38 protein-coding genes (2 of these 38 only partly in view) are annotated in these 57,671 nt (G+C 67.4%); 13 read left to right on the top strand and 25 right to left on the bottom strand.

What is annotated here, in order from left to right:
• A protein-coding gene (gene rplS, locus OK015_RS10705) for a 50S ribosomal protein L19 (RefSeq protein WP_268131298.1) crosses the window boundary here: on the bottom strand, positions 1-302 show its 5' portion. Its footprint begins 40 nt before the window's first position; only the first 302 of its 342 coding nucleotides appear in the window; its start codon is at positions 300-302; the stop codon falls past the left edge of the window.
• A 341-nt stretch (positions 303-643) separates the two neighbouring features.
• On the opposite strand from rplS, the gene OK015_RS10700 reads away from it, so the two are divergent.
• Positions 644-1,612: a hypothetical protein gene (locus OK015_RS10700; protein WP_268131297.1), complete on the top strand. Its 969-nt coding sequence runs from the start codon at positions 644-646 to the stop codon at positions 1,610-1,612.
• On the opposite strand, the gene trmD is transcribed toward OK015_RS10700, so the two are convergent.
• From trmD to OK015_RS10675, 5 genes are all read right to left on the bottom strand, one after another.
• Entirely contained in the window at positions 1,609-2,304 is a 696-nt protein-coding gene (gene trmD / locus OK015_RS10695) for a tRNA (guanosine(37)-N1)-methyltransferase TrmD (protein WP_268131296.1), read from the bottom strand. The genes OK015_RS10700 and trmD overlap by 4 nt on opposite strands.
• Positions 2,305-2,319: 15 nt before the next feature.
• On the bottom strand, positions 2,320-2,853 hold the full coding sequence (gene rimM / locus OK015_RS10690) for a ribosome maturation factor RimM (protein WP_268131295.1): 534 nt from the start codon (positions 2,851-2,853) through the stop codon (positions 2,320-2,322).
• Positions 2,854-2,866: 13 nt separating this feature from the next.
• Positions 2,867-3,109, bottom strand: coding sequence for an RNA-binding protein (locus OK015_RS10685; protein ID WP_036354608.1), 243 nt, complete (start codon positions 3,107-3,109; stop codon positions 2,867-2,869).
• Between the two features lie 9 nt (positions 3,110-3,118).
• Positions 3,119-3,619 (bottom strand): 30S ribosomal protein S16, encoded by a 501-nt coding sequence (gene rpsP / locus OK015_RS10680; protein ID WP_268131266.1) that lies wholly within the window; start codon positions 3,617-3,619, stop codon positions 3,119-3,121.
• Between the two features lie 208 nt (positions 3,620-3,827).
• The gene (locus OK015_RS10675) at positions 3,828-4,259 is read right to left on the bottom strand and encodes a nuclear transport factor 2 family protein (protein ID WP_268132618.1); all 432 of its coding nucleotides are present in this window, start codon (positions 4,257-4,259) and stop codon (positions 3,828-3,830) included.
• Positions 4,260-4,486: 227 nt separating this feature from the next.
• Here OK015_RS10675 and OK015_RS10670 point away from each other — a divergent pair, with 227 nt between their 5' ends.
• Positions 4,487-5,380 carry a D-alanyl-D-alanine carboxypeptidase family protein gene (locus OK015_RS10670; RefSeq protein ID WP_268131264.1) on the top strand — a complete coding sequence of 298 codons (894 nt, stop codon included), beginning with the start codon at positions 4,487-4,489 and terminating at the stop codon, positions 5,378-5,380.
• A 7-nt stretch (positions 5,381-5,387) separates the two neighbouring features.
• On the opposite strand, the gene OK015_RS10665 is transcribed toward OK015_RS10670, so the two are convergent.
• From OK015_RS10665 to ffh, 5 genes are all read right to left on the bottom strand, one after another.
• Positions 5,388-5,990 (bottom strand): TetR/AcrR family transcriptional regulator, encoded by a 603-nt coding sequence (locus OK015_RS10665; RefSeq protein WP_268131262.1) that lies wholly within the window; start codon positions 5,988-5,990, stop codon positions 5,388-5,390.
• A 9-nt stretch (positions 5,991-5,999) separates the two neighbouring features.
• Positions 6,000-7,793, bottom strand: a complete 1,794-nt coding sequence (locus OK015_RS10660) for an N-acyl-D-amino-acid deacylase family protein (protein ID WP_268131261.1) — start codon at positions 7,791-7,793, stop codon at positions 6,000-6,002.
• Positions 7,794-7,890: 97 nt separating this feature from the next.
• Positions 7,891-9,636 carry a serine/threonine-protein kinase gene (locus OK015_RS10655; protein WP_268131259.1) on the bottom strand — a complete coding sequence of 582 codons (1,746 nt, stop codon included), beginning with the start codon at positions 9,634-9,636 and terminating at the stop codon, positions 7,891-7,893.
• 65 nt (positions 9,637-9,701) lie between these two features.
• Positions 9,702-10,772 carry a metal-dependent hydrolase family protein gene (locus tag OK015_RS10650; protein ID WP_268132616.1) on the bottom strand — a complete coding sequence of 357 codons (1,071 nt, stop codon included), beginning with the start codon at positions 10,770-10,772 and terminating at the stop codon, positions 9,702-9,704.
• A 13-nt stretch (positions 10,773-10,785) separates the two neighbouring features.
• A complete protein-coding gene (ffh, locus tag OK015_RS10645) occupies positions 10,786-12,351 on the bottom strand; it encodes a signal recognition particle protein (RefSeq protein WP_268131257.1) in 1,566 nt (521 codons plus the stop codon).
• 148 nt (positions 12,352-12,499) lie between these two features.
• Here ffh and OK015_RS10640 point away from each other — a divergent pair, with 148 nt between their 5' ends.
• Positions 12,500-13,306: an alpha/beta hydrolase gene (locus OK015_RS10640; protein WP_268131255.1), complete on the top strand. Its 807-nt coding sequence runs from the start codon at positions 12,500-12,502 to the stop codon at positions 13,304-13,306.
• 143 nt (positions 13,307-13,449) lie between these two features.
• On the top strand, positions 13,450-15,177 hold the full coding sequence (locus OK015_RS10635) for a DEAD/DEAH box helicase (RefSeq protein ID WP_268131253.1): 1,728 nt from the start codon (positions 13,450-13,452) through the stop codon (positions 15,175-15,177).
• A gap of 4 nt (positions 15,178-15,181) precedes the next feature.
• Here the strand turns inward: OK015_RS10635 and OK015_RS10630 are convergent, their stop codons facing one another.
• From OK015_RS10630 to sepIVA, 14 genes are all read right to left on the bottom strand, one after another.
• Positions 15,182-17,656, bottom strand: a complete 2,475-nt coding sequence (locus OK015_RS10630; RefSeq protein WP_268131251.1) for a [protein-PII] uridylyltransferase — start codon at positions 17,654-17,656, stop codon at positions 15,182-15,184.
• A 45-nt stretch (positions 17,657-17,701) separates the two neighbouring features.
• Entirely contained in the window at positions 17,702-18,040 is a 339-nt protein-coding gene (gene glnB, locus OK015_RS10625; protein ID WP_268131249.1) for a nitrogen regulatory protein P-II, read from the bottom strand.
• A gap of 2 nt (positions 18,041-18,042) precedes the next feature.
• Positions 18,043-19,452 carry an ammonium transporter gene (locus OK015_RS10620; protein ID WP_268132614.1) on the bottom strand — a complete coding sequence of 470 codons (1,410 nt, stop codon included), beginning with the start codon at positions 19,450-19,452 and terminating at the stop codon, positions 18,043-18,045.
• Positions 19,453-19,610: 158 nt separating this feature from the next.
• The gene (gene ftsY, locus OK015_RS10615; protein ID WP_268131248.1) at positions 19,611-20,936 is read right to left on the bottom strand and encodes a signal recognition particle-docking protein FtsY; all 1,326 of its coding nucleotides are present in this window, start codon (positions 20,934-20,936) and stop codon (positions 19,611-19,613) included.
• Positions 20,937-21,016: 80 nt separating this feature from the next.
• Positions 21,017-24,619: a chromosome segregation protein SMC gene (smc, locus tag OK015_RS10610; RefSeq protein ID WP_268131247.1), complete on the bottom strand. Its 3,603-nt coding sequence runs from the start codon at positions 24,617-24,619 to the stop codon at positions 21,017-21,019.
• 235 nt (positions 24,620-24,854) lie between these two features.
• Entirely contained in the window at positions 24,855-25,148 is a 294-nt protein-coding gene (locus OK015_RS10605; RefSeq protein WP_268131245.1) for an acylphosphatase, read from the bottom strand.
• A complete protein-coding gene (locus OK015_RS10600) occupies positions 25,135-25,560 on the bottom strand; it encodes an OsmC family protein (protein WP_268131243.1) in 426 nt (141 codons plus the stop codon). The genes OK015_RS10605 and OK015_RS10600 overlap by 14 nt, the downstream gene beginning before the upstream one ends.
• 33 nt (positions 25,561-25,593) lie before the next feature.
• Entirely contained in the window at positions 25,594-26,163 is a 570-nt protein-coding gene (locus tag OK015_RS10595; RefSeq protein ID WP_268131241.1) for a NifU family protein, read from the bottom strand.
• Positions 26,160-28,073 (bottom strand): ferrous iron transporter B, encoded by a 1,914-nt coding sequence (gene feoB / locus OK015_RS10590; protein WP_268131239.1) that lies wholly within the window; start codon positions 28,071-28,073, stop codon positions 26,160-26,162. Before feoB ends, OK015_RS10595 begins: the two co-directional genes overlap by 4 nt.
• Entirely contained in the window at positions 28,070-28,354 is a 285-nt protein-coding gene (locus OK015_RS10585) for a FeoA family protein (RefSeq protein WP_268131238.1), read from the bottom strand. The genes feoB and OK015_RS10585 overlap by 4 nt, the downstream gene beginning before the upstream one ends.
• Positions 28,355-28,440: 86 nt before the next feature.
• Positions 28,441-29,310 (bottom strand): DNA-formamidopyrimidine glycosylase, encoded by an 870-nt coding sequence (gene mutM, locus OK015_RS10580; protein ID WP_268131237.1) that lies wholly within the window; start codon positions 29,308-29,310, stop codon positions 28,441-28,443.
• Positions 29,311-29,328: 18 nt separating this feature from the next.
• Positions 29,329-30,042 (bottom strand): ribonuclease III, encoded by a 714-nt coding sequence (rnc, locus tag OK015_RS10575; protein WP_268131235.1) that lies wholly within the window; start codon positions 30,040-30,042, stop codon positions 29,329-29,331.
• Positions 30,039-30,635: a YceD family protein gene (locus tag OK015_RS10570; RefSeq protein ID WP_268131233.1), complete on the bottom strand. Its 597-nt coding sequence runs from the start codon at positions 30,633-30,635 to the stop codon at positions 30,039-30,041. Before OK015_RS10570 ends, rnc begins: the two co-directional genes overlap by 4 nt.
• A gap of 105 nt (positions 30,636-30,740) precedes the next feature.
• Positions 30,741-31,478, bottom strand: a complete 738-nt coding sequence (sepIVA, locus tag OK015_RS10565; protein ID WP_268132612.1) for a cell division protein SepIVA — start codon at positions 31,476-31,478, stop codon at positions 30,741-30,743.
• A gap of 315 nt (positions 31,479-31,793) precedes the next feature.
• On the opposite strand from sepIVA, the gene OK015_RS10560 reads away from it, so the two are divergent.
• From OK015_RS10560 to OK015_RS10520, 9 genes are all read left to right on the top strand, one after another.
• Complete coding sequence (locus tag OK015_RS10560) at positions 31,794-32,531, top strand: thioesterase II family protein (RefSeq protein ID WP_268131231.1); 738 nt, start codon at positions 31,794-31,796, stop codon at positions 32,529-32,531.
• A gap of 655 nt (positions 32,532-33,186) precedes the next feature.
• Positions 33,187-37,935, top strand: coding sequence for a type I polyketide synthase (locus OK015_RS10555; RefSeq protein ID WP_268131229.1), 4,749 nt, complete (start codon positions 33,187-33,189; stop codon positions 37,933-37,935).
• On the top strand, positions 37,935-44,441 hold the full coding sequence (locus OK015_RS10550; RefSeq protein WP_268131228.1) for a type I polyketide synthase: 6,507 nt from the start codon (positions 37,935-37,937) through the stop codon (positions 44,439-44,441). Before OK015_RS10555 ends, OK015_RS10550 begins: the two co-directional genes overlap by 1 nt.
• Complete coding sequence (locus tag OK015_RS10545) at positions 44,441-49,828, top strand: type I polyketide synthase (RefSeq protein WP_268131226.1); 5,388 nt, start codon at positions 44,441-44,443, stop codon at positions 49,826-49,828. The genes OK015_RS10550 and OK015_RS10545 overlap by 1 nt, the downstream gene beginning before the upstream one ends.
• Entirely contained in the window at positions 49,828-54,240 is a 4,413-nt protein-coding gene (locus OK015_RS10540) for a type I polyketide synthase (protein ID WP_268131224.1), read from the top strand. The genes OK015_RS10545 and OK015_RS10540 overlap by 1 nt, the downstream gene beginning before the upstream one ends.
• 10 nt (positions 54,241-54,250) lie before the next feature.
• On the top strand, positions 54,251-55,249 hold the full coding sequence (locus tag OK015_RS10535; protein ID WP_268131223.1) for an ATP-binding cassette domain-containing protein: 999 nt from the start codon (positions 54,251-54,253) through the stop codon (positions 55,247-55,249).
• 32 nt (positions 55,250-55,281) lie between these two features.
• On the top strand, positions 55,282-56,058 hold the full coding sequence (locus tag OK015_RS10530; RefSeq protein ID WP_442791290.1) for an ABC transporter permease: 777 nt from the start codon (positions 55,282-55,284) through the stop codon (positions 56,056-56,058).
• Complete coding sequence (locus OK015_RS10525) at positions 56,055-56,888, top strand: ABC transporter permease (protein ID WP_268131220.1); 834 nt, start codon at positions 56,055-56,057, stop codon at positions 56,886-56,888. Before OK015_RS10530 ends, OK015_RS10525 begins: the two co-directional genes overlap by 4 nt.
• Positions 56,889-56,901: 13 nt before the next feature.
• Positions 56,902-57,671 carry the 5' portion of a phthiocerol/phthiodiolone dimycocerosyl transferase gene (locus tag OK015_RS10520; RefSeq protein WP_268132610.1) on the top strand. Its footprint extends 487 nt past the window's final position, so the window shows 770 of its 1,257 coding nt (coding positions 1-770); it begins with the start codon at positions 56,902-56,904; its stop codon lies beyond the right edge, outside the window.

Raw genomic sequence — 57,671 nt, 5'->3', positions numbered from 1 at the left:
TCACGCAGGTAGTAGAGCTTTGCGCGGCGGACATCGCCACGGGTCACCACCTCGATATGGTCGATGTTCGGCGAATGCACCGGGAAGGTCCGCTCGACGCCCACGCCGTAGCTCTCCTTGCGCACGGTGAAGGTCTCACGGACGCCACCGCCCTGCCGACGGATCACCACACCCTTGAACACCTGGACACGCTCCTTGGCGCCCTCGATGACCTTGACGTGCACGTTGATGGTGTCGCCCGGACTGAAGGCCGGGATGTCGTCGCGTAGCGACGCCTGATCGACGAAGTCCAGCCTGTTCATGCGAGAGACACTTCCTTGAGGTCGCGGCGTGCGGCAACTGCCCGCACGCAGGGGTGGTCGTTAAGCCGATTCGGGCTTTGGGTCGTATCTCGCAGCAGACAGAAAGCGGCCCGGCCGGCCGGCAGCCGCTGGAGACAACTGGTCAATTGTGCCAGACACCCCGCATGCATTGAAAATCACAGGTAAACCCTGCGGTTCATGCTGCGCCAAAGGCGCTGGTGAGTGGTACATATGACTGGGGCAAACACGCTAGTCGCTACCCGAACTCGAAGACGCCCGGGCAGATTGCGGTAAGGCCGCCCACATGCAGGTTTACGTCGGAGGACTTGGGAGAAGAAAAGATGCGTGTACGCCCGCACACCGCGCTCGCCGCCGTCGCGGCGGTGACCCTGGTGCTGGCCGGGTGCGACGAGGCACGGCTAGCGGCAAAAGCCCAGACCAAGGTGTCCAGTAACGCCGCCCCCGCCGCGTCCGATCACCAACCGCAACTCGTTCAGCTGCTGCTGGACACCATCGAGGCGCCCGAGGCGCCGGGCGCGCTGCAGGTAGCGCCCAGCGGAACTCTCGGCGGGTTGCAGGAACGCATGCAGCAGGCCACCGACCAGGCCGCCGCCAGCGGGGCCACGCTCTCGGTGGGCATCCTGGACCGCAAGACGCATGAGCTGATCTCCAACGGCAACACCCAGATCATCGGCACGGCCTCGGTGGCCAAGCTGTTCATCGCCGACGACCTGCTGCTCCAGGAAGCCCAGGGCAAGACCACCCTGTCCCCCGACGACCGCCGGGCACTGGACGTCATGTTGCAATCGTCCGACGACGGCGCCGCCGAGAGGTTCTGGGGTCAGGGCGGCGGCGACAACATCATCACCCAGGTGGCGGGCCGCTACGGGCTGTCGTCGACCACCCCGCCCTCGGACGGGCGCTGGTGGAACACGATGAGCTCGCTGACCGACGTGATCCACTACTACGACAAGCTGCTCGACGGGAGCGGTGGGCTGCCCGCGGAACGGGCCAAGATCATCGTCAACGATCTGGCCCAGTCCACCCCGAACGGGATCGACGGGTACCCGCAGCGGTTCGGCATCCCCGACGGCCTGTTCGCGGAGCCGGTGGCGGTCAAGCAAGGCTGGATGTGCTGCATCGGCACCGAGTGGATGCACCTGTCGACCGGCGTGGTGGGCTCGGACCGCCGCTACATCGTGGTCGTCGAGTCCCTGCAGTCCTCCGACGACGCGACGGCGCGCGACACGATCACCCAGGCCGTCAAGACGATGTTCCCCAACGGCCGGATCGCCTCCAGCTCCTCCTAGGCGCCGCCCGGCTCCAGATCGGGGCGACGCTCGCGAGTGCGCTGCAGCGAAACCTCCCGGCGCCACGCCGAGATGCGCGCGTGATCGCCGGACAGCAGCACCTCGGGGACGTCGAGGCCCCGCCAGCTCGGCGGCCGGGTGTAGCTGGGCCCCTCCAAAAGTCCCTCGAGCACCGGCGAGTGCGAATCCTCCCGGTGTGAAGCGGGATTGCCCAGCACACCGGTCAGCAGGCGCAGCACGGCCTCGATCATCACGATCGCCGCCGACTCCCCGCCCGGCAGCACGTAGTCGCCGATCGAGACTTCCTCGACCCGCATGCGGCGGCCGGCGTCTTCGACGACGCGCTGGTCGATGCCCTCGTAGCGGCCGCAGGCGAACACCACGTGCTTCTCGGCGCTCCAGCGCCGGGCAGTGGCCTGATTGAACACCGCGCCGGCGGGAGTCGGCACCACCAATAGTGTTTCACTGGAACATATTTCATCCAGCGCGTCGCCCCACACCGGCGCTCTCATCACCATCCCCGGGCCGCCGCCGTAAGGCGCGTCGTCCACCGAGCGATGCACATCGCGGGTCCACCCCCGCAGGTCGTGTACCCGCAGGTCGACCAGGCCCGACGCAATTGCCTTGCCCGGCAACGATTGCCGCAGCGGGTCCAGGTAGGCCGGAAAAATCGTGACCACGTCGATCTTCATGTCGATGCGCCCCTGCTACGCCAGGTCCAGCAGACCCTCGGGCGGATCGATCTCGACCATCCGGTCGTCCAGTGACACCGACGTGACGATCGCATTCACGAACGGCACCAATACTTCCCGGGTTTCGTCGCCGTCGGTGCGGTGCACCGCCAGCAACTCTCCGGCGGCGGTGTGCAGCACCTCGGCGACGATCCCGACATCTTGTCCCGTCGCGGTGCGCACCTGCAGGCCTTCGAGCTGGTGGTCGTAATAGGTGTCGGCCTCGTCGATCGGTGGCAGATCATCGGAGTCCACCACGAACAGGCTGCCCCGCAACGCGTCCGCGCCGTCGCGGCTGTCCACTCCGGCCAGTCGCACCAGCAGCCGCCCGCCGTGTTCGCGCGCGGCCGCGACCACGTAGCTGCCCTCTGCTCCGCGGCCGCGGGATGGCTTGGCACGCAACGTGCTACCCGACGCAAACCGGTCGGCGGGGTCGTCGGTGTGAACTTCCACGACCACCTCGCCGGTGACGCCGTGTGCCTTCACGACCCGTCCGACGAGCAGCTCCATGAGCGCCCCCGGCCTACTGGTCGGTGTCCACCACGTCGACGCGAATGCCGCGGCCACCGATACCGGCGACCAGCGTGCGCAACGCCGTCGCGGTACGTCCCCCGCGACCGATCACTTTGCCCAGATCGTCGGGATGGACATGAACCTCGACAGTGCGCCCACGGCGGCTCGTCACCAGGTCCACCCGGACATCGTCAGGGTTGTCCACGATTCCGCGGACCAGATGCTCAACAGCGTCGACGACGACCGTACTCATCGCGGTGGGTCAGCTTTCCGTAGAAGATTCGGCCGGTTCGGGCTGCGCGCCACCCTCGGCGGCCTCAGCCGGGGCTTCGGCCGGGTCAGCCGGGGCCTCGTCGGCTTTCGCGGCCTTCTTGGGCGGGGCCTTCTTCTTCGGCTTCGTGGCCTCGGTGGTCGGTCCGCCGTCCGCCTCGGCCAGCGCGGCGTTGAACAGGTCCAGCTTGCTCGGCTTGGGCTGCTTGACCTGTAGGGTGCCCTCGGCACCGGGCAGGCCCTTGAACTTCTGCCAGTCGCCGGTGATCTTCAGCAACTTGAGGACGGGTTCGGTCGGCTGCGCCCCGACCGAAAGCCAGTACTGGGCCCGCTCGGAGTTGATTTCGATCAGGCTCGGGTCTTCCTTCGGGTGGTACCGGCCGATCACCTCGATCGAGCGGCCGTCGCGCCGGTTGCGGGCGTCGGCGACGGCGATGCGGTACTGGGGATTGCGGATTTTGCCAAGCCGAGTCAGCTTGATCTTCACAGCCATGGTTAAGCGATTTCTCCTGTGTGTCACGCTGCAATTCAGCGATCGGGGCGGGATGCCCGGGTCCGGTTTTGCCTCGCGTGTATGACCGCCGAACAAGCACCCCGGGCAGGGGCGGGTCACGCGGCGGACAGCCGCCCATTGTGCCAGAACGAGGGGCTTCAGCAGAAATTCGCCCAGCCGCGGCGCCTGCGCGGCGTTCGAGGCGGCCTCACATGATCTTCTGGAAGACCTTCGTCTCGACCCGGCGCGTCATCCGCCAGCCCTCCGGCCTACGCACGAACTCGTCGTCGTACCAGAGCCCGCAGAACATCACCTGGTCTTGCTTGGTTTCGCGGCCGCCGGGAAAGACCATCGGGTTGAAGCAGATAACCCGTGACGAGGCCTTATCGCCGTCGATCTGCACCGAGAAGTTCCCGAGCATGTGCGCGTACACCGGAAACGTCGGCAGCACCTCCGACAGCCACTTCTTGACCTCGGGAAAACGGCCTTCGATCCCACCTAGGGCCGTGTAATCGATGTATGCGTCTTCGGTGAATACCTTGTCCAAATCGTCGAATCGCCGCTGGTCAATGGCGGTGGAATAGTCCACCATCAGCTGCTGGATCTCCAGACGGTCGGAAATTTCGGCCAGGCTCAACATGCCTCGATTCAACACGATCCGCGAGCGGGGTTCGGCTCGGCTGGTCGCCATTCGTCTCGGTCCATCGCCGACCGAGTCGAACCAGCACGAGCGATTGCGGAATTCGCGTGCCGGGCCCACGTTCGAGCTCGCCGGCGGCATGGTCGATCGGGTCGAGATCGCCGAGATGCCCGTGAGGTAGCGGCTCCTTGGGCGCTTCCGGGGCCAGGAAGTTACACTTTGCGCCCATGCGGAAACTCGTCGCCGCACTCGCTGCTCTGCTCACGGTCGCCGGTGCCGGCATCAGCGCCGCCGCCGCCCCGACGTCGCGGGCCGACGCCATGCAGCCGATCGGATCGGTCCCGATCCCCGACGGCCCGGCCCAGACCTGGATCCTTGCCGACCTCGACAGCGGTCAGGTGCTGGCCGACCGCGACGCGAACGTCGCCCATCCGCCCGCGAGCACGATCAAGGTGCTGCTGGCGCTGGTGGTCCTCGACCGGGTGAACCTGGACTCCACCGTCGTCGCCGATGTCGCCGACACCCAGGTCGAGTGCAATTGCGTGGGCATCAAACCCGGCCGCACCTACACCGCGCGGCAGCTGCTCGACGGGCTGCTGCTGGTCTCCGGCAACGATGCCGCCAACACGCTGGCGCAGCTGCTGGGCGGCCCCGACGCGACGGTGGCGATGATGAACGCGAAGGCCGCCTCACTCGGGGCGACCAACACCCACGCGGCCACCCCGTCTGGCCTGGACGGCCCCGGTGGCTCCGGCGCCTCGACCGCACACGACCTGGCGGTCATCTTCCGGGCCGCGATGGCCAACCCGCTGTTCGCCCACATCACCGCCGAGCCGTCGGCGATGTTCCCGGGCGACGGGCCTGGTGGGGGCGACCAACTGATCACCAACCAGGACGAACTGCTGACCCGCTATCCCGGCGCCATCGGCGGCAAGACCGGGTTCACCAACGCCGCGCGCAAGACCTTCGTCGGCGCCGCTTCCCGCGGCGGACGCCGGTTGGTGGTGGCGATGATGTACGGGCTGGTCAAGCCGGGCGGACCGACGTACTGGGATCAAGCCGGCAGCTTGTTCGACTGGGGTTTCGCGCTCAACCCCCAATCCAGCATCGGCTCGCTGTAAACGGTTGCTAGGGACCCTCATTCGGCACTAGTCCGGTTATCAACTTGGATAGCAACGCAATTCGTCGCTCCTCGATGTCCGGCTCCGGAAAAATTCCCCGCACGATCGCCGCGCCGTCGAAGACGTTCGTCATCAACGCCACCAGAACCGGGAACGTCTCGTCTCCGATGGCCTCGGCGCCCGGCAATGCCCGGGCGGCGTCGAGAATCTTCGCGGTGTACTGCACCAGCACATCGCGCAGGTGGGCATTGAGCTTCTCGTCGGTGCGCGCGGCGATCATCAGTTCGTAGAGCACCGCGTTCGTGGGTCCTCCGGTGATGTCGCGCAGGATCGTCAGCGCCGCTTCCAGGGCCGGCCGGTCGGCCGGGATCTGGGCGACCTGCTTGGTGAATGAATCCACCTGCCGGCGCAGCACTTCCGACGCCGTCGCCGCCATGAAGTCGCTCATCGTCTCGAAGTGACGGAACAACGCACCGACCGACACCCCGGCCCGCTTGGTGATCACGGCTGCGGATGCCCGCGCGTAGCCGACCTCGACGATGCTGGCGATGGACGCCTCGAGCAACCGCCCGACGGTTTCCTCACGACGTTGCTGCTGGGTCCTGGCCATCTCGAACGCTCACACCAGTGCGGCGGAGCGCTGCTCGCGCTCACGACGCGCACCCGCCCGCAGGTAGCGGCCCGACTTCACGGTCCGCCCGTAGCCCTCGCGGAACCGGCCCGCACGGAAGACCACGGCGCCGTTGACGCCGGTGGCGACGACGGCCTCGTCGTTGCGATTGACCATGCGCCGCAGCCCGCCGTAGAAGGGGACCTCTTCCTCGTGGTAACCGTCGACCGCGTCGTTCAGGCCGGCCGGGTCGATCACCACGAAGTCCGCGCGGTCGCCCTGCCGCAGGGTTCCGGCGTCGATGCCGAACCAGTCCGCCAGTTCGCCGGTCAGGCGATACACCGCCCGTTCGGTGGACATGAACGGCGCACCCGCCCGGTAGGCGTCGCGAGTCCGCTTGAGCAGCTTGATTCCGAAGTTGTAGAAGGCCATATTGCGCAGGTGCGCACCGGCATCCGAGAAGCCCATGTGCACGCTGTCCTCGTTGGCGAGTGCGTTGAGCAGCTTGGGCCGGTGGTTGGCCACGATGGTCGTCCACCGCACGTTGCGTTCTCCGTTTTCGACGAGCACATCGAGGAACGCGTCGAGCGGGTGCAGGCCGCGCTCGTCGGCGATCGCACCAAAGCTCTTGCCGATCAACGATTTATCGGGACACTCGACGATGACCGCATCATGGAAGTCGCGGTGCCACAACGACGGCCCCAGCTTGATGCGGTCGAACTGCTCCCGGAACTTGCGGCGGTAGGACTCGTCGGCCAGTAACTCGTTGCGCTGCAATTGGTCGCGCAGGTGCAGGGCGGCCGTGCCGGCGCCGAACTCCTCGAAGACCGGCAGGTCGATTCCGTCGGAGTACAACTCGAACGGCACCGGCAGATGCTGGAACCGCACGCTGGAGCCCAGCACTTTGTTCGCCAGGCGCGTGGCCGGCCCGAACACGTAGACGGCCAACGGATTCGACTTGGCGTCCGCGGACACCAACAGACTCATCCGGACTCCCTTGCGGCGCCCGAACATTCGGCTGCTGGTCAGGAAGAACATCAGCGCCGTGGCCGCGTTGTTGACATCGGGTGCGCTCTGCAGAATCCGGCCGCGCTTGCGCAGCACCTCGATCAGCTTGCGCCGTTCCCGCCACGTCGCGAAGGTGGACGGCAACGCCCGCGAGCGGAACCGGTCGCCGTCGAGTTTGTCGATCGCCGCGTCCATGCCCGACATGCCGAGCATCCCGGCTTCCAGCGCGTCGTCAAGCAGTGCCGCCATCTTTCGCAATTCGGCGTCCGTGGGCTTGACGGCCGCGTCGGTGGCTCGCTCCAGTCCGAGCACGGTGCTACGCAGGTCCGAATGACCAAGCAGCGAACCGATATTCGGCCCGAGCGGCAGCGCGTCGATTGTCTCGATATATTCGGCGGCGGTGGTCCAGGTCCGGTTGGCTTCCAGCGCGCCGAGGACGAATTTGCGCGGCACCGCCTCGACCCGGCTGAACAGATCGGCGGCGTCTTCGGTGCTCGCGTACACGGTCGACAGCGAGCAGTTGCCCAGCAGCACCGTGGTGACGCCGTGGCGCACCGACTCGCGCAGGCCCGGGTCCAGCAGCACTTCGGCGTCGTAGTGGGTGTGCACATCGAGGAAGCCGGGCATGATCCACTTGCCCGCCGCATCGATCACCTCGGGGCAGCCCGCCTCGTCCAGTGGCCCGGCCGACACCGTGGCCACCACGCCGTCGCGGATACCCAGCGTCCGGGTGTGCGGCGCGCTGCCGGTTCCGTCGAACCACAGTCCGTCGCGGATGATCACGTCGTACGTCATTTCGCCTCCCGGTCGATTGCGGGCGAACCTATCATAGATAGTGAGTGCTCGCAATCTTTTCCGAACAACGCGCTCCTACGATCCACACGCCGTGCGTTTAGCGAGACTTGGGCGGCGCCCCAGGTGGCTTCGGGGCACTCGGCGGCGCGGGTGTGCCGGTGCTCGGCGGGTCGGCGGATTCGGGGACCGATACGGGGTCCGGCACGTAGACGCCAGTCGGGGTGTCCGCGGCCCGGGTCAGCTTGGCCGGCACCCGGACCGTCGCCCCCCGCTGGCCACACTCGTCGGTTTGCACGCCAAGTTCCATCTCGCCGACCAGGTCACCCTGCGGGTTGGGCCGTAGCACCAGTTTCTGCACCGTGGTCTGCGATTTTGCCGCGCCGCTGGCCGTTTCACACGGAAACGGCACGGTCTCCGGCCGCGACTGCCATTGCCCATCGGTGAACCGAAAGATGACCGGACGAGCGCCGGGGGCCGGCTGGCTGTGGTCGTTGTTGTCGAGCATTATCGCCGCCGCCGAGCAGTACGACGGCGTGCACGACGAGCGGAATGCCCACCAGGTGGTGACGTCCGGCGGTTGCGGGCTCGGCGTGTAATCGAAGGTCTGCTTGGACCGCTGCACCTCCAGGCGATAGGTGCCGTCCAGTGCGGCGGGCGGACCGGACGAGGTGCTGGGCGGCGGCACGGCGGCCGGAACGGACGCGCTGGGCGGAGCACTCGCCGCGCGCGCCGCGGTCGACTCCATCTTTCGCCCGGTGATGATGCCGAACGCGAACAGCCCGATCAGCGCCACGATCGCGGCGGCGCGGACCACGATCTTGCGGGTTCTGCGCCGCGTCGGCAGGGTGGCCGCCTGATCGCCGTCCGCCGCCCCCTCTTTGGGCCCGCTAGGGCCCGCGTTACCGCCGAACGGTTCGATACGCGCCAAGTCATCGTCGGGGGACCAGCCGTAGGCCGGATACTCGGCGACGAAAACGGCTTCGGAACTGCGATCTGCAGTCTCGACCACGGACAGCGCGTTGGCGGCATCAGCGAACTGGCGGCAGCTCGCGAACCGGTCGACGGGCCTTTTGGCCAGCGCTCGCAAGAACACCCGATCCAGCTGCGCCAATTCCGGACGCTGGTCACTGAGTTTGCGCGGCGGGGCGGTCAGCAAATCGCGCAGCGCGGCGGCCGGATTGAGATACTCGGTCGGGGGCGCACCCGTCAACAGGTGAAATGCCGTGGCCGCCAGCGCATACTGATCGGCGCGCCGATCGACGTCGACTCCCATCAGCTGCTCGGGCGCGGCGTAGCCCACCGTGCCGACCGGGACGTGCGACCCGACCACCCCGGAGTGCTCGCCCAGTGGCCTGGCTATTCCGAAGTCCGACAACAGAATCCGTTGCTCGCCGTCGGCCGGACTGGTCAGCAGAATGTTGGCCGGCTTGACGTCGCGATGCAGCAGTCCGCGTTGGTGGGCATAGTCCAGCGCGTCGGCCGCCGCGGCGAGGATCGCCAGCACTTCACCGACGGGCCACACCGCCGGAAATCGGTCCTTGAGCAGCTGCGCGGCGTTGCTGCCCTCCACGTAGTCCATCGCGGCCCAGAGCTGTCCGTCGAAGTCGCCGCGGTCGTGCACCTCCACGATGTGCGGGTGATACAGACTCGACACGGTCGCGGTCTCCGACAGAAAATCGCGGCGGAATTGACGGTCCGACGACAACGTCAGCGACAGAACCTTCAGCGCCTGCCAGCGCGCCGAACGAGGATCCTGAACTAGGTAGACCTCACCAGTCACCCCGGATCCAAGCCTTCGAGCGACGGTATAACCGGCAAAAACCGCGCCGCTGGCCAACGCCATCGGCATATTCTATCCGCCACCGTGGCGCCGCGCTGATTCGGAGTCCGGGCGGCGCTGGGCGTGCTTCAGGGCCGAAACGCGTTGCCGCGCAGGATCACCAGGTCCGGTTGGGCCAGCACGTCGGGACCCTGCCGCGGGTCCTGCGCGTAGCAAACCAGATCCGCGGACGCCCCGTGCTCGCACCCGGGCCGGCCCAGCCATTCACGGGCATCCCAGCACGCCGCGCCCAGCGCGTCGGTGGGGCTCATCCCGATCCCCTTGAGGGCCTCGACCTCGTCGACGATCCGGCCGTGCGCGATCATCGTGCCGGCGTCACTTCCGGCGTAGATCGGCACGCCGGCGTCCACGGCCGCCGCGATCCGCTCGGGGCAGCGCGCGTACAGATCGCGCATGTGCGCAGCGTAAGTCGGGTACCGCTTCGCCGCGTCGGCGATGCCCGGGAAGTTGTCGAAGATGTTGATCAGGGTGGGGACCAACACCGTTCCATGCTCGAGCATCAGGGCGATGGTGTGGTCGGTCAGCCCGGTGCCGTGTTCGATGCAGTCGATCCCGGCCTTGATCAGCCCGGGCAAGGCCTCGTCGCTGAAGACGTGGGCGGTGACGCGGGCACCGTGCGCGTGCGCGGTGTCGATCGCCGCCTTGAGCACGTCGTCGGACCACAGCGGGGCGAGATCGCCGACGCCGCGGTCGATCCAGTCGCCGACCAGTTTGATCCAGCCGTCACCGCGCCGCGCCTCCTGCGCCACCGCGGCCGGAAGCTGCGATTCGTCTTCGAGCTCTTTCGCGAAGCCGGCCTGATAGCGCTTGGGCCTGGCGATGTGCTTTCCGGCCCGGATGATGCGCGGGAGATCGTCGCGGTCGTCGAGGCTGCGGGTGTCGGTCGGCGAGCCGCAGTCGCGCAGCAGCAACGCGCCGACAGCGCGCTCGGCCTCGGCCTGCACGATCGCGTCGTCGAGCGGGATCTCGCCGTGATGGCCGAGCCCGACGTGACAGTGGGCGTCCACCAGCCCGGGCAGGATCCAGCCGCCATCGAAGACGGTCTGCGCCCCGGCAACCCGCTCGGTGCTGAGGTGGCCGTCGACGATCCAGAGTTCCACCGCGGTCTCGTCGGGCAGTCCCCGACCCCGCACGTGCATCGGCACCGCGCGGCTACTTCTTGCCCGGGAACTTCAGCTTGGACAAATCGAAGTCGGCCAGGCCAGGCGGCAGCTCATTGAGGCCCTCGGGCAGCTGCGAAAGATCCGGGAACCCCGGCGGCATCCCTGCCATGCCGGGCATGCCGGGGACGAGCGGATTGCGGACCTTCGGCGGTGTTGGACCGCGGCCCCCCTTCTTGCCCTTCTTGCCCTTAGCGCCCTTGGCTTTTCGGTTCGTGGACTTGCGACCCATGCCCGGGATGCCCATGCCGCCGAGCATCGACGACATCATCTTGCGAGCTTCGAAGAAGCGGTCGACCAGCTGATTGACCTCGGACACCGCCACACCCGAACCGTTGGCGATGCGCAGCCGCCGGGAGGCGTTGATGATCTTGGGGTCGGCGCGCTCCTGGGGCGTCATGCCGCGGATGATGGCCTGCAACCGGTCGAGCTGGCGGTCGTCGACCTCGGCCAGCGCGTCCTTCATCTGTCCGGCGCCGGGCAGCATGCCCAGCAGGTTGCCGATCGGCCCCATCTTGCGGATCGCGAGCATCTGTTCGAGGAAGTCCTCGAGGGTCAGCTCCCCCGAACCGATCTTGGCGGCGGCGGCCTCGGCCTGCTCGGCGTCGAAAACCTGCTCGGCCTGTTCGATCAGGCTGAGCACGTCGCCCATGCCGAGGATGCGGCTGGCCATGCGGTCCGGGTGGAAGACGTCGAAGTCCTCGAGCTTCTCGCCGGTCGACGCGAAAAGGATTGGGACGCCGGTGACCTCGCGGACCGACAACGCGGCACCACCGCGGGCGTCACCGTCGAGCTTGGTCAACACCACGCCGGTGAAGCCGACACCCTCGCGGAACGCCTCGGCGGTGGTGACGGCGTCCTGGCCGATCATCGCGTCGAGCACGAAGAGCACTTCGTCCGGATCGACGGCGTCCCGAATCGCCGCGGCCTGGCTCATCAGCTCGTCGTCGATGCCCAGGCGGCCGGCGGTGTCGACGATGACGACGTCGTGATGCTTGGCGCGGGCCTCGGCGAGCCCGGCGGACGCGACGGCGACCGGGTCTCCGGGGCCGGATCCGGGTGACTCGCCCGGGTGCGGCGCGAAGACCGGCACCCCGGCCCGCTCGCCGACCACCTGCAGCTGGTTCACCGCGGCGGGACGCTGCAGGTCACAGGCCACCAGCAGCGGCGTGTGTCCTTGGCCGCGCAGCCACGCGGCCAGTTTCCCGGCCAGCGTGGTCTTACCGGAACCCTGCAGGCCGGCGAGCATCACCACGGTCGGCGGTGTCTTCGCAAACGCCAGCTGGCGGGTCTGGCCGCCGAGGATGCCGATGAGTTCTTCGTTGACGATCTTGACGACCTGCTGCGCCGGGTTCAGGGCACCGGACACCTCCGCGCCCCGGGCGCGCTCTTTGATCCGGCCGACGAACGCCCGCACGACGGGCAGTGAAACGTCGGCTTCCAGCAGCGCCAGCCGGATTTCGCGGGTGGTGGCATCGATGTCGGCGTCGGTCAGTCGACCTTTGCCGCGCAGCCCCTGCAGGGCACCGGTCAACCGGTCGGAGAGCGATTCAAACACCCCGCCAGCCTAGTGGTCCGCCGCGGACGCGGCAGCGGTGTCCCGGTCGGGCGCGGCGGGTCACCACTCATTCGACCGAGCGGGCGCACACGTGACCCGCCGGCTGGAGACCCTTGACGGGGCGGCCGCCGCCAGCAAATGTCAGTTCATGCTCGAGGTAATCGACAAGGGATCCCGCAGCCAGGACCATCCCGTGCCACTGCTCTTCGTGCATGGCGGCTGGCACGGCGCATGGTGCTGGGACGACCATTTCCTGGACTACTTCGCCGACGCCGGCTATCGCGCGGTGTCGATCAGCCTGCGCGGCCACGGCACCAGTCCCACCGCCAAGCCGTTGCACAAGGTGTCGATCGCCGACTACCTCGAGGACATCCGTTCGGTGGCCCACGAGCTGGGCGGCGAGCCGGTGCTCATCGGCCATTCCCTGGGCGGCTTCGTGGTCCAGCGCTATCTCGAACAGCATCGAGCCCCGGCCGCGGTGCTGGTGGGGTCCGTGCCACCGCAGGGCGTGCTCAGCCTGGCGGTGCGGGTCTGGCGCCGCCGGCCGTCGATGACCATGGAGGCCTGGAGCGACCGCACGCTGCTGAAATTCCTCGCCACCCCGGCGCTGGCCCGTGAGTACCTCTTCTGCCCCGACACGCCCGAGGCCATCGTGGAATCCTGCCGGCAACGTGCCGGAGCCGAGAGCATTCGCGCCGCCATGACCGATCCGATGGTTCGCCGCGTCCGGACCCGCCGGGTCACCACCCCGATTCTGGTCCTCGGCGCCCTGTACGACGGCTTCGTCAGCGTCGACGAGGTGCGGGCCACGGCGCGCGCCTATGCGACCGAGCCGGAATTCTTCGCGATGGGTCACAACATGATGCTCGAACCGGGCTGGGCGGACGTCGCCGAACGGATCGACGCGTGGCTGCAGACCCGCGATTTAGCGAATCAGTCACAGCTTTCGGGCTAACCCCGGCACGTCGCTGCAGCGCCGAAAAGCGTTGCCATGCTACATTTCACACCCGCCGCCACGCTGATTAGCATCGCGGGCCGGGGCCTAAGACTGTGACAGGGCGCGATCGGCGAACGGCGCGCCGGAGGGGAGCTGTGTCGATGCAGCCGGTCAGCGCCGTCGACGCGAGCGTTGGAGTCGACACTCGACCGCTGCGGGGCTGGCAGCGCCGCGCGTTGGTGAAGTACGTGGCCGCCGAGCCCCGCGACTTCCTCGCCGTGGCCACCCCCGGATCCGGGAAGACGACGTTCGCGCTGCGGGTGGTCGCCGAACTGCTGAACAGTCGCGCCGTCGAGCAGATCACCGTCGTGGTGCCCACCGAGCACCTCAAGGTGCAGTGGGCGCAGGCCGCGCAACGGTACGGCATCGCGCTCGACCCGAGGTTCTCCAACACCAGCCCGCAGACATCGCCGGAGTATCACGGCGTCATGGTCACCTACGCCCAGGTCGCCTCGCATCCGACGCTGCACCGGGTGCGTACCGAGCAGCGCAAAACCCTGGTCATCTTCGACGAGATCCACCATGGCGGCGACGCCAAGACCTGGGGCGACGCCATTCGCGAAGCCTTCAGCGACGCGACCCGCCGACTTGCCTTGACGGGCACGCCGTTTCGCAGCGACGACAGCCCCATCCCGTTCGTCACCTACGAATCGGGAGCCGACGGGATACGCCGTTCGCAGGCCGACCACACCTACGGCTATGCCGAAGCGCTCGCCGACGGTGTGGTGCGCCCGGTGGTGTTCCTTGCCTACTCCGGGCAAGCGCGCTGGCGGGACAGTGCGGGCGAAGAGCACGAAGCGCGCCTCGGCGAACCGCTGTCCGCCGAGCAGACCGCGCGGGCGTGGCGTACCGCGCTCGACCCGGCCGGCGAATGGATGCCCGCCGTGATCACCGCCGCGGATCAGCGGCTGCGCCAGCTGCGCACGCATGTGCCCGACGCCGGCGGCATGATCATCGCGTCGGACCAGACCGCCGCCCGCGCGTACGCCACGCTGCTGACGAAACTGACCTCGGAAGCGCCGACGCTGGTGCTCTCCGACGATCCCGGGTCGTCGGCCCGCATCTCCGAGTTCGCCGAAAGCACCGGTCGCTGGCTGGTCGCGGTGCGCATGGTGTCCGAAGGTGTCGACGTCCCCCGGCTGTCGGTCGGGATCTACGCCACCAGCGCCTCGACGCCGTTGTTCTTCGCCCAGGCGATCGGGCGGTTCGTGCGGTCCCGGCGGCCGGGAGAGAGCGCGAGCATCTTCGTGCCGTCGGTGCCCAACCTGCTGATGCTGGCCAGCGAGTTGGAGGCCGAGCGCAACCACGTGCTGGGCGAACCGCACCGCGAATCCCTCGACGACCCCCTCGACGCCGATCCCGCCGTCCAGACACAAACCGAAAAATCGGAACTGGAAAAGGGTTTCATCTCGTTGGGCGCCGACGCCGAACTGGATCAGGTCATCTTCGACGGATCCTCGTTCGGCACCGCCACCCCGGCCGGAAGCGACGAGGAGGCCGACTACCTCGGCATCCCGGGGTTGCTCGACGCCACCCAGATGCGGGCCCTGCTGCACCGCCGCCAGGACGAGCAGCTACAGAAGCGGGCCGCCTCCGGGCAAGCGACACCGGTGACGTCGGCGTCCGGGTCCATGCACGGACAGCTCCGCGAGCTGCGTCGCGAACTCAACGCGCTGGTGTCGGTAGCCCATCACCGCACCGGCAAGCCGCACGGATGGATCCACAACGAGCTTCGCCGGCGCTGCGGCGGGCCGCCGATCGCCGCAGCGAGCCGCGACCAGCTCAAGGACCGGATCGTGGCGTTGCGGCAATTCAATTCGGAGCAGTAGGGACTTAATCGCGGACGGGCTCGTCGCCCACCGCATCCGCGGTGGCGCCCAACACCGCCAACAGGTGCTTCTCGATCGCGGCTCGCGCGGCGCTGTCGTGGTCCCCGTTCGACTCGACGGTCACGCAGAACACGTCGGTCGCCGTCGATCCGAACGTGTTGACCTTGGCCCAGGCGATGTCTGCTCCCGCACGCTCGAGCCCCTGCGCCAGCAATGCGAGCAACCCGATCCGGTCCATGGCGCGGACTTCCACGACAAGGTTGCCGGGTGCCACGGAATCGAGCCACAGGATGCGGGGCGGCGCGGTCGAACGCGTCAGCGGCGCCCCCAACTGAATCTCGCCGGCGCGCGCCATCGCCGAGCTGGCCGCGTCGCTGTCGCGCTTCTCGAGCGTGCCGAGGACATCGACGTCACCGTTCAGCGCACCGACGAACTGCTGCCGCAGCAGGCCCGCTTCGGGCGGAGAACCGAAATGCGGCGACACCACGAACTCGGCGATCGCCACTCCCTCGTGGACGTTGACCGACGCCGAATGAACCCGCAACGAGTTCAGCGCCAGCACGGCCGCGGCCTTCGACATCATTCCCCGATTGTCCGGGCCAAGCATCACCGCGCGCATGCGCTCCCCGTCACCCGGCGTGATCTCCACGTGCACACCGTGATCGGCGGCCAGCGAAAGGTAATGCGGCATCGTCGGTTCGGCCTGCGGCAGCGGCTCACCCGCCATCAGAAGTCGGCAGCGACGCACCAGGTCGGCCACCAGGGAGGCTTTCCAGTCGCTCCATACCCCGGGCCCGGTAGCCCTCGAGTCCGCTTCTGCGAGCGCATGCAGCAATTCGAGCAGTTGCGCGTCCCCGCCCAGCGCCGTGGCCACCGACTCGATGGTTTCGGGATTGTTGAGGTCGCTTCGAGTCGCGGTGACGGGCAGCAGTAGGTGGTGGCGAACCATGCCGGACAGCGTGTCGACGTCCTGAGGTGCCAGTCCCAGCCGCTCGGCGACCGGAATCACCAGGTCGGCACCGAGGACGCAGTGATCCACGCCGCGGCCCTTGCCGATGTCGTGCAGCAGCGCGCCGAGCGCGAGCAGGTCCGACCGGGCCACGCGGGTGGTCAACGGTGCCGCGTTGACCACGGTTTCGACGATATGACGGTCCACCGTCCATTTATGTGAGACGTCGCGCGGCGGAAGGTCGCGGACCGCATCCCATTCGGGCAACAGCCGGCCCCACAGACCGGTATGGTCGAGCGCCTCGATCGTGTTCACCGCCGGGGGGCCGGCCAGGAGCACGACCAGCAGGTCATCCAACGCCTCCCCCGGCCAGGGAGCCGGCAGGTCGGGGGCGCTCGCGGCCAGCCGTTTCAGCGTGCCGGCGCCAATGGGTAGGTTGTTGGCGGCGGATGCGGCGGCGACCCGCAGCACCAAGCCGGGATCGGTGTCCGGTTGGGCCTCGCGCGCAAGCACGACCTCGCCGTCGAACTCGACCACGCCCTCGTCCAGCGGTCGCCGCTTCGGGCGGCGCACCAAGGCGGAAATCCCCCGCCGCGGCAATGCGTTTTGCGCGGTACGCAGGGCGGTTTCGGAATGGTAGGCGATGGTCCGGCCCGAGTTGGAAAGCATGCGCGCCAAGGTGAATCGATCGCCAAGGCCCAACCTGGCGCTGATCTCGTCGCCGAACTGGGCCAGCAGCTGATCGCGTCCGCGGCCGGATGCCCGATGCAATTCGGTGCGCACATCGAGCAGCGTGCGATGGGCGGCATCGAGCGAGCCCGCCGGCATGTCCGGGTTGGCCATCCCGTGGCGGTCGATGAGCTGTGCGAGCGCCAGCGCGTTGATCAGTTGCACATCGCGCAGGCCGCCGCGACCCGCTTTCAGTTCAGGCTCGGCCCGTTGGGAAATCCGGCCGCACCGCAGCCATCGGGCATTCGTCATTTCGACGAGCTCGTCCATCCGGGACCGAATTGCAGTGCGCCACTGCCGTCGTACCCCATCGATCAGCTGTGCAGCGAGCCCGGCGTCCCCGGCCACGTAACGTGCTTCCAACAGGCCCAGGGCGGCCGTCATATCGGAATTGGCGACTCCCAACGCCCCGGATACCGTTCGCACGCTGTGGTCGAGCCGAATGTTGGCGTCCCACAACGGATACCACAGTTTATCGGCGACCTCTTGCAGTACATCGTCAGAGACGTTGTCGTGCAACAGAACTAAGTCAAGGTCGGAGTACGGCAATAGCTCGCGTCGCCCCAGGCCGCCGACTCCGACCAGCGAGTAGCCACTGCCATCGTCGATCCCGAGCTCGGTCGCCTTGGCGATCAGCCAGGATTCGTGCAGATCCAGCCATGCTTTCCGCAGTCCGGCGGCATCCAGTCCCTGACCATCTGCCAGCAGCTTGCGCCGCGAGGCGGCCAAATCGCTTGCCCCGCCAGCGCTTGCCGTTCCCGCTCCAGATGACCCGGACGGGTCGGGTGGGTTGTTTGTCATACCCTCCCGGCCCGTCCGGCCTGGATCAAAAATCTACGGTCAGGGTCAGAGGGCATCGGTTCCGCGTTCACCGGTGCGCACTCGCACAATGGTTTCCACGGGACTGACCCAGACCTTGCCGTCGCCGATCTTGCCGGTGCGTGCGGCCCGGACAATGCTGTCCACGACCTTGTCGACGATGGAGTCGTCGACAACGACCTCGATCCGGACCTTCGGCACGAAATCGACCGAGTATTCAGCGCCCCGGTAGACCTCGGTGTGCCCCTTCTGCCGGCCGTAGCCCTGGACTTCGCTGACCGTCAGCCCCAGGACACCCGCGTCCTCCAGGCTCGTCTTGACATCATCGAGGGTGAACGGCTTCACGATCGCGGTGACCAGCTTCATATCTACTCCGCCTCCACTTTCTCGGCCGCGACTGCTTCGTCCAGTCCGTTAGAGCTGTCCGGCAGGCTGGCACGGGGAAGAACCGACGACGTCGCCACGGCGAAATCGTAACCGCTCTCCGCGTGCTCGGCCTCATCGATGCCTGCTGCCTCCGCTTCCGGATTCAGCCGCAGCCCGATCGTGTACTTCAGGATCAAGGCGATGATAATCGTCCCCACGAACGAGAAGCCAAGGACGCTGAACGCGCCGACGGCCTGTTTTTCCAGCTGATCCCAGCCGCCGCCGTAGAACAATCCCTTGGATACGCCCGTGACGCCGTTGATCGCCACGCTCTCCGGGGCCGCCAGCAGGCCGACCAGCAGGGTGCCGGCCAGACCGCCGACCAGGTGCACCCCGACCACGTCCAGCGAGTCGTCGAAGCCGAGCTTGAACTTCAGCCCGACCGCCAGCGCACACACCACACCGGCGACCAGGCCGACGATCAGAGCGCCCAGGACATTCACCGACGAGCAGGACGGGGTGATGGCGACCAGCCCCGCAACGATGCCCGACGCCGCTCCCAGCGTCGTCGCCTTGCCGTCCCGAATACGCTCGGTGAGCAGCCAGGCCAGCATCGCCGTCGCCGTCGCGACCGTGGTCGTCATGAACGTCGCGGCCGCGGCGCCATTGGAGCTGGTGGCCGACCCGGCGTTGAAGCCGTACCAGCCGAACCACAGCAGGCCGGCGCCGAGCATCACGAACGGCAGGTTGTGCGGGCGGAACAGCGTGGTGGGCCAGCCTTTGCGCTTACCCAGCACCAGTGCCAGCGCCAGACCCGCGGTACCGGAGTTGATATGGACCGCAGTTCCGCCCGCGAAGTCGATCGCGTGCAGCTTGTTGGCGATCCAGCCGCCCTTCTCGGCCGCGAACCCGTCGAACGCGAAAACCCAGTGCGCAACCGGGAAGTACACGAACGTCGCCCACAGGCCGGAGAACACCAGCCAGGCGCTGAACTTGAGGCGGTCGGAGACCGCGCCCGAGATCAGAGCGACGGTGATGATCGCGAACATCAACTGGAATGCCACGAATACGGTCGCGGGTAGGGTGCCGGCCAGCGGGATATCCGTCGCTGCAACACCTTTGGTCGGGTCGGCGGCCACGGCGTTGCCGCCGATCAGACCCTTCAGGCCCCAGTACTCGGTGGGGTCGCCGATCAGGTTGGCCTTGTCAGTGCCAAACGAGACCGAATAGCCATATAGAACCCATAGCACTGTCACCACGCCCATGGCGCTGATACTCATCATCAGCATGTTGAGCACGCTTCTGGCGCGCACCATGCCGCCATAGAAGAACGCCAAGCCTGGCGTCATCAACAGCACCAGCGCTGAACTCGCCAGCATCCATGCGGTATCGCCGGTATTGGGCTGGCCCATTACTGGGAAACTCACTCGCTATCACCTCCGGTCGGCCCTGAACGGGGCATCAGACATGTGCCTGATGACCTGATCCAGAACCTTGCGCAATGGTTGTTTCCGAGATGGGGCCTCCGTGTTTCGACGTCATTAACGAAACGGCCCCCGTGTAAGGGGTGTCAGCCGAGCAGGGCGTCCACGAATGCGGCAGTCTCAAAAGGCGCCAAATCGTCGGGGCCTTCCCCAAGGCCGACCAGTTTCACCGGCACGCCGAGTTCTTGTTGCACCCGGAAAACGATGCCGCCCTTGGCCGTTCCGTCCAGCTTGGTCAGCACCGCGCCGGTGATGTCGACGACGTCTGCGAAGACCTTTGCCTGAGCCAGGCCGTTCTGCCCGATCGTGGCGTCGAGGACCAAGAGCACCTCGTCGACGGCCGCGCGCCGACTCACCACGCGTTTGACCTTGTCGAGTTCGTCCATCAGACCCACCTTGGTGTGCAACCGTCCGGCGGTGTCGATCAGCACGACGTCGGCGCCCGTCTCGATGCCCTTGTCGACGGCGTCGAAGGCCACCGCCGCCGGGTCCGAGCCCTCGGCGCCGCGCACCACCTCGGCGCCCACCCGGGAAGCCCAGGTCTGCAGTTGATCGGCGGCTGCGGCCCGGAATGTGTCGGCGGCGCCCAGCACGACCCGCCGGCCGTCGGCCACCAGCACCCGCGCCAGCTTGCCCACGGTCGTGGTTTTTCCGGTGCCGTTGACGCCGACGACCAGCAACACCGACGGGTGGTCGTCGTGTGGCAGGGCCCGAATCGTGCGGTCCATCTCGGGTTTCAGCTCGTTGATCAGCACGTCGCGCAGCACGGCGCGCGCGTCGGCTTCGGTGTGCACGTTGCCGCTGGCCAGCCGGCTGCGCAGCTGGGTGACCACCGACTCGGTGACCACCGGGCCCAGATCGGCGACCAACAGGGTGTCCTCGACGTCCTGCCAGGAGTCTTCGTCGAGGTCACCGCCCCCGAGCAATCCGAGCATGCTGCGCCCGAGCGCGTTCTGCGAGCGGGCCAGCCGGCCGCGCAGGCGTTCCAGCCGGCCTTCGGTCGGCGCGATTTCCTCGATCTCGGCCGCAGGGGCTTCAGGTGCCGCGGGGGGTTCAGGTGGTGCGGCGGGGGGTTCAGGAGTCGGCGGAGCGAGCGGCGGCGGGGTGGCGGTTTCGGGTTCGGCCTCCGGCGCCGGGAGGTGTACATCGGAGATCGTGCGCCGCGGCGCATCGCGTGGGATGGTCGCGTCGTCTCCCACCGCGGGCAACCCGCTGGTGTCGATCGTCGGTGCACCCCGGCTGAAGGTGATGCCAGACGACGCGGTGTAGCCCCCGGACCGGTCGAGTGCGCCCGGCTCGGGCCGGGTCAGGCTGATCCGGCGGCGGCGGTACCGCCTCAGCCCCAGGACCAGCGCGGCGATGACAACCAGGACGGCAACGACGGCGATGGCGATCCAAAGACCTTGCGACACGCTGACATTGTTTCAGGGCCACACCGCCCCACTCACAGCGGCAGCCGCCGCCCCCGCTGCGGGGCCGGACCTAAGCGGACCTAAGAGGATGCGGTGGCGAGCTGCTGGACCTCTTGTCCGCGCATGCGCTGCGAGATCACCGCGGTAATGCCGTCGCCCTGCATGGTCACGCCGTACAGCGCGTCGGCGACCTCCATCGTCGGCTTCTGGTGGGTGATGATCAGCAGCTGCGAGCGCGCCCGCAGCAGCTCGAACAGCGAGATCAGGCGGCGCAGGTTGGTGTCGTCGAGCGCGGCCTCCACCTCGTCCATGATGTAGAACGGCGACGGGCGGGCGCGGAAGATCGCCACCAGCATCGCCACCGCGGTCAGCGCCTTTTCGCCACCGGACAGCAACGACAGTCGGGTGATCTTCTTGCCCGGCGGGCGCGCCTCCACCTCGATGCCGGTGGTCAGCATGTCGTCCGGGTTGGTCAGCCGCAGTCGGCCCTCGCCGCCGGGGAACAGCACGGTGAAGACTTCCCGGAATTCGCGTTCCACGTCGACAAACGCGTCGCTGAACACCTGCAGGATGCGGGCGTCGACGTCGGCGACGACGTCGAGCAGATCCTTGCGGGCCGCCTTGACGTCCTCGAGCTGGGTGGACAGAAAGTTGTAGCGCTCCTCCAGCGCGGCAAACTCCTCGAGCGCCAGCGGATTGACCCTGCCGAGTTCGGCCAGTTCCCGCTCGGCTCGCTTGGCCCGCCGCTCCTGGGTGGGCCGGTCGTAAGGCACCGGGGCGGGTGCGGTGACCTGCTCGCCGCGCTCGCGGGCCAGCTCGAACTCGGCCATCTCCAACTCGGAGGGCGGCAACGCGACCTGCGGGCCATATTCGGCGACCAGATCGGCGGGGCTCATGCCGAACTGCTCGAGCACCATTTGTTCGAGCTGCTCGATGCGCAGCGCCGCCTGGGCGTTGGCCACCTCGTCGCGGTGCAGCGAATCGGTCAGCGTGGCCACCCGGGCGCCCAGCGTGTGCACCTCGTTGCGGACCGCCGCCATCGCCGTCGACCGTGCCTCCCGCTCGGCGACCATGGCGTCGCGGATCTGCGATGCCGCACCGACCACCCGGCTCAACCGCGCGGCCAGCACACGCCCCGCGTCGGCCACCGCCGCGGCCACCGCGGCCGCCCGCAGCCGCGCGGCGTGTGCCTGCGCAGCCCGCACCCGCGCCTCGCGTTCGGCGGCGGCCGCACGCCGCAACGAATCCGCCCGGCCGCGCACGGCGTTGGCACGTTCCTCCGCGGTGCGTACCGCGAGCCGGGCCTCCACCTCGACGCCGCGGGCGGTGTCGGCCGCGGCGGCGATGCGCTGACGATCGACGGGGTCTTCCGCAGGGGCGAACTGGCTGGCCTGGGCGTTGCGCAGCCGGGTTTCGAGTTCGGTGACCTCTTCGATGGTCTGAGCGCGCCCCGCCTCCAGCTCCTCGCGCTGGCGCAACAGCCGGTTCCACTCTTCGTCAGCGGTCCGGGCGTCTTGTCCGAGCCGGCCCAGCTGCTCATACATCGCCGAGATCTCGGTGTCGGACTCGTTGAGCGCGGCCAACGCCTGCTCGGCGGAGTCCTGACGGGCGCGCTGCTCGCTCAGTGCGCCGGACAGGGCGGCGGCCAGCTGCGCCACCTGCGACTCGGCGGCGGCCAGCTCGCTGCCGGCCTTGTCGATCTCCGAGGTGAGCTCCAGCGTCGACGGCTTGCGGTCCGACCCACCGCTCACCCAGCCGCGGCCGACCAGGTCACCGTCGAGGGTGACGGCGCGCAGCTGCGGGCGGCCCGCCACCAGATCCAGCGCCGCGCCCAGTTCGTCGACCACCGCGACGCCGGACAGCATCGCGACCAACGCGCCGCGCAGCCGCTGCGGCGCCTCGATCAGATCGAGGGCCCACAGGGCACCGCCGGGCAGCGGCGGGGGTTCGAGATCGTTGTCCGGGGCGGGCCAGTCCCCCAGCACCAGGGCCGCGCGGCCGCCGTCGGCCTGTTTCAGCGCGGCGACCGCCGAACGCGCCGCGCCGAAGCTTTCCGCGGCCAGCGCGTCGGCCGCCGACCCGAGCACCGCGGCCAGCGCCGTCTCATACCCCGCGCGAACCTTGACCAATTTCGCTATCGGCCCGAAAAGCCCTGTGTCATTGTGGTTTTGCGTAAGCCACGCCGCGCCGTCCTTGCGCTCGAGCCCTACCGAAAGCGCATCGATGCGAGCGCGCAGTGACGCCACCCGGCGTTCGGCTTCCCGCTCGCCTGCCTGCAGCTCGGCGACCCGCTCGTCGGCCAGGCGCAGCGCGGCCACCGTCCGCTCGTGGTGTTCGTCCAGGCCGACCTCGCCCTGATCGAGTTCGCCGACGCGGCCCTGTACGGTTTCGAACTCCGCCCGGGTCTGCTGCGCGCGCGCAGCGCCCTGCTCGATGCGCTCGGACAGCCGGGCGACGCTGTCGTCGATCGATTCGATCCGGGCCCGCATGGTCTCGACCTGACCACCGAGGCGCGCCAGGCCCTCGCGCCGGTCCGCCTCGGCCCGGACGGCGGCCAGGTGGGCACGGTCGGCCTCGGCGGCCTCGCGCTCGCGCTCGGACAATTCGGCCCGGGCGGTCTCCCGCCGCGTCCGGGCGGTGGCCAGCTCCGCCAGCAGCTGCCGCTCCGCGGCCGCAACCTGTTCGGCCTCGGCGTCCAGTGCGTCCGGGTCGGTGTCGCTGGTCGCGACCGGCTCGTGATCCAGGTGCTGGGCGCGTTCGCTGGCGATGCGCACCGTGGCGCCCACCCGTTCCGCCAGGGCGGACAGCCCGAACCAGGTGTGCTGGACCGACTCGGCCCGCACCGACAGTTCGGCCAGCGCCGTCTCGTGCGCGGTCAGCTCCTCGGAAGCCACGGCCAGGCGGCTGGCGGCCTCGTCGTGTTCGCGGCGCATGGTGGCCTCGGCCTCCAGGATCGCGTCCCGCTGCACCTGCCGGTTGACCAGGTCGTCGGCGGCCAGCCGCAATCGCGCGTCGCGCAGGTCGGCCTGGATGGTCTGGGCGCGACGGGCCACCTCGGCTTGGCGGCCGAGCGGCTTGAGCTGCCGTCGCAGTTCGGTGGTCAGGTCGGTGAGTCGAGCCAGGTTGGCCTGCATCGCGTCGAGCTTGCGTAGAGCCTTTTCCTTGCGCTTGCGGTGCTTGAGCACGCCCGCGGCTTCTTCGATGAACGCGCGGCGATCCTCGGGCCGCGACTGCAGGATCTCGTCGAGCTTGCCCTGCCCCACGATGACGTGCATCTCGCGGCCGATGCCGGAGTCGCTCAACAGCTCTTGGACGTCCATCAAACGGCAACTGGTGCCGTTGATTTCGTATTCGCTGGCGCCGTCGCGGAACATCCTGCGGGTGATCGAGACCTCGGAGTACTCGATCGGCAGCGCGTTGTCGGCGTTGTCGATCGTGACGGTGACTTCGGCACGGCCCAGCGGGGCGCGCGACGACGTTCCGGCGAAAATGACGTCTTCCATCTTTCCGCCGCGCAGTGTCTTCGCGCCCTGTTCGCCCATCACCCACGCCAGCGCGTCGACCACGTTGGATTTGCCGGAACCATTGGGTCCGACGACGGCGGTGATGCCCGGCTCGAAGCGCAGAGTCGTCGGCGAAGCGAAGGACTTGAAGCCCTTCAGCGTCAGACTCTTGAGGTACACGGCGTGCCAGACTACCGCTCAAATCGCCGGAGTCACCGTCACCAAGGGGTGTCGGACTGCCCCAAATACGCCGCTCAACCCCGCCCTGACGCACGAGCAACAGTGGCCACTTCAGTCACGGAATCAGAAGTCATGATGCCTTTTCCCATCCGATATCGCCGGCGCTATCGGATGGAAAAGGGACTGTGGCGACTTTCGGCCGTGCCGCTGTGGCTGGTGTGACTCGCCGAGCCGCCTAACGCTCCACGAATCCCTCGAATTGCTCCTGCGGCTGCGACCACTCGGCGTCCACCTTGTCGACGCGGCCGGGCCGGGAAGGCCAGAAATGACCGCCTTCCAGCAGCTCTAGCAATTTTTCGCCCGCCTCGCGGGGTCCGTGCGCGACGACCAGGACGCGGCCGTCGGCCTGGTTGGCCGCGTAGCCGGTGAGCCCGAGCTCCAGCGCCCGGCAGCGGGTCCACCAGCGAAAGCCGACACCCTGCACGATGCCGTGCACCGAGGCGGTGAGCCGTACGTCAGGACCCGACATTGTCGGTCTCGGAGCTGATCTCGAACTTCACGGTGGTACCCGCCTTCAGCGTGCGCCCGACGGTGCAGACCAGGTCGACGGCCCGGTTGACGACCACGAGCAGGCGTTCCCTGTCAGCCTCGGACAGGCCCGACAGGTCCAGTTCGAGGGTTTCGGAGAGCAGCGGATAGACCTCTTCGTCGCGATCGGCGTCGCCGGAAACCCGGACCACCGCCTGGTAATCGTCGCCGAGCCGGCGGGCCAGCGGCTGGTCGCTGGACATCCCACTGCATGCGGCGAGCGCGATCTTGAGCAATTCGCCGGGGGTGAACACGCCTTCGACGTCCTCGGAGCCGACGAGTACCTGCGCGCCCCGTGAGCTATGGCCGGTGTAGCGGCGTGTCCCGGTGCGTTCGACCCACAATTCCGTCATGGCTCATTTCTACCGGGCACGCTGCTGACGACCTCAGCGGACTATCAACGACAGCAGCTTCTTACCGAAAGATATTGCGGTCGAATCGTTTTCGGACGAGACGACGACCTGCTCGTCGACCCGTCGTCGCAGTTCGCGCTCGAGCACGTCGCGCAGCGTGGAGGACGCGCCCGGACATCCGTCGCAGGCACCCGCCATCCGCACCGTCACGTGGTGGCCGACGACCGAGACCAGCTCGACCGAACCGCCGTGCGAGGTGGCGAGCGCGCCCACCGACCCGGCCAGCAGCTCCGCGGCGACGGCCTCCAATTTGCCTGCGGGAACCGATGATTCGTCGACCGTCCAGCCCGCCCGATCCGGCAGCGCGTCGCTGAGCGCGTCGCGGATGTCGTCGCCCACCTCGCGCCAGCTGGTGGCCGCGGCGATCGTGATCAGGATGCCGCCGGGGCCCACCACGACCTCGTCGATCACGCCTGTGTCCAGCAGGGTTCCCAGCCGGCCCGGGGCGATACGGACCGTGCCACGCGCCGGCAGTTGCTCCGGCGCGACCACCCAGCGCAGCTGGCGCGGATCGTCGGTGGCCGTGGCGTGGATCGGAATCATGCGCCCAGCGCTATCGCGACCGACCGGGCGGCAAACGCCATCACCCAGGCCAGGACGAACATGTAGGACCAGGCGACCGCGGGCCACTTCCACGAGTTGGTCTCGCGGCGCATCACCGCAACGGTCGACATGCATTGCAGCGCATAGATGAAGTACGCCATCAGCGCGATGACCGTCGGCGCCGTGAACACCTTATGGCCGTCGTCGTCGGTCAGGGAGACCAGCGCTTCGTGCGGATCGTCGGGGCTCTCGGCCGCCGCAACCTGGCCCAGGGTGGATACGAACACTTCGCGCGCCGACATCGAACCGAGCAAGGCGATGTTGATGTGCCAATCGAATCCGAGCGGTTTGAACACCGGCCCGACCGCCTTGCCTACATCGGCGGCGTAGCTGTGGTCCATCACGTACGCGGTGGCATCGTTGGGGGACATGTGCGCCGTCTCCGCGCCGCGCGCCGGCAGATTGAGCAGCACCCACAGCGCGACAGACGTCCCCAGGATGATGGTTCCGGCCTTGCGCAAGAACATCTTCGCCGAGTCCCACATCGTGATCAGCACGTTTTTGGGCGACGGGAAACGGTACGGGGGAAGCTCCATCGTGAACGGCAACAGGTCGCTGCGCAGGATCGTCGACTTGAACACCGATGCGGCGATCAGCGCCGAGGTACCCCCGCACACGTACAGCGCGAACATCGCGACACCCTGGGCGCTCAGGCCGCCCCATTTCGTCTGCGGCGACACCAGCAGGCCGACCAGCAGGGTGAACACCGGAAGCCGCGCCGAGCAGGTCATCAGCGGCGCCGTGATGATCGTGGCGATCCGATCTTTCGACGACGGCAGCGTCCGGGTCGCCATGATCCCCGGGATCGCGCAGGCGAACGACGAGAGCATCGCGACGAACGCGCGACCCTCCAATCCCGTCGCGGCCATCACCCGGTCCATCAAGAACGCGGCGCGCGCCATGTAACCGACGTTTTCCAGCAGCGCGATCAGCAGGAACAACAACACGATCTGCGGGATGAACTGCAGCACCGTTCCGACCCCGCCGATGAGCCCTTGGCCGAGCAGGCCGCGCACCACATAGTTGCCGATGTGATTGCTGACCCAGGTGCCCAGCCAGCCCAGCCAGTCGCCCACTTGATCCTGCACCGGGGCGGCGACGGTGAAAACGACCTGAAAGAAACAGAACATCACCACGAAGAAGATGACGGTGCCCCACAGCGGGTGCAGCACGACCGCGTCGATCCTGCGCGAGCGCCGATCCGGTTGCGGCGCAACGTAATCCGCCGCATCCAGCACCGACTTGCCCCACGCATCGATCGCGACATCCTCGCCCGGGGGCAGGACCGGGGGCCGTTTCCACTGGCCGAAGGCCACCAGTTGGCTGCGCAGCGTATCCACGCCAACGCCACGGTTCGCAATCACCGCGAGAACCGGGACACCCAGCGCCGTCGACAGGGCGTCGATCCCGATGCCGCCGCCGCGGGCGGTCAACTCGTCGGTCATGGTCAGGACCAGCAGGCACGGCAGGTCCTGCCGCAGCACCTGCGCCACCAGAATGATGGAACGGTGCAATGTGGTGGCGTCGGCCACGATCACGATCGCATCGGGCCGGCCGTCGCCGTAGACCTGGCCGCCCAGCAGGTCGGACACCACCGCCTCGTCCGGGCTGATCGGATCGAGGCTGTAGGTGCCGGGCAGATCCTCGATGGCAATCTCCACGCCGTCCACCTTCGTGGTGCCGACGCTGCGTCCGACCGTGACGCCCGGATAGTTGCCGGTCTTGGCGCGCAGCCCGGTCAGGTGGTTGAACACAGACGTCTTGCCCGCGTTGGGACTGCCCACCAAGGCGATCCGCGCCATCCCCGCGACGGCGACCGCACCGCCGCCGTCGTCGTGGCAGGCGGTCATGCGTCGCTCCCCGTCTTGATCTCGATCAGCCGCGCCTCACGCCGGCGCAGACACAATTCGGTGTCCTGGACCCGGTAGATGGTCGGGTCACCCATCGGGGCCCGGCGGATGACCTCGACGTCGGACGCCGGCCGGAATCCGAGCTGCCGCAGGCGGCCTGCCACCATCGGAGACACCGTCGGCGCCAGACCGACGATCGTTGCCCGTTCGCCCGGCGCCAACTGAGCCAGCACGGTCGGCGAACCCGAAAAACGATCTGCGTTTCGCGCTGATTTGCGCATTACTCGCCCCAACACCGGAGGTTGATCATCTTGGTAAGGATAACCTCACGATGGCGAGGATAACCTCAGCTTTTCGCGAAAAGGGATTAACTGCGTGGACGCGGCTGACAGCGCGGACAGTAGAACGACGAACGGTTCATGAATTTCTCCCGGCGTATGACCGCCCCGCAGCGCCGGCAGCTTTGGCTTTCGCGCCCATATGCGTCCAGGGATCGGTCGAAATAGCCCGACTCTCCGTTGACATTGACGTACAGCGAATCGAACGAGGTCCCCCCCTTGCCGAGCGCCTCGCGCATCACCTCCGCGGCGGCGTCCAGGACGGCGATCAGCTGGCGGCGGCTCAGCGTGGCGGCTACCCGGGCACCATGAACTTTTGCCCGCCACAACGCTTCATCGGCATAGATATTGCCGATTCCCGAAACCACCTGCTGATCCAGCAACTGGCGCTTGAGCTCAGAATGCTTGCGCCGCAACACCTTCACTACCGCATCGACGTCGAAGCGGGGGTCCAGCGGATCACGCGCGAGGTGCGCGACGGGCTCCGGGACCACGCTGCCGTCGACTTCCACCAGGTCGGCAAGCATCCAGCCGCCGAACGTCCGCTGGTCGGCGAAGCTCAGCACGGTTCCGTCGTCGAGCACCGCGGAGATCCGGACGTGGTCGGTTCGCGGCACCTCGCCCAGCAACATCTGCCCGCTCATGCCGAGGTGAACGACCAGCGCCGTGTCGGATTCTTGGCCCGACGGCTCCGAATCCAGCAGCAGCCACAGGTACTTGCCGCGCCGATCGGTTCCGTCGATTCGCGCGCCGAGGAGCCGGGCCGTGAGGTCGGCCGGGCCGGCCCCGTGGCGGCGCACCGCGCGGGGGTGGTGCACCCGGACCGCGGTGATCGTCTTGCCCACGACGTGGGCTTGCAAGCCGCGGCGCACCACCTCGACTTCGGGCAGTTCAGGCATCTAGTGCGGCTCGGGCATCTAGACGGGCGTTTTCCCCGCGGTGTCCAACGCTTCCAGCGTTTTCCAGGTCGCGGCGGCCGCCTTCTGCTCGGCTTCCTTTTTGGAGCGGCCCACACCCGACCCGTATTCGGTCTCCATCACGACGACCACCGCGGTGAATTCCTTGTCGTGGTCTGGGCCGGTGGAGGTGACCAGGTAGGACGGCGCACCCATGCCGCGGGCCGCGGTGAGCTCCTGCAGGCTGGTCTTCCAATCCAGGCCCGCGCCCAGCGTGGGTGCGGCGTCCAGCAGCGCACCGAACAACCGCAGGATCACCTCGCGCGCCGTCTCGATGCCGTGCGCCAGATAGATCGCGCCCAACAGCGATTCCATGCCGTCGGCCAGGATGCTCGACTTGTCGGCTCCGCCGGTGTTCGCTTCGCCGCGGCCCAGCAACAGGTGGACGCCCAGTCCCCCCTCGCACAGGTGTCGTCCGACGTCGGCCAGCGCCTGGGTGTTGACGACACTGGCACGCAGTTTGGCCAGGTCTCCCTCCGAACGGTCGGGATGACGATGGTAGAGCTCGTCGGTGACGGTCAGGCCCAGGACGGCGTCGCCGAGGAACTCCAGTCGCTCGTTGGTCGGCAGTCCGCCGTGCTCGTAGGCGTAGCTGCGGTGGGTCAGCGCCAGCGAGAGCAGCTCCTCGGGCAGGCCGACCCCGAGCGCATCGAGCAGAGTTTGCCGCGAGGTCACCGGTCCCCCCGAGAGGTATCGGCGTCACCGGAATCGTCGGACAGCATGTCCACCAGCTTGGCCCATCGCGGATCGACGCTGTCATGGTGGTGGCCGGGGTCATCGGCCAGCAGCACGCCGCATTGCGGACACAGCCCCGGGCAGTCCGGCTGGCATACCGGTGCGAACGGAAGGTCGAGTCCGACGGCATCGATGATCGACTGCTCGAGATCGATGCGGTCGTCGACGACCCGGCCGACCTCGTCCTCCTCGGTGGTCGCCTCCGTCGTGCTGTCCGGATAGGCGAAAAGTTCGGTCAACCCAACCTCCACGTGCCCTTGGACCTCGGTCAGGCATCGGGAGCACTCGCCGACGGTGGGGCCGGAGACCGTTCCGCTGACCAACACGCCTTCCGACACCGACTCGACCCGCAGATCCATGTCCAGCGGAGCGCCCTGCGGGATAGCGATCATGTCGAGTCCGATGCGCAACGGGCTGGGCACCGTGTTGCGCAGCGTCACCATCGATCCCGGGCGTCGCCCGAGCCGCGTGACGTCAACCGTCATCGGCGAGGCCGGATGCTGCTGCGCAGTGGTGGTGTGTTTGCGCGCCATAGCGAAATCTTACGGCGCCGCGGGCGTGCCCTGGACGGCACATCGGCCATCCGCCCAGGTGGTGGCGCTCGGCGCCCAGCGAGCCGAACCCGGCGGCGCCGCTCGCTAGCGGGTGGCGTAGTCGTGCGTGCCGGCTGCCGTCCGCAGCTGGTGGCGACCGCGGCCCACGGAACGAAGTGTGCCGTTGAGGAACTCCTCGAACTCGGCAAGCTTGTTGTCGACGTAGATGTCGCATTCACCGCGCAGCCGGTCCGCCTCGGCGTGGGCGGTGTCGATGAGGCGGGTGGACTCCGCGTTGGCCGCCTGCACGACCTCGTTCTGCGAAACCAGGCGCTGCTGCTCCTTGATGCCCTCTTGCACAGCCTTCTCGTAGGAGATGTTGCCGTTTTCGATCAGCCGGTCGGCTTCGGCCTGGGCGCGACCGACGCTGGCTTCGTACTCGCGTTTGGCCGCGGTGGCGATGCGCATCGCTTCCTCGCGCGCGTCGGCGACCATCCGCTCGCTGTGCTGGCGCGCCTCGTTCACCATCCGGTCGGCCTGCGCCTTGGCGTCGGAAAGCAGCCGGTCGGCCTCCGCGCGGGAGTGGTTGAGCAGTGACTCCGACTCCGTGGTTGCCGAGGACACCATCGAGTCGGCGTGCGCCTTGGCGTCCGACAGCATCGAATCACGCGCATCGAGCACGTCCTGGGCGTCGTCCAGTTCGCCGGGGATCGCATCCTTGATGTCGTCGATCAACTCCAGCACGTCACCGCGAGGCACCACACAACCCGCCGTCATCGGCACGCCGCGGGCTTCTTCGACAATGGCGCCCAATTCATCCAGCGCTTCAAAGACTCGATACACGGCCATGCCCTCCTGGCGTCTTACAACAAGATCCGGTTGTTACTAGTGTGCCTGGTGTTGCCTCTGTGACGACGGTGGCGACACCGGTGTGTCGGGCATTGGCGCACCGGGCTTGCCCGGACGCGCGTGGTGCCCTCGCCCGGCAGCCGTCGTATCGGTTGCCTGAATTGCGACACGGCATGGCAATCGCCTCACAAAATGGCATTCTTCCAGGAATTCCGCGGCACCGCCCAGCGCAGGTCGGACGGCCCGTCGTCACCGCAGGCGCCGATGGTCGCGGCCGGGCGACCAAGCGCATCGCGATAGGCTGAGCCGGTGACCGGGCCCACCGACCGAAATGGCGGCAACGCGAGCACGCCGACTTTATATATCTTTCCCCATGCCGGTGGGTCTGCGACATTTTATGTTCCCTTTGCCAAGGCGTTCTCCGCGGATATCAAACGGGTCGCCGTGCAATACCCCAGCCGGCGTGATCGCGGCTTGACGGAACTCGCCAGCATTCCCGAACTCGCCGAGGAAATCTTCACGATGATGGCGCCGTCGGCCAAAACCGGAGCTCCGGTGGCCTTTTTCGGCCACAGTATGGGCGGGCTGGTGTCGTTCGAGGTGGCGTTGAGATTCCAATCGGCCGGATACCCAATCGCGGCGCTTTTCATATCGTCCTGCGCGGCGCCGGGCCACATCAGATATAAGGAATTGCAGGGATCGGACCACGAGATATTGAAATTGGTCGCCCAGGTCACCGAGACGAATCCCGAGCACCTGGCAAATGACGAATTCGCCTCGAGCATCCTGCCCACGTTGCAAAGCGTCCGGACCATTGCCGCCTATACCCGGCCCCCGGAGATAAAGATGTCATGCCCGATCCATGCATTCGTCGGCGACGACGACATCATCGTGGCCGATGAGAACATGAGGGCCTGGGCCGATCGCACCACGCAGGAGTTCTCCCTGCAGGTCTTCCCCGGGGATCATTTCTATCTCACTGCACATTTGCCAGAACTGGTGAAGACGATCGAGGAATTCGTCCTCGACCCCCGCGGCGACAGTTAGCTGAGCGAACCGCGATCGGGTGCCGGTCGCCGACCTCGACCCATCGCGATCACGCGTTCGCCGGACTACCGCCTTGCGGGTGGCTCAGCGTCCGACTGCCGCCGCCCGGCCCGCCAGCACGGCCAGGCGCGTTGGAATGAAACTGGTGCGTAGGTCCCAGAACGCGGCCGCCATGCGACCCTCGTCGGCAGATGAGATTCATCTCACTCTACCTACCATTCGCCACCCCTGCCTCATGAATACCACCCGTCACTCCGGCCAGTACCCCTCTTGAGCTGCAGGAATGCAAACAGCTGGCACTATAGTAGACGCACGCAAAATAAGGCCGGGGGGACCGCACCCAAAATCTGTGGATTTCTTCAATCTCCTCACTTCCCCATGAAAGACTGCTTACCTTGCTTAAAGAGACGGATGGTCGGGGTGGACGATCGTCGCGCTTCGGCCATCCAACTCCTCGCGCCGACGTTTCCGTCAGCAGCTGCCGTGTCACCGGGGGGCTCCGTGGAGGAGCCGCGAAAGCAGCTGAACGGGGCGGCACGCAGGGTGCAGCACAGAGCACCCGCAGCAAACTGGAAGGTAAAGCGACACCGGTGACCAACTCTTCCACACCCGCTTTGCTGGGCGAGCAGGCCGAGCGACCCCCGGACGTGCTCCTATGACCTCAAGCGTCCGCGGCGAAGCCGACCTTCGGCACTGGCTGATCGACTATTTGGTGACGAACATCGGCCGCACGCCGGACGAAGTCGACCCGGAGCTCTCCCTGGCCGACCACGGCGTGAGCTCGCGCGAGGCGGTCGTGCTTTCCGGTGAATTGTCGGAGTTGCTGGGAAAGACCGTGTCCCCGATAGATTTCTGGGAGCACCCGACGATCAACGCCCTGGCCCTCTACCTGACCGCGCCCGCGCCCGCACCCGAGTCGGACACCGCGCCCGACCGCGCGGCCCGCAACTCGCTCGAGGAACCGATCGCCGTCATCGGGATGGGATGCCGCTTCCCCGGCGACATCTCCGGACCGGATGCCTTGTGGCAGTTCCTCCTCGACCGCGGGTGCTCGATATCAGAAGTGCCGCCGCAGCGGTGGCAGCCGTTCGACGACGGCTCACCCGAGGTTGCGGAGGCCTTGGCCCGCACCACGCGGTGGGGTTCGTTCCTGTCTGACATCGCCGCTTTCGACGCGGAATTTTTCGAGATCTCCCCCAACGAAGCAACCAAGATGGACCCCCAGCAGCGTCTGCTATTGGAAGTGGCCTGGGAGGCCTTGGAGCACGCCGGCATCGCACCGAGCTCGCTGCGCCGGTCGCAGACCGGCGTATTCGCCGGATCCTGCTCGAGCGAATACGGCGCCATCGGGTTGGCCGACCTCTGCCAGGTCGACGCCTGGAACAACACCGGCGGCGCGATGAGCATCATCGCCAACCGGCTCTCCTATTTCCTTGACCTGCGCGGCCCGTCGGTGGCAGTGGATACCGCATGCTCGTCGTCGCTGGTGGCGATACATCTGGCCTGCCAAAGCCTTCGCACTCAGGATTCGCATCTGGCCATCGCGGCGGGTGTGAACGTGCTGTTGTCTCCGACGATATTTCGCGGTTTCGACCAAGCCGGTGCGCTGTCGCCAACCGGCAGATGCCGCGCGTTCGACGCGGCGGCCGACGGGTTCGTGCGCGGCGAAGGCGCCGGGGTCGTCGTGCTCAAGCGGCTGACCGACGCGCAGCGCGACGGCGATCGGGTGCTTGCCGTGATCTGCGGCTCGGCGGTCAATCAGGACGGCCGCTCCAACGGGCTCATGGCCCCCAACCCCGCGGCACAGATGGCGGTGCTGCGCGCCGCCTACACGAACGCCGGTATGCAACCGAACGAGGTCGACTACGTCGAAACTCACGGCACCGGAACACTGCTGGGCGATCCGATCGAAGCGCGCGCTCTTGGCACGGTGCTGGGCCGCGGGCGTTCGGAGGATGCGCCACTGCTCATCGGCGCGGTGAAGACGAACATCGGCCACACTGAGGCGGCAGCCGGAATCGCCGGCTTCATCAAGGCGGTCATGGCGTTGCAACACGGCCAGATCCCACCGAATCATCGCTTCGAAAGTCCGAATCCGCATATTCCGTTCGCCGATTTGCGGATGAAAGTCGTTGACACACAAACTGATTGGCCTCAGACTCGGCATCCGCGCCGGGCCGGGGTGTCATCGTTCGGATTCGGCGGCACGAACGCGCATGTGGTGCTCGAGCAGGGCCAGGATGTTGCGACCGAACCGCGGCCCACTTCCGCTCCGGGTATCTCGACGTTGGTAGTGGCGGGCAAAACGCCACAACGGGTGGCCGCCACAGCGGCGGTGCTGGCCGAGTGGATGGACGGCGACGGGGCCGAGGTGGCCCTGGTCGATGTGGCTCACACGCTCAACCATCACCGCGCCCGGCAAGCCAAGTTCGGCACGGTCGTAGCGCGCGAACGCGCCGAGGCGGTTTCCGGTTTGCGCGCGCTGGCGGCCGGCCGGCACGCGTCCGGGGTGGTGGGCCCGCAGGAGAGTGACGAGGCAGCGCCGGGCACGGTGTTCGTGTACTCGGGGCGCGGTTCGCAGTGGGCCGGCATGGGCCGCCAATTGCTGGCCGACGAGCCCGCTTTCGCCGCCGCGGTCGCCGGGTTGGAGCCGGTGTTCGTCGAGCACGCGGGGTTCTCGCTGCACGACGTGCTGGCCGATGGCAAGGAATTAGTCGGTATCGAGCAGATCCAGCTCGGCCTGATCGGCATGCAACTGACGTTGACGGCGTTGTGGCGGTCCTACGGGGTGCACCCCGACGTGGTGATCGGTCACTCGATGGGCGAGGTGGCCGCCGCGGTGGTCGCCGGAGCCCTCACGCCCGCCGAGGGGCTGCGGGTCACCGCGACGCGCTCGCGGCTGATGGCACCGTTGTCGGGACAGGGCGGGATGGCCTTGCTCGGACTCGATGCGGCGGCGACCGCGACGCTGATCGCCGAGTATCCGCAGGTGACGTTGGGGATCTACAACTCGCCACGCCAGACCGTGATCTCCGGTCCGACCGGGCAGATCGACGCGCTGATCGCCCGGGTGCGCAGCCAGAACCGGTTCGCCAGCCGGGTCAATATCGAAGTGGCTCCCCATAATCCAGCGATGGATGCCCTGCAACCGGCAATGCGTGCGGAGCTGTCGGATCTGGTCCCGCAGCCACCTACGATCCCGATCATCTCGACCACATACTCCGATCTCGACACTCGTCCGGCCTTCGACGCCGAACACTGGGCCACCAACATGCGCAACCCGGTGCGCTTCCAGCAGGCGATCGCCGCCGCCGGCACCGACCACCACACCTTCATCGAGATCAGCGGCCATCCGCTGCTGACCCAGGCGATCAGCGAAACCCTGCACAGCGCCCAGCACGGAAGCAGATACACCAGCATCGGAACCCTGCAACGCAACACCGACGACACCATCACCTTCCGCACCGGTCTCAACACGGTGCGCACCACCAATCCGCCCGAGACGCCGCATCCCCCCGAACCGCATCCCCAGATCCCCACCACCCCATGGCACCACACCCGGCACTGGGTCGATGTCACCCCCATCACCCGGCAAGCACCGGAATCTCTGCACCGCAACGGTTCTGCCCTGCCCAACGCGGCGGCCGGCCCGCTCGACGACTGCTCGTATCAGCTGTCGTGGCCGGCCATACCGTCGGCGGCCGCCGAGCTGGTCGCGCCGGGCAGCCGCGGGCGCTGGCTGGTGGTCGGCGATCCGGACCTCGCGACCCAACTGGCCGCTGGAACCGTGGACGCGGATGCCGATCCCGTGGAATTGGCCGAGGCGCTTGGCGATGTCGACCATGTGTTGTACGCGCCGCCGGCAACCGGCGATTCGTTCGACGTGGGGCTGGCCTATCGGCTGTTCGACGAGGTGCGCCGGCTCGCCGCGGTGATGGCCGCCGGCACTTCGGCGGAGAAGCTGGTGCTGGTCACCCGCAATGCCCAACCCGTCTTCGACGGCGATCGCGCCAACCCCACCCATGGACTACTCTGGGGCCTGGGCCGCACTCTCGCTCTCGAACACCCCGAAATCTGGGGCGGCATAGTCGATTTCGATGCTTCGGTGCCGGCCGAGGTAGTGGCCAAGCAGCTTCTCGAGGAAGTCGGCAGCACCGACGGTGAAGACCAGGTCGTGTACCGGCGCGGCGCGCGCCATGTGGCCCGGCTGCAACGGCGAACTCTGCCAACTGAATCGCCGCTCACGTTGGACGCCGACACCAGTCAGCTTGTCATCGGGGCCACCGGCAACATCGGTCCGCACCTGATCCGCCAGCTCGCCCGGATGGGCGCCAAAACCATTGTTGCGGTGTCCCGCAACCCGGGCTTGCGCCTGCACGCACTGACGGAAAGCCTTGCCGCAGCGGGTGCGAACCTCATCACGGTGGCCGCCGACGCCACCGACGCAACCGCGATGAGCGGGCTGTTCGACCGGTTCGGTGACGACCTGCCGCCGCTGCAGGGAATCTACCTGGCGGCCTTTGCCGGCCAGCCGGTCTTGCTCAGGGACATGACCGACGCCGACGTGCGGGAGATGTTCGCACCCAAACTCGACGCCGCCGCGCTGCTCCATCGGCTGTCGCTGACGAAAACGTCGGTGCGCCAATTCCTCTTGTTCTCTTCGATCTCCGGGCTGACCGGTTCACGATGGCTCGGCCACTACGCCGCCACCAGTGGATATCTGGACGCGCTGGCGTATGCCCGACGCGTCATGGGATTGCCGGCCACGACGGTCAACTGGGGACTCTGGAAATCGCTGGCCGACACCGACGAGGCCAGTCAGGTCAGTGTGGGCTCGGGCCTGCTGCCGATGGAAGACGAGGTTGCGATCGGCGCGCTGCCGTACGTGCTGAGCCCGGCTGCCGGAGTGCATTCCATTGTGGTGGAGGCGGATTGGCCACTGCTCGCCGACGCGTACCGGGCCCGCGGATCGCTGCACATCGTCGACGACCTGCTGCCGGTACCGGGCGAGATGACGACGGGCGAAAGCGAGTTCCGCATCGCGTTGCGCGCGTGCGCGCCCGACCGCCGGCACGCCATGGTGTTCGACCAGGTTGCCAAGCTGGCCGCCAAGGCCATCGGAGTGCCCGCAGGCGAGTCGCTAGATCCCTCGACCGGCTTCTTCCAACTCGGGATGGACTCGCTGATGAGCGCGATGCTGCGGCGGGCACTGTCCGACGATCTGGGCGAGGCGCTGCCGGTATCGGTGATTTTCGACTACCCGACCGTGTACAGCCTGACCGAATATCTGGCCACCGTGCTGCCCGAGCTCGATGCGGACGACGAACCGACCGCCGACGCCTATGACGACCTCGACGAGGACGAGTTACTTGCGGAACTGTCGGAGAGGCTACGAGGCTCTTAATGACAGCAGCCATACCGGATCGCCGGGCGATCATCACCGAGGCGCTGCACAAGATCGACGATCTCACCGCGCGGCTGGAGATCGCCGAGCGGGCCGGCACCGAACCGATCGCCGTCGTCGGCATGGGCTGCCGGTTGCCCGGCGGGGTAAACAGCCCCGAGCAGTTCTGGGACTTGTTGCGCGACGGGCGAAGCGGCATAGTCGGCGTTCCGCCCGAACGCTGGGACGCCGACGCGCTGTTCACCGAGGATCACACCGTCCCCGGCACCATCTGCAACCGCGAAGGCGGTTTCCTGTCCACCTGGCAGCCGGACGAATTCGACGCCGAGTTCTTCTCCATCCCGCCGCGCGAGGCGGCGGCGATGGACCCGCAACAGCGGTTGTTCCTCGAGGTCGCCTGGGAAGCGTTGGAAAACGCCGGGATTCCACCGCACGCGCTGCAGGGCACCCAAACCGGGGTTTTCGTCGGGGTCACCGCCTACGACTACATGCTCAAGATGTCCGCCGCGGTGCGACCCGACGAGCTGGACGCCTACCTGTTGACCGGAAACTCGGCGAACTTCGCCGCCGGGCGGACCGCCTACCTACTCGGCGCCCGCGGGCCCGCGGTGGTGCTCGACACCGCATGCTCCTCGTCGCTGGTGACGATCCACCTGGCCTGTCAGAGCCTGCGGTTGCGCGAAAGCGACACGGCGCTGGCCGGTGGGACCAACCTGCTGCTCAGCCCGGTGGCCAGCATCGCGTGCTCGCGGTGGGGAATGCTGTCGCCGGACGGCCAGTGCAAAACCTTCGACGCCGGAGCCAACGGCTATGTGCGCAGCGAGGGCGCCGGTGTGGTGGTGCTCAAGCGGTTGTCCGACGCGCAACGCGACGGCAATCGCATCCTCGCCGTGGTGCGGGGTTCGGCGGTCAACCAGGACGGCGCCAGCAGTGGGGTGACGGTGCCCAACGGCCCGGCGCAGCAGGCCCTGCTCCGGCAGGCGTTGACGTCGGCCAGGTTGACGCCGGACGACATCGACTACCTCGAGGCACACGGAACGGGCACCCCGCTGGGCGATCCGATCGAACTCGACTCACTGAGTAAGGTTTTCGGCGATCGATCCGACCGGGCACCGCTGGTGCTCGGTGCGGTGAAGACCAACCTCGGCCACCTGGAGGCGGCGGCGGGAATCGCCGGATTCATGAAGACCGTGCTGGCCGTCGGGCATGGCCGCATTCCGCGGAACTTGAACTTCACCAAACTCACTCCCCATGCCAGCCAAGGCGTTTCGCGATTGAGGATCGCCACCGAGGACATGGAATGGCCGTCGAGCGAGCAACCGCGCCGGGCCGGTGTGTCGTCGTTCGGGGTGAGCGGGACGAATGCGCACGTGGTGATCGAGCAGGCACCGGATCGCGAGCCCAGCCCGCAGCGCGACCCGGAACCCGCGGTGTCGACGCTGGTCGTCTCGGGCAAGACCGCGCAACGCGTGGCAGCGACGGCGTCCGTGCTGGCCGACTGGATGGACGACGCGGGGGCTGCGGTGCCGCTGGCCGACGTGGCGCACACGCTCAACCACCACCGGGCCCAGCAGCCCAAGTTCGCCACGGTGGTCGCCGTCGACCGCGAGCAGGCGGTGGTGGGATTGCGTGCGCTGGCCGCCGGTGAGCCCGCCCCGGGCGTGGTCGGCTGCCCGGCGGGCGCGATCGGACCCGGCACCGTATTCGTCTATTCGGGCCGGGGATCGCAGTGGGCGGGAATGGGTCGGCGGCTGCTGGCCGACGAGCCCGCATTCGCCGCCGCCATCGCCGAACTCGACCCGGTATTCGGTGCGGAAGCCGGGTTTTCGCTGCACGACGTGATCGCCGGCGGTAAGGAATTGGTCGGCATCGAGCAGATCCAGCTCGGTCTGATCGGGATGCAGTTGGCGTTGACCGCGCTGTGGTGCTCCTACGGGGTGACCCCCGACCTGGTGATCGGCCACTCCATGGGAGAAGTGGCCGCCGCGGTGGTGGCCGGCGCCCTGACTCCTGCCGAGGGCCTGCGGGTGACGGCGACCCGGTCGCGGCTGATGGCTCCGTTGTCGGGACAGGGCACCATGGCCACGCTCGAACTCGACCCCGCGGCCACCGAGCAGCTGATCGCGGATCATCCGCAGGTCACCTTGGCGATTTATGCTTCGCCGCGGCAAACCGTGATCGCCGGGCCTCCCTCGACGATCGACACCCTGATCGAGAAGGTGCGCGCCCAGAACCACTTCGCCGGGCGAGTCAATATCGAAGTGGCGCCACATAATCCGGCGATGGACCCGCTGCAGCCGCAGATGCGGGCGGAACTCGCCGACCTTCGCCCGCGTCCGCCGGCCATCCCGATCATCTCGACCACCTACCCGGACCTGAACGCTCGCCCGGTCTTCGACGCCGAGCACTGGGCCACCAATATGCGCAACCCGGTGCGCTTCCAGCAGGCGATCACTCATGCCGTTAGCGACGCCGGTGGTCCCCACCACACCTTCATCGAGATCAGTGCGCACCCGTTGTTGACGCACGCGATCGGCGAAACCCTCTCCACGAGTGAGGATTCCGACTTTGTGAGCGTCGGAACCCTGCAGCGCGATGCGCATGACACCCTGACTTTCCACACCAACCTCAACGCCGTCCATACCACCCGCCCGGTGCAGACCCCGCACACCCACGGACACCAAACCGTGCTGCCGACCACCCCGTGGCAGCACACTCGGCACTGGATCTCCCCCAGCACCGCGGCACACCACGCGCCGAACACCCACCCGCTACTGGGCTTTGGCGTCACCGACCCCACCAGCGGCACCCGGATATGGGAAGGCGAGCTCGCCCCCGATCTGCTGTGGCTCGGTGATCACGTGATCGACGACCTGTGCGTGCTGCCGGGAGCGGCCTACGCCGACGTCGCACTGGCCGCGGCAACGGACGCATTCGGAGGATCCGAGGACGAGCGGCCGTGGATGATCCGGGAGCTCAGTCTGCATCAGATGTTGCGGGTAACCGAGGCGACGGTTCTGGTCACGACGCTGACCGGCAGCGAGCACACGTGCCAGATCGAAATGCGCACGCACAGTAGCGCGTCAGGATGGATCAAGCACGCCACCGCCAGCGTCGCGCGCGAGTCGGCGCAGACCGCACCGCCCGCGATCGTCAGCTCGAATGACGTTGCGGCCGAACTCAACCCCGACGACCTCTATCAGCGGCTGCGCGCTGCCGGACAACAACACGGACCGGCGTTTCGCGGGATCACCAACCTCACCGTGGCAGCATCGGGTGCTGCTCGCGCAGCAGTGCGGCTCCCCTCGTCGGCCAAGGCCGGTTCCCGCAACTTCGTGCTGCACCCGGTGATGATGGACATCGCGGTGCAGGTGCTCGGCGCCACCCGGGCCGCGACCGACCTGGCCGGCGGCCAGAACGCCCGCCAAACCCTGGTGCTGCCGATACGTTTCGCGGGTGTCCACGTGTACGGCGACATCGCCGACGGCGTGTGCTCGATCGGCACACTTGCCGCCACCGACAGTCCGGATCGGCTGCTTGGCAATGTCGTGCTGACCGACGCGCAGGGCCAACCGCTGCTCGTCATCGACGAAGTCGAGATGGCGGTGCTCGGGTCGACAAGTGGCGCAAAGCAACTCAACAGCCATCTGTTCGCTCTCGAATGGGAACCGGCACCGCTGGACAAACCGGCCGCCACCAATCTCGGTGGCTTGCTGCTGATCGGCGAGCCCGCCGCGGGCGATCCGCTCCTGCCCGCGCTGCGGTCGTCGCTGATCGACAGCATCGCCGAAGTCGAGGTGGTGTCCCCGACCGACACCGTGGCGCTGCGCGCGGCGATCAGCCGAAACCCATGGGATAGCATCGTCGTGCTGTGCCCGCCGAGAAGCGCCGACGACGCACTGAGCGAGGCGGCGCAACTGGACCTGGCGCTGGCGCGCACGCTGCTGATCGCGGACATCGCCAAGACCGTGACGCGCATCGGCGCCCGCAACAGCCCACGGCTGTGGATCGTCACCCGTGGCGCCCAGCAAGTCGACTCCGCTGATCGAGTCACGCTGGCGCAAACGGAACTTCGCGGCATCGCGCGAGTGCTGACGTTCGAGCATCCAGAACTGAAGACCACGATCGTCGACATCGAGGCCGACGGTGCCGGCTCGGTGGGCGCCCTGACTCAGGAGTTACTCGCGGGCTCCGACGCCGACGAGATCGCGCTGCGCGACGGGCAGCGCTACCTGAACAGGCTGGTGCCCGCGGCCACTACGGCGGCCGGTGAGTTGGCCGGAGAGACTCGCCACGCAAAAGTCGACCCGGACGCCGGTGGCGCGGTGCGACTGCAGATCGACGAACCCGGCCGCCTGGACGCGCTGAGAGTGCATGCGGTGAAACGGATCCCGCCGGCTGCCGATGAGGTGGAAGTCCGCGTCAGTGCCGCGGGCCTCAACTTCAGCGACGTGCTCAAGGCCATGGGCATCTACCCCGGCCTCGACGGTGCGCCGCCCGTCATCGGCGCCGAGTGCGCGGGCATCGTCACCGCCGTCGGCGCCGGTGTCGACTCGGTCGAGATCGGGCAGCGCGTCATCGCCATCGGGCCCGGCGCGTTCGGTTCCCACCTGACGACACTGGCCGATCTGGTTACCCCGATTCCCGACACGCTGCCGGATCCCGAAGCGGCCGCGTTCGGCATCGCGTATCTCACCGCCTGGCACTCGCTGTGCGAGGTCGGGAGGCTGGCTCCCGGCGAACGGGTGCTGATCCATTCCGCGAGCGGTGGCGTGGGCCTGGCGGCGATGGCGATCGCCAGGATGATCGGCGCTCGCATCTACACCACGGCAGGTTCGGAAGCCAAGCGCGAGATGCTCGCCGGGCTTGGTGTCGAGTACGTCGGCAATTCGCGCACCGTGAATTTCGCCGACGAGATACTCGAGGCCACCGGAGGCTATGGCGTGGATGTCATTCTGAATTCGCTTCCCGATGAAGCGATTCAACGCGGGGTGCAGATACTCGCACCCGGTGGCCGGTTCATCGAACTGGGCAAGAAGGACGTGTACGGCAATGCCAACCTGGGATTGGCCGGATTGAAGAGAAGTGCTTCCTTCGCCGTCGTCGACCTCGACTTGAACCTGAAACTGCAGCCGGCGCGGTACCGTGCGATGCTGTCCGAGATCCTGCGGCACGTATCGGACGGCACCCTGCAGGTCCTTCCCGTCACCGCATTCGGTCTCGACGACGCGGGTGACGCCTTTGCGCTGATGGCCTCCGGTAAGCACACCGGCAAGATCGCCGTGACGGTACCGGCGCACGGCGGCATCGACGCAGTGGCGGCGACGCCGCAGCCGCTGGTCAGCCCGGACGGTGGCTACATCATCGTGGGCGGCATGGGTGGCCTCGGCTTCGTCGTCGCCAAGTGGCTGGCGGCCCAGGGCGCGGGATTGATTGTCCTGAACGGGCGTTCGGCTGCCGGCGACGACGCTGCGGCAGCGATCGCGGACATGAAAGCCGCGGGCACCCGTGTCGAGGTGGTCACCGGCGACATCGCCGCACCCGACACGGCCGGTCGGCTGGTGCAGGCCGTCGAAGACGCCGGCCTGCGGGTGGCCGGAGTCCTGCACAGCGCCATGGTCCTCGATGACGAAATCGTGCTCAACATCTCGGATTCGGCCGCGCGGCGCGTGTTCGCCCCGAAAGTCACCGGTAGCTGGCGGCTGCATCAGGCCACCGCACACCTGGATGTCGATTGGTGGCTTACCTTTTCGTCGGCATCCTCGCTGCTGGGCACGCCCGGCCAGGGAACCTACGCCGCCGCCAACTCGTGGGTCGATGGGCTGGTCGCCTACCGACGCTCGCAAGGGCTCCCCGCCGTCGGAATCAACTGGGGCCCATGGGCGGAGGTGGGCCGCGCCCAGTTCTTCGCCGATCTCGGCGTCTCGCTGATCACGGTCGAGGAGGGGCTGGGGGCGGTGCAGCGGGTGCTGTCGGCCGACCGCGCCGGCACCGGTGTGATCCACCTCGATGCCCGGCAGTGGTTCCAATCGTTCCCCGCCGTCGGTGGTTCGTCGCTGTTCGCGAAATTACTCGACGCGACCAAGGTGGAGCGGCGCGGCGGCGGCGCGATCCGGGCGGAATTGGATGCCACCGACGCCGCCGAGCGTCCCGGCCGGCTGGCCGCCGTGATCGCCGGCGAGATCCGGGCGGTGCTGCGATCCACCGAGCCGATCGGCCACGATCGGCCGATGGAGTCGCTCGGTCTCGACTCGCTGATGGCGCTCGAATTGCGGAACAGGCTGGAAGCAAGCTTGGGCACCACCTTGCCGGCCGCGCTGGTCTGGGCGTATCCGACGATCGAGGATCTCGCGGGTGCCATGTGCGAACGTCTCGGCTATGACACGGTGGCCGATGACGAACCGGCACCGGACGCCGAAACCGAGCTATCCGATGAGGAAATGGAATTGCTGACCGACCTCGTTGCAGCGAGCGAGCTCGAAACCGCAACTGGGGGCAGCGAGTAATGACGAGTCTCGCCGAACGCGCGGCACAGATGTCACCCAAGGCGCGCGAGGTGCTCGCACGTGAGCTTGTTCGCGCGGGCACCGCCTTTCCGACCGATGTCGCCGAGCCGATAGCCGTACTCGGGATCGGCTGCCGGCTGCCCGGGAAGGTGTCTGGGCCGGAGAGCTTTTGGCAGCTGCTGGTCGACGGGCGCGACGCCGTCGGCGAGGTGCCGGCCGATCGGTGGGACGGCGATGCGTTCTACGATCCCGATCCGCAGGCACCGGGACGGATGACGACGAAGTGGGGCGGATTTCTGGACGACGTCGCCGGGTTCGACGCCGACTTCTTCGGCATCACCCCCCGCGAAGCCGTCGCGATGGACCCCCAGCAGCGGATCCTGCTCGAGGTTGCCTGGGAGGCACTCGAACACGCCGGGCTGCCACCGGACTCGTTGAGCGGCAGCCGAACCGCCGCGATCATGGGTGTGTCCGCCTGGGACTACACAATTCTCAACCTCGAACGCAACGCCGATATCGACGCGTACATGAGCACCGGAAACCCGCACAGTGCCGCGGTAGGGCGCATCTCGTACCTGTTGGGACTTCGCGGCCCGGCGGTGGCGGTCGACACCGCGTGTTCGTCGTCCTTGGTGGCCATCCATTTGGCCTGCCAGAACCTGCGGCTGCGGGAAAGCGACGTGGCACTCGCGGGCGGGGTGCACCTTTCCCTGTCGCCGTTTACCAGCATCGCGTTGTCGAAGTGGTCGGCCCTGTCGCCGACGGGCCGATGCAAGACCTTCGACGCCCTGGCCGACGGGTTCGTGCGCGGTGAAGGTTGCGGCGTCGTGGTGCTCAAGCGATTGGCCGATGCCGTCCGCGACGGGGATCCGGTGCTGGGGGTGGTCCGCGGTTCGGCGATCAACTCCGATGGCCGGTCCAACGGCATGACCGCCCCGAACGCGGCCGCGCAGCGCGACGTGATCACCACCGCGCTGCGGTTGGCAGACGCCACCGCAGACAGCGTCAACTACGTCGAAACGCACGGTACCGGAACTATTTTGGGCGATCCGATCGAGTTCGAAGCGCTCGCGGCCACTTACGGTGGCGGTGACGGGCGCTGCGCGCTGGGCTCGGTCAAGACCAACATCGGGCATCTGGAAGCCTCGGCCGGTGTCACCGGATTCATCAAGGCGATCCTCTCGGTGAATCGGGGATACGTTCCGCCCAATCTGCACTTCACCCGGTGGAACCCGGCCATCGACCCGTCGTCGACCCGACTGTTCGTCCCGGTCGAGGGCACCGCGTGGCCCACCGAGGGCACCCGCCGGGCCGCGGTGTCGTCATTCGGACTCAGTGGCACCAATGCGCACGTGGTGGTCGAGCAGGCACCCAACGTGACCACCACACCGCCACCGTCGGCCACGCCGGTGGTGTCCACGTTGGTGGTATCGGGCAAGACGCCGCAGCGGGTGGCCTCGACCGCCGCAAGTCTGGCCGACTGGATCGCCGGCGCCGGAAAGGCGGCCCCGCTCGCCGATATCGCACACACCCTGAATCACCGCCGGGCCCGGCACAACTGGGTGGGCACCGTCGTCGCGCGCGACCACGCCGCCGCGGCGGCCGGGCTGCGGGCATTGGCCACCGGCACCCCGGCAGCCGGTGTCGCGGGACCCACCGAAACCGGCCACGCATCCGGCACGGTGTTCGTCTACTCCGGCCAGGGCGCGCAGTGGGCCGGAATGGGCCGCCAACTCCTCGCCGATGAGCCCGCCTTCGCGGCGGCCATCACCGAATTGGAACCTGAATTCGTTGCCCAGACCGGCTTTTCGCTGCGGCAAACCCTTGCTGAGGGCAGCCCGGTCACCGGCATCGACAAGATCCAGCCGCTGCTGGTGGCCGTCCAGCTGGCACTGACCGCGCTGTGGCGCCACCACGGCGTCTCACCCGACGCGGTGATCGGGCATTCCATGGGTGAAGTCTCGGCAGCGGTGGTCTCCGGAGCGCTGACCCCCGCCGAGGGACTGCGAGTGATCGCCACCCGTTCCAAGCTGATGGCGCGGTTGTCCGGCCAGGGCGCGATGGCTCTGCTCGAACTCGACGCCCCCGCCGTCGAAGCGCTGATCGCCGACTACCCGCAGATCACGCTCGCCGTGCACGCCTCCCCGAGCCACTCGGTGATCGCGGGCCCACCCGAACAGGTGGACGCGGTCATCGCGGCGCTGACCGCCCGCAACCTGCTGGCCCGGCGCATCGAGGTCGACGTCGCCTCCCATCACCCGATCATCGACCCGGTACTGCCGCAATTACGTTCGGCCCTTTCGGATTTGGCTCCCAAGCCACCCACCATCCCGATGATCACCACCACGATGGAGGGGCCCGCACCACTGCTGGACGCCGACTACTGGGCGGCTAACCTGCGCAATCCGGTGCGCTTCCACCAGGCGATCAGCACCGCGGGCGCCGGCCACCTTTTCATCGAAATCAGTCCGCACCCGCTGCTGACTCATTCGATCAACGACACCCTGGGTGCGGCCAACACCCGCGCCCTCGGCACCCTGCTACGCGACACCGACGACACCGTCACCTTCCACACGCAGCTCGCCACGCAGCTCGTCGCCAAGGGTGACACGACGACGAACACCGCCGACGGTCGGCTGGCCGACATCCCGGTAACACCCTGGGAACACACCCAATTCTGGGTCGCTGATCGGTCCGCGATGTCGAACTCCGTTGCCGCCCACCCGTTACTCGGTGTGCACATCGAAGTTCCGTCCAGCCGCGACCACGTCTGGCAAGCTGACGTCGGCACCGAGGTGTCCGCCTGGCTGGCCGACCACAAAGTGTTCGGCCAGGCCACCATGCCGGGCGCCGGGTTCACCGAAATCGCTGTGGCCGCGGCCAGTGAGGCGTTGGGCGTGCCGGCCCACGCCGTGTCGGTCAACCAGCTCGAAGTCGAGCAGATGCTCACCCTGGACGACCACACTCAGGTGACCACTCAGTTGATGCGTGGCGCCGACGACAAGATCCGGATCGAAATCTATTCCCGCTCATCGGGTAACGACTGGACGCGGCACGCCACGGCCAGGGCCGAAGTACGGACGGCAGAGGCATCGCCCGAACGGCCCGCACCCACCGACGGCAGTGGTGAGACGACGATCAGTCCAGCGGACCTGTACACCGCGCTGCGCCAGGCCGGTCAATTCCACGGTCCCGCCTTCGCCGCCTTGACGGCAATCCGCCGGCTGCCCGGCGGTGCCGTCGAAACCGAGATCGTGCTTCCCGACGAGTCGCCGTGGCACCCCGACTTTCGGCTCCACCCGGTCATCCTGGATGCGGCCCTGCAGAGTTTGGCGGCCGCGATACCCGACGACGAACTCGCCGGATCCGCCGAAGCCAGCTATCTCCCGGTGTCATTCGAATCGGTGCGGGTATACGGCAACCTCGGCCGACGGGCCCGTTGCCGGGCCCAGCTTTCCAACCTCGACGAAGGCGGCACGGGAAAGCTCGGCAGAGTCGTCCTGACCGACGACGCCGGCACCGTCACGGCGGAGATCAACGACATCTATGTGCGGCGTGTGGAACGGCGCAGCGTGCCACTTCCCTTGTCGCAGAAGGTCTTCGATACCGCCTGGGCGCCGCGTCCGGTCAATGCCGGGCCGTCAGACGTCCCCGGCAGTTGGCTGGTGCTCACCGATGGGCAAACGCCCGAAGCCGTCCAGTTCATCGAGGGCTGGCGCTCACCGGCGCACCGGGTCATCACCGCCAGCCTGTACGACGAATCCGCCGTGCTCGCCGCATTCGCCGAAACCGCAGGCGATCCCGAGCGTCCGCCCGTCGGAGTGGTCGTGTTCGTCGCGGCCAACCCGCGCGTGACCAACGACGGCGTCGCCCAGGCCCGCGAAGCGGTCTGGGCGGTCTCGACGGTCGTGCGCGCGGTGGTCGGCGGCTGGCACGGCCAGCCACCACGGCTGTGGCTGGTATCCGGGAATGGCCTCGCGGTCGGCGACGAAGCGGGCCAGCCAGGGATCGGCGCCCTGAAAGGCCTGGTGCGCGTGCTGGCCTACGAGCATCCGGAACTGCGCACCACACTGGTCGATCTCGACATCACCCGGGATCCGGTCACCACGCTCAATGCCGAGCTCGAGTCCGTGGTTACCGGCTCGATCGACGACGTGATCGCCTGGCGGGGCGAGAAGCGATACGTCGAGCGGCTGTCCCGTGCCACCCTCGACGAACCCACCCGCGGCGGCGTGGTCCGTTCGGGAGCGTCGTACCTGATCACCGGCGGCCTGGGGGGTCTCGGCCTGGTGTTCGCGCGGTGGCTGGCGGATAGCGGCGCGGGCCGCATCGTCCTCAACGGCCGCAGCGAGCCGTCGGACGAACAGCGCACGGTTTTGGCCGAGCTGGAACGCAAAACCGAGATCGCAGTGGTCTTGGGCGACCTGGCATCCGACGGCGTGGCGGAAGAGTTGGTCGCGGCCGCCGGTGCGTCGACTCTGTGCGGCATCCTGCACGCGGCCGCGGTACTCGACGACAGCCTGGTGTTCTCCATGACCAAGGACAGCCTGCAGCGCGTGTGGGCGCCCAAGGTCATCGGCGCGCTGCGGATGCACGAAGCCAGTGCCGGATGCGAATTGGACTGGTGGCTCGGGTTTTCCTCCACCTCGTCCCTGCTGGGCGGTCCGGGGCAGGCGTCGTACGCCTGCGCAAGCGCATGGCTGGACGCCCTGGTCGACTGGCGCCGGGCATCGGGATTGCCCGCGGCAGTGGTCAACTGGGGGCCGTGGGCCGAGGTCGGGCTGGCCCGCGCCTTGACCGGCGGGCCGCTGGATCCGATCACCCCTGCCGAGGGTGTCGCGGCACTCGAGCCGTTGCTGGCCACCGGCCGCGGCCACACCGGAGTTGCCCGGCTGCGTGCCGACCGGGCACTGATCGCCTTCCCTGAAATCCGTAACCTCGGTTACTTCACCAGTGTGGTGGCCGAACTCGACGCCGCGGGCGACGGCGGTAACTGGGCCGGCCCCGAGGCGCTGCACGGGCTCGATCCCAGCGAAGCACAATCGGCGATTGCCGAACGATTGCACGCACGCATCGCGGCGGTGATGGGCTACGCGGAAAGATCCGCCGTCGACGCGGACCTGCCGCTGGTCGAGCTGGGCATGGATTCCCTTATGGCGGTGCGTATCCGCAACTCCGCGCGAGCGGACTTCGGCGCCGAGCCGCCGGTGGCGCTGCTGCTGCAGGGCGCAACGCTCAACGATCTCACAGCCGAGCTGCTCCGCCAGCTTGGGCTGACCGGGGACGCGCAAGCACTCCAAGCCGAGGGTGCTGTCCGCGACCGGGCACAGCAGCGCGCGGCGGCGCGCCAACAAGCCGCACTGCGGCGAAAGCGAGGACGTCAGTAATGAGCATCAACCCGGAGATGTTGCCGGACAACGCAATCGCGGTGATCGGCATGGCCGGTAGATTCCCCGGCGCCAACAATGTTTCGGATTTCTGGGACAACCTTCGGCGCGGCGAAGAGTCGATCGTCACGCTTTCCGAGCAAGACCTCCGGGCTGCCGGTATCGGCGACGAGGTGCTGGCGAATCCGGGGTATGTGCGGCGCGCGCCGCTGGTCGACGGATTCGACGAGTTCGATGCCGATTTCTTCGGGTTCCCACCGCAGCTCGCCCGCAAGCTCGATCCACAACACCGCTTGTTCCTGCAGTGCGCATGGCATGCGTTCGAGGACGCCGGCTGTGACCCGGCGCAGTTCGACGGGTCGATCGGCGTGTACGGAACCAGCTCCCCCAGCGGTTATCTGATGCACAATCTGTCGTCGCACCATGGTCACGGCGCCTTCATGGCAACCGGACTCGACTTCGAGCAGTTCAACCTGTTCCTGCAGAACGACAAGGACTTTCTGGCAACGCGGGTATCGCATCAATTCGATCTCCGCGGGCCGAGCATCTCGGTTCAGACCGCGTGTTCGTCGTCCCTGGTCGCGATCCATTTGGCCTGCCAGAGCCTCCTGTCCGGGGAATGCGACATGGCACTTGCCGGCGGGTCGTCGCTGGCCGTCCCGCATCGTGTCGGTTACTGGAATTCGCCGGGCGCGATGGTGTCGGCGGCCGGTCACTGCCGACCCTTTGACGTGCGAGCCGACGGCACGGTCTTCGGCAGCGGAGTGGCGATTGTGGCACTCAAGCCCTTGCCGGCCGCCATCGATGCGGGCGACCGGATACACGCCGTCATCCGCGGGTCGGCGATCAACAATGACGGATCCATGAAGATGGGTTACGCAGCCCCGAATCCGGCCGCGCAGGCCGATGTCATCGCGGAAGCCCACGCGGTATCCGGTGTCGATGCCTCGAGCGTCAGTTATGTCGAGACACATGGCACCGGCACGGCGCTGGGCGATCCGATCGAAGTCCAGGGCCTGAATGCCGCGTTCGCCGTCTCCGAGACGCCGCGGCCCGGCCCGTGTGTCCTGGGGTCGGTCAAGTCGAACATCGGCCACCTGGAGGTGGCGGCCGGCGTGGTCAGTCTGATCAAGGCGATTCTGTGCCTGAAGCACAAGGCGATCCCCGCGACGCTGCACTTCACCAGCCCCAACCCGGAACTGCATCTCGACGAAACCCCGTTCACCGTGCAAAGTGCTTACGCCCCATGGGAATCCGACGGCGTGCGCAGGGCCGGTGTCAGTTCGTTCGGGGTGGGCGGCACCAACGCGCACGTCGTCTTGGAAGAAGCACCAGTGCACGCACCGCCCGTTGCGGTAGCCGCCAAGTCCGCACGACCGCAGGTGTTGCTGCTGTCGGCACGAACCGCGGCGGCACTCGAGGAGTCGCGTGCCGCCCTGGCCGCTACGCTGGCCGGCCCAGAAAATCTGGACCTTTCGGACGCCGCCTTCACCCTTTCCCGTCGTCGCAAGCACAACATCACCATGGCGGCTGTGGTCCACGACCGCGAGCACGCGGCGAAGATATTGCGGGCATCCGAGCACGAGAATGTTTTCGTCGGGGAGTCGATCGGTCGCGGTGAAGCCGCCGAGCCGAGCGCAGACCGCGTCGTTTTCATGTTTCCCGGGCAAGGCGCTCAGCACGTCGGGATGGCGCGGGGGCTGTACGACACCGAGCCCGTTTTCGCCGAACACTTCGACACCTGCGTCGCGGGATTCCGCGACGAGATGGGTATCGACCTGCATGCGCAGATATTCGGCGACGCTACAACGGATTTGGAACGCATTGACCGTTCTCAGCCCGCGCTGTTCACGGTGGAATACGCGCTGGCGAAGTTGGTCGACACCTATGGTGTGCGCGCCGGCGCGTATATCGGATACAGCACCGGCGAATACATCGCGGCCACCCTGGCCGGGGTATTCGACCTCCAGACGGCGATCAAGACGGTGTCCTTGCGGGCCCGTCTGATGCATGAATCCCCGGCGGGTTCCATGGTCGCGGTGGCACTGGGTCCGGACGACATCGCCGCGTACCTCGCCCCCGGAGTCGACCTGTCCGCGGTCAACGATCCCGGCAACTGCGTCGTCGCCGGGCCGAACGACAAGATTCGCGCGTTCACCCAGCGCCTTCGCGAGGGCGGGATCACCGCGCGACGGGTCCGCGCGACCCACGCATTCCATTCCAGTGCAATGGATCCCATGGCGGCACAGTTCCAGGAATTTCTGTCCGGCGTCGAGCTTCGCCGTCCGAACACTCCCCTGCTCAGCAACCTGACCGGAACCTGGATGTCCGATGAACAGGCCATCGACCCGGCCGGCTGGGCGCGCCAGATCAGCGCGACGATCAGGTTCGCCGACGAACTCGATGTGGTACTGACCGATCCGGACCGGGTCCTGGTCGAGATGGGTCCGGGCGGCAGCCTGACCGGCTCGGCGATGCGGCATCCGAAATGGTCGAGCAGGCATCGCGCCGTGCGGCTCATGCGTCACCCGGTGCAGAACACCGATGACCGCGACGCCTTCTTACTCGGCCTCGGCCAGTTGTGGGCGGCCGATGTGGCAGTGGACTGGTCGCCGCTCACCGGATCGGCGAACAGCATCGTCAGCTTGCCCGGTTATCCCTTTGCACGCGAGCGGCATTGGGTCGATCCCAAACCCGCCGTGTGGACCGAGGCACCGGCGGAAGCCAATGGTTCGTCTACCAACGGAGCCGCGGTTGCCGCAGCGCCCGTCAACGGCCAATCCGCCACCGAGGCGACGCTGCATCGAATCTGGACGCAGTGCCTGGGCGTGACCTCGCTCGACCGCAACGCCAATTTCTTTGACCTGGGCGGAGATTCGCTGATCGCGATCGGCATCTCGACGAGTGCCAACAACTCCGGCTTGAGCGTCACCCCGCAGCATCTGTACGAACACCCGACCGTGGCCGGCCTGGCCGCCGCGCTGGACGCCGAGTTCACCGGTGCGGGGCTGACGGAACCACTCAGCGCCGAAGCGCAGTTGCCGGTGCCCGCCAACATCGCCGGCTTCTTCGAACACGGCGTGCAGGACACGGGTCGCTGGCGGGTGCCGCTGATCTTCCGGCTCGCTCCCCACGTCACCATCGACGACGTCCGGTCCGTGCTCACCGCGTTGGCCAACCACCACGATGCGTTGCGACTTCAATTCGTCGACCGCATCGGAACGTGGGGTCAGCACATCACCGAACCGCAGGAATTCCAGCACCTGTCGTCGCGAATTCTGCCCGGCGACGCGGGTGCCGAACGCGCGGCGGTATTGGACATCATGACCGAGCTCGCGGCGCGGGACGGCCTGAGCACCCCGTTCACCGCGACCTATATCGCTGGTGGCCGGGATGGCAACTACTTGATTTTGTCCGCCCACGAGATGATCGCGGACATCGCTTCGCGCGAAATCCTGCTCACCGATCTGTTCACCGCGTTGTCCCAACAACTTGCGGGCGAAGAAATCCTGTTACCGCCGACCGGCGCCGGGTGGCGCGATTGGTCGCTGCGAACCGGCGCTCTGGCGACGCATCCGGCGGTTGTCGACACCCGCGACTTCTGGCTTGAGTGCTTGAGCACGGCGACGGTGCAGGTGGGCGATCCCGAGATCGCCGCCCCACCCCGTGCGGACGACCTGTTGCGGTTGCCGTCGACGCTGAACGTCGCGGAGACGGCCGAAGTCGACGATGCCCGACGCAGGCTGGGTGTGTCGATCGACGAAGTTCTGCTGGCGGCGTTGAGCCGAACGATCGCCCAAACGGTCGCCGAGGGTGTGGTTTCGGTCGACCTGGAGGGCAGCGGGCGTTCGGTGCTGCGGCCCGACGTCGATCTGCGCCGGACCATCGGACGGTTCACCACGATCTATCCCGCTCCGCTGCGGTGCACCAAGGACGGTGGCGCGACCGAGTTGCTGTCCGCCGTGGCCGACACCCTGAAATCCGTACCGCATTTCGGGGTCGGATACGGACTGCTTCGCTATGTCTATGCGCCCACCGCGCGGACGCTGGCCGCCGCGGGCGCCTCGGACATCCATCTCCGCAACGTCGGCATCGTCCCGGAGGCGCCGCGCCTGGACGGACCGGTCCAATTCGATTCCGACGCGGCGCTGCCGGTGCGGGATCCGATTCCGGGCCTGGGCCACGCCGTCGAACTTCGGGTGTACCGGCATTCCGGCTCGCTGCACCTCGATTGGTGGTACGACGCCCGCCGCGTTCCGCAGCTGCGGGCACAAGCGCTCGCCCAATGCTTCCCGATCGCGCTGCGGGCGCTGATCCAGGACGCCGTCGACGCCATCCCCGACGATGCCGGTACGGGCTCGCAACCGGTGGAACTGGCTCTGGTGGACTTGTCCTCCTTTGACGCGAGCTGAGGGTAGCTCGATGAGCAACGCACAGAGAGACTTTGACAAGGCCGTCGTCGTCGACAAGGTGCGCAAGAGCTTCGGCGATTTTGTGGCCTTGCATGAGGTCAGCTTCGAAGTCGGTCGCGGCGAGGTGCTCGGGCTGCTCGGGCCCAACGGGGCGGGCAAGACCACGATCGTTGACATCTTGTCGACGCTGAGCCGCCCGGACCAGGGGCGCGCGCTCGTTGCCGGCCATGACGTGGTGTCCGAGCCGGCCGGTGTGCGCCGGTCGATCATGCTCACCGGACAGCAGGTGGCCATCGACGAGACGTTGACGGGTCTGGAAAATCTCTTCATGTTCGGGCGCCTCTACGGGCTGAAGAAGGCGGCCGCACGCAACCGCGCCAAGGAACTCATCGAAGAATTCGATCTGGTGTACGCCGGCGATCGACGGGTGAAAACGTACTCGGGCGGAATGCGTCGACGGATCGACATTGCCTGCGGCCTGGTGGTCCCGCCGGAAGTGGTCTTCTTGGACGAGCCGACCACCGGCCTGGATCCCCGTAGCAGGCAAGGGATTTGGGATCTGGTCAGCAATTTCAAGAGTCGCGGCATCGCCACGTTGTTGACCACGCAGTATCTCGAGGAAGCCGACGCGCTGGCCGATCGGATCATCGTCATCGACCACGGGCGGATCATCGCCGAGGGAACCGCCGACGAGCTCAAGGCCCGCACGGGCGGCAGTTACTGTGAGATCGTTCCACGGGATTTGCACGACCTGCCGGCGATCGCTGAGATACTGGGCTCGCTGGTCCCGGACGAGAACCGGGCCGCCTTGACGCCCGAGTCCGACCGGATCGCCATGCCGGCCCCGGACGGCGCCAACACGCTTCTCGAGGCCGTGGCGCGGCTCGCCGCCGCCGATATCGGCGTCGCCGACATTGCGCTGCGGCGCCCGTCGTTGGACGACGTATTCCTCTCTTTGACAAAGGATTCCACCCATCCGGATAGCCCGGTCGCCGAGGCGGTCAGGTGACTGGCCCGGGCACGGTGCGATCCCAGCCGCCAATGGGTGCCCAGTGGTGGGTGCTCACCACCCGCTTCATCGCGCCCACCCTGCGCAACGGTGAGCTCGCCATCACCATCGCGGTCTCGGTGGTGTTCACCGCCGGCTTCTACATCCCGCTACACCAGATCATGGGCAACGTCACCCGGGGTGTGGCCAGCAGCTACGCGCAGTACTTGATGCCGCTGATCGCATTGGAGGCCATCACGTTTGCCGCCATGTCGACCGCGTTTCGAGCGGCGACGGACTCGGTGCAGGGCGTCAACCGCCGGTTCCGATCCATGCCGATCCCGCCGTTCACGCCGGTGGCCGCCCGCATCTCGGCCGCGCTGTACCGGTGCGTGGTTTCGTTGACGGTGGCTCTGGTCTGCGGCTACACCATCGGATTTCGCTTTCGAGGCTCGGCCGTGGACACCGTCGCCTTTTGCGTGTTGGTGCTCGTGTTCGGTGCGGTGCTGTCTTTCGCGGCGGACCTGTTGGGCACCGGATCCCGCAATCCCGAGGCCATGGCACCGATGCTGACGTTGCCGCCGTTGATCTTTGGACTGCTGTCCGTCGGTGTTCAACCGGTGGAGCAGTTTCCCCACTGGGTCCAGCCCTTCGTTCGCAACCAGCCGATCTCCGCGCTGGTCGACACCTTGCATGCCGCGGCCGGCGACGTCGCACCGTTTGGTGCATCGGTTACCTGGTCCGTACTGGCGCCGACGGTGGCGTGGTTGTCCGGATTGACCGCGGTCCTGGTCCCGGTATCGGCCATCGTTTTGTCGAAGCGGGCATGATGGCACTGGTATACGAGGAAACCGCGCGCCTGGGTACCGCCTACGGCGTGCACGAGAATTCCGCGCGAGTGCTGGTTCCGCAAACCCTGGTGCAGACGCGGCGGATACTCACGAAGTGGTCACGCGACATCACCGCGATCATCATGGTCACGGTGTTGCCTGTTCTTTTCCTGATCACGATGAATATCGTTTTGGGCCATGCAGTTACCCAGGTTGCCGGGTATGACGCACTGTTCAACACGGTACCGATGAACGTGCTCGCCGCGGCGGTCAACGGATCGGCGGTCGGCGCGATCGGCCTCATCGGAGAGCGCGACGACGGCCTGCTGCGCCGACTGTGGGTGGTGCCCGTACACCGCGCGTCGGGCGTCTGTTCGCGGATCGTCGCCGAGATGGTCCGGATCGTCATCACGACGGGGATCGTGCTGGCCGCGGGGATGGTGCTGGGTTTCCGCTTCAAGCAGGGCGTCCTGCCGACCTTGGCGTGGCTGGGCATCCCGGTGCTGTTCGGACTCGCCTTCGCGACCCTCATCACAACGATCGCCTGGTATGCGTCGAAAAATTTTCTGCTCGAGGCGATTACGCTCGTGCACCTCCTCGCGATCCTGTTCTCGACCGGTTTCCTGCCGGTAGACCAATTTCCCGAGTGGATACAGCCGGTGGTCACGCACCAACCGATCAGCTGCGCGATCGACACGATGCGCGCACTGGCGCTCGGCGGCCCGGTGCGCTCGCCGCTGATCGAGACGCTGCTGTGGGCTACCGGAATCACCGCGGTTTGCATCGCACCAACGCTTTTGGGCTATCGACGAGCCAGCACACGCAGGTAAGGGGATGTCAGGAGTGTTTTCCGGATCCGTGATCCGTAAGCTCGCGCACAGCGAAGAAGTGTTCGCGGCCAACGAGACCTATTTCGGGCTGACAATGCAGATCATTGGTGACGTCGATATCGACGCAATGGAAGACGCCTTCGATGCGCTCCTGCAATCGCATCCGGTCTTCGCCGGGCACCTCGAGAAGGCCGACGACGGCCGGCACCAGATTGTCGCCGAAGACCTCATGCACCCGGGGATATGGATAATCGATGACCACACGTCGGAGTCTGCGATCGCCGGCATGCGCCTGGACCAGAGCCAATCCCTGCTGAATCTTCGGCTGAAAGTCGGCGGCGGGCGCAGCGAACTAGCACTGTATGCGCACCACTCTCTTGCCGACGGGCACCACGTGTTCGCTCTGTTCGAAGAGCTGTTGTCCCGCTACACCGACGTGGTGGAAACCGGCGACGCCGGACCGGTGATGCCGCAGCCCGCACCCGAATCGCTCGAGTCGTTGCTCGAACAACGTGGCGTGACAAAGCAGCAGCGTTCGGGGCTTGAACGGCTTTTCCCGGCGGCGTTCGCCTACGACTTGCCTGCCGTGGAGAAGCCGTCCATAGTATCGAATTCCGGTTCGATGCAACACATTCCGGTGGCCCGAATCCGGTTCACCGAGCAGGAGACATCCGATCTCGTGGAGTTGGGGCGGGCCAACCAGCTCAGCCTCAACTCCCTGGTGGCCGCGGCGCTGCTGCTGGCCGAGTGGGAACTCCGCAATACCCCGCACATCCCGATTCC

It is taken from the genome of Mycobacterium sp. Aquia_216 (genome assembly GCF_026723865.1).
Classification (GTDB): domain Bacteria; phylum Actinomycetota; class Actinomycetes; order Mycobacteriales; family Mycobacteriaceae; genus Mycobacterium.
Note: the sequence above shows the minus strand (reverse complement) of the source record. Positions and strands in the feature narration are given on the sequence as shown.

Coding starts and splice junctions, on each gene's coding strand:
- OK015_RS10700 (WP_268131297.1), top strand. CDS start 644: ATGCGTGTACGCCCGCACACCGCGCTCGCCGCCGTCGCGGCGGTGACC.
- trmD (WP_268131296.1), bottom strand. CDS start 2,304: ATGAAGATCGACGTGGTCACGATTTTTCCGGCCTACCTGGACCCGCTG.
- rimM (WP_268131295.1), bottom strand. CDS start 2,853: ATGGAGCTGCTCGTCGGACGGGTCGTGAAGGCACACGGCGTCACCGGC.
- OK015_RS10685 (WP_036354608.1), bottom strand. CDS start 3,109: ATGAGTACGGTCGTCGTCGACGCTGTTGAGCATCTGGTCCGCGGAATC.
- rpsP (WP_268131266.1), bottom strand. CDS start 3,619: ATGGCTGTGAAGATCAAGCTGACTCGGCTTGGCAAAATCCGCAATCCC.
- OK015_RS10675 (WP_268132618.1), bottom strand. CDS start 4,259: ATGTTGAGCCTGGCCGAAATTTCCGACCGTCTGGAGATCCAGCAGCTG.
- OK015_RS10670 (WP_268131264.1), top strand. CDS start 4,487: ATGCGGAAACTCGTCGCCGCACTCGCTGCTCTGCTCACGGTCGCCGGT.
- OK015_RS10665 (WP_268131262.1), bottom strand. CDS start 5,990: ATGGCCAGGACCCAGCAGCAACGTCGTGAGGAAACCGTCGGGCGGTTG.
- OK015_RS10660 (WP_268131261.1), bottom strand. CDS start 7,793: ATGACGTACGACGTGATCATCCGCGACGGACTGTGGTTCGACGGAACC.
- OK015_RS10655 (WP_268131259.1), bottom strand. CDS start 9,636: ATGGCGTTGGCCAGCGGCGCGGTTTTTGCCGGTTATACCGTCGCTCGA.
- OK015_RS10650 (WP_268132616.1), bottom strand. CDS start 10,772: ATGCACGTGCGGGGTCGGGGACTGCCCGACGAGACCGCGGTGGAACTC.
- OK015_RS10640 (WP_268131255.1), top strand. CDS start 12,500: ATGCTCGAGGTAATCGACAAGGGATCCCGCAGCCAGGACCATCCCGTG.
- OK015_RS10635 (WP_268131253.1), top strand. CDS start 13,450: ATGCAGCCGGTCAGCGCCGTCGACGCGAGCGTTGGAGTCGACACTCGA.
- OK015_RS10630 (WP_268131251.1), bottom strand. CDS start 17,656: ATGACAAACAACCCACCCGACCCGTCCGGGTCATCTGGAGCGGGAACG.
- glnB (WP_268131249.1), bottom strand. CDS start 18,040: ATGAAGCTGGTCACCGCGATCGTGAAGCCGTTCACCCTCGATGATGTC.
- OK015_RS10620 (WP_268132614.1), bottom strand. CDS start 19,452: ATGGGCCAGCCCAATACCGGCGATACCGCATGGATGCTGGCGAGTTCA.
- OK015_RS10605 (WP_268131245.1), bottom strand. CDS start 25,148: ATGTCGGGTCCTGACGTACGGCTCACCGCCTCGGTGCACGGCATCGTG.
- OK015_RS10600 (WP_268131243.1), bottom strand. CDS start 25,560: ATGACGGAATTGTGGGTCGAACGCACCGGGACACGCCGCTACACCGGC.
- OK015_RS10595 (WP_268131241.1), bottom strand. CDS start 26,163: ATGATTCCGATCCACGCCACGGCCACCGACGATCCGCGCCAGCTGCGC.
- feoB (WP_268131239.1), bottom strand. CDS start 28,073: ATGACCGCCTGCCACGACGACGGCGGCGGTGCGGTCGCCGTCGCGGGG.
- OK015_RS10585 (WP_268131238.1), bottom strand. CDS start 28,354: ATGCGCAAATCAGCGCGAAACGCAGATCGTTTTTCGGGTTCGCCGACC.
- mutM (WP_268131237.1), bottom strand. CDS start 29,310: ATGCCTGAACTGCCCGAAGTCGAGGTGGTGCGCCGCGGCTTGCAAGCC.
- OK015_RS10570 (WP_268131233.1), bottom strand. CDS start 30,635: ATGGCGCGCAAACACACCACCACTGCGCAGCAGCATCCGGCCTCGCCG.
- OK015_RS10555 (WP_268131229.1), top strand. CDS start 33,187: ATGACCTCAAGCGTCCGCGGCGAAGCCGACCTTCGGCACTGGCTGATC.
- OK015_RS10550 (WP_268131228.1), top strand. CDS start 37,935: ATGACAGCAGCCATACCGGATCGCCGGGCGATCATCACCGAGGCGCTG.
- OK015_RS10545 (WP_268131226.1), top strand. CDS start 44,441: ATGACGAGTCTCGCCGAACGCGCGGCACAGATGTCACCCAAGGCGCGC.
- OK015_RS10540 (WP_268131224.1), top strand. CDS start 49,828: ATGAGCATCAACCCGGAGATGTTGCCGGACAACGCAATCGCGGTGATC.
- OK015_RS10535 (WP_268131223.1), top strand. CDS start 54,251: ATGAGCAACGCACAGAGAGACTTTGACAAGGCCGTCGTCGTCGACAAG.
- OK015_RS10530 (WP_442791290.1), top strand. CDS start 55,282: ATGGGTGCCCAGTGGTGGGTGCTCACCACCCGCTTCATCGCGCCCACC.
- OK015_RS10525 (WP_268131220.1), top strand. CDS start 56,055: ATGATGGCACTGGTATACGAGGAAACCGCGCGCCTGGGTACCGCCTAC.